We start from the raw sequence: 55436 nt of genomic DNA on the forward strand, positions 1-55436 counted from the left end.
CGTTTCCCGTCGGGCATGACGGTTTTGGTTTCGTAGTAAACAGTGCCGCGTTCGCCCGAATAGGTGCTGTGCGTATCTGCATCGAAAGTCCAATAGGGTACATAGATACCCTGCAAGCTGCGCCCCTTGCGGGCATATTCCTGAAGGCCGCCGGGGGCGAACCAAAGACTGCCCAGCCAATCGGTCATGGAGTCGCGTGCCTCGGTTTCGTTCATGGCAAAGGGCAACACGCCGCGCGGCTTGATATGGCGGTGCGCGCCTGTGTCTGTGACCACGGGCGTTGCGCAAAACGGGCATTCGGCGGCGTGCACGTTGGCGTCAAACGCGACCTCAGCCGCGCAGTTGGAGCATTTCGAAACACGGGTTTCTTCGATTTCGCTTTCGGGCAGGTCCGTGTTCAACGCCGCGCGGTAATCCAATTCGGTGATGGCGCGAGGGGCGGTATCCTTTGAACCTTCGATTTGACCTGTGTTGCCACAATGGTCGCAGGTTAACGTACCCGCTTGCGGGTCAAACCGGAAATCTGCACCGCAATTGTCACAAGGAAAGCGATGGTCCGTCGAAGATACTGTTTGGGATAGTTCGGTCATAGACATTTCTGCATAGCTTTGCGCATAGCCGCGCTTTCTTTTGGTTTACTGTGCGTGGTCTTGAAATACCAATGGTTTGCTTCAGTGGCGGCGTTGCGAAACTCAGTCGGGCCTAGGGCCAAAGCCGCCATGAAACGCGCGTGAAAAGGCTGGGATCAATTTGTATCGAGCCGAAAGGGCGATGGTTTCGACGGCACCCGTGCTTTAAATAAGCGTCGCAGGTGATTTCAACGATCTCCACTGGGTCACACACCGTAACTGCGCCAAGCTATTGTGTTCAAAGGTCGTAACCGCGAAGCTTCAAACATGGCGAACGACCTAGAATTCTCTTTCCATACTCTACCGAGGGCCGTGCGGCGGCACATTCGAGTGTTTCAGATACACCAGTTTCTTGATCGCTTTGCTATGGGCCTTACTGTGGCCGTGGTTGCGCTGGCGTTGACGGACCGCGGCATGGACCTGTTCCAGATTTCACTTCTGTTCGGGGTTTACTCGATCACAACCATGACGATGGAACTTCCGTTTGGCGGCTTGGCGGATAATATCGGACGCAAACCCGTTTTCCTTGCAGCGGTCGTTGCCAGCTTGATTTCGCTGGCGCTTTTCCTGTCTGCGCATGACTTCCACATTCTGGTTCTTTCGTTTGCCTTTATTGGGTTTGGGCGCGCGTTGCGGTCAGGCACGCTTGATGCGTGGTTTGTTGAAACGTTCAAAGCCAATGCGCCAAATGTGGATGTCCAACCCGCGCTTGCAAAGGCGCAATGGGCCAATGCTATGGGTCTAGCTGTCGGTGCCGTTTTGGGGGGCATCTTGCCTGATGCATTCGGTTCGCTCGTTCAGGGGCATGGGTTTAGCATCTATGATGTTTCTTATGCTGCAAGCTTTGCCGTGATGGTCGGAGTGTTGATTTACACAATGCTTGTCATCGCAGAAAAACCGCGACCCCTTAATTTGGGCGCTCTCAAACAAGGGTTCGCTAGCGTCCCATCAGTGATCACGCAGGCCAGCCGACTTGCGTTGAAACATCCAACGCTTTCATTGCTGTTGATGGCGCTCGTGTTGTTACTGATGGCAACAAACCCGGTCGAGGTGATCTGGCCGACATATGCCAAGCCGATGTTGGATGAGGGCTATGCCAACACGGCAATTGGCGCTCTGACGGCCTGTTACTTTTTCTCAATCGCGTTTGGCGCGTCTCTGTCCCCGTATATCAGCAAGATATTTAAGCGCCGCCACGCCGTCACGCTTGCGGCGATTTTTGCGTGTCTGGCAGCAGTTCAGGTCGCACTGGCGATGCAGGGCGGCATTGGCGAGTTCATCGCTGTTTTTATCGTATATTCGATCATGCTTGGGGCAAGCGAAACACCTGCCAGCAGTATCTTGCATAGCTGTGTGGACGATCGTCAGAGGTCTACAATGCTGTCTCTGCGATCCCTAATACAACAGCTAGGGGCAGCCCTAGGGTTGGTCTTGGTTGGAGCCATGGCGGAGGTCTATTCCACACCGGCTGCATGGGTTTTTGGCGCAGGGTTTTTGGCCATCGCGGCGATCACAACCGGTGTGCTTGCGATGCGCATAGAGGCACTGCCAAAATAGACGGCAATCATGCGCGGCATCGATCAAATTGGGCTCAAGGCGGTCCTTGAGCCCCAGAAAACTGTCACCTCTATGGCGCTGTTATGCGCCGGGTGGGGGTGGGGGCAGGATGGTGAAAAGCTGTGCCAACTCGGTCACGTCTTCGGCCTTGAGCCAGCCATCTTGGCCCGCGGTCCAGACATAGGTTTCGCGTGTCAAATCGCCATCCGTGGCCATGCGGGCCATGCGGGCTTTGGAAAATGGACCCGTCGTTTTGCCACCTTCTGCGATATGCCAGACGTGTTCGACGGGCGGTGGCGGGGGTGCCATGGCCGCCGGGGCCGCAGCGGCCGGGGCTGGGGCGGCGGCGGGGCGTGATCCCCACGGACCGGCCGCCATTTGGCCCATCTGCATCCCCATCGCGGCGCCAAGACCCGCTTGCATCGCATCCGCACTGCCAGAGCCTTCGCGGCCCAAGGCCTCGGCGGCTTGGAACTGCATGTATTCGTTGAGGTTTCCGATCACACCCATAGAGGATCGTTTGTCCATCACTTCTTCGACCGCGGGCGGAAGTGAGATGTTCTCGATGTAAAGCTCAGGGATCGACAGGCCGTAGTCTGCGATTTGCGCGCTGATCTCTTTGGCGACAAGCTGGCCCAATTCGCGGGTGTTGGCCGCCATATCAAGTACGGGAATGCCGGATTTGGCCAAGGATCGCGACATTTCCTGCACAATGATGTTGCGGATTTGAAAGCTGATCTCGTCCATGGTGAATTCGCCGTCGGTGCCGACGATTTCAATAAGGAACTTGGCCGGATCCACGACTTTGACCGAATAGGTACCAAATGCGCGCAAACGTACGGGGCCAAATTCTGGGTCGCGGCAGATGATCGGGTTTTTGGTACCCCATTTCAGGTCGTTAAACCGGGTGGTGTTGACGTAGTAAATTTCAGATTTGAACGGGCTTTTGAAACCGTGATCCCAGTGCTGCAACGTCGTCATGATGGGCATGTTGTTGGTCTCAAGCATGTAAAGACCGGGGGTAAAGACGTCTGCCAACTGGCCTTCGTGCACGAACACGGCCGCTTGGCCTTCGCGCACTGTCAGTTTGGCACCATACTTGATTTCGTGGGCTTCGCGTTCAAAGCGCCAGACCATTGTATCACGCGTGTCATCCACCCAGTGGATGACATCGATGAATTCACCAGAAAGGAAGTCGAAAATACCCATTGTGCCCATACCTTTGGTTGCGTCCCGGTCAATATAGCGTGACAGGGGCGCAAGTGCGATGGGCAAGGCGTGGGAAAATTCAGGCTTGTGTCACCGCAGGTTTGGACCGTGTCAAAAGCGCCATGATCAACCCCATGACCGCAGCCATACCCACATGGGCAAAAAACGACGATTGGGTGTAGGCCCCAAATCCCATCATAAAGTCACGTCCGACCAGTTGCGCCAAAAATCCTTGCGCCACAAACCACAGCACAAAGCCGCTGACCACACCCGCAGCCACCAGTGGCAGTTTGGTCAGGCGGTGAAGGCACCATACGGCAAGGCCAAAGCCAACAATGCCGATCCCGACGTGGATGACAAAGGCGACGGGGTAGGGCAGTTGGACCCCCAAATACATCTTGAACAGCGCGGTTACCAGATTGGCGGGTTCAAGCGTGACACCAAAAACGAGTGGCGAAACAAGCCACGCATAGGCCTCAAACAGCAGTTCTCCGACCAGGCCAGCGATTGCGATGGTGCGTAGGGGCAGGGATGACAGCACGGTCTAAATCCTTTTGCAGGGTAACCTTAATCAATTAAATACGTCTTTTTCGTCAAAGCGAAAGGAAGATCACGCCAACGTGCGTGTCTGCAATGTCTTCGCTATTGAGCCGAGGTGTGTGTGGCGCTGGCGACTACATTGACCTCGCCCACACGTTCGCGGGCCAAACCTAAAACGGTTGCCCGGGCATCGATCAGCGATTGACCAGGTTGCAGGCGTGAATCGTAAAGCATACCTAGCAAGGCCTCGTCGTGGTTGGTCAGCAGGGCGAATTCGTCGTCATCGTTGAAAATACTGGGCCGCGCTGCGGGGCTGTCATTGGCCAACCCAAAGGCTTGGGCCAGTTCTTCGTGGATGCACGACAGACGCAGCAAATCTGGATTTTCGGACCGGATGACTGCGACGGCAGCGGTATAGGTCGAACGATCTGCGCCGGTGGCATAGGCCGCCACGGCGCAATATGCATCGTTGGGCAAGTCGCGCACCGCCGTCAGGTTCGCTTGCGTCACCCCCGGCAAGCGTGGGGCGCGTTGGTTCAATGTGTCGACCCGGTCATCTTCGCTGACGAAAAAGACCATGAAATTGGGTGTGCCAGCGTCAGAAATCGGATGACCGGTCAGGCGGGCAAGGCGCGCGGCATATTTGCTAACATCCGCACGGTCGCGCGCGCGTTGGCTGGGCGGCACAGAGGGGCCGAATTCCACACCAATGCGCACAGGTTCTTTCCAACGGCGTAGCGCGCCCGCTTGGCCTGGGGCCACAGTGCTTGTGGCGTATTCATTGAAAAACACGATCTGTTCAAAATTGCGCGCCAGCATTTCAGCGGTAAAAGGCGTGTCTGGCCCTCCACCGTCTTTGCGCAAAAGGCCCGAGGTCAGCTGGCTCGATTGCACTTGACGCAAGTACTGGCGTAGGGCGGCGCTACGCTCTGAGGTCGCCTGCGCGGTAGGTGCCGGCGGGGGCGGACTTGGTTCTATTGATGCTTCGGGACGGGCTTGCGGGGTCAGGACCGGTTCGACCGGTTCCACGTCTTCGCAAGCGGCCAGCAGGGCGAGGGCGGCAAAACCGCCCCACATCCCAACTTGCATTTTGCGTCGCACGTCCGACATGAGTGTTGTTTACTCAGGAACGGCGGTGTTTGCGGTGTCACCCACCCCATCTTTGCGTGCTTTGGCCGAAGCCAGCGTATCGCGCAAATCGGCTTCCATTTTCTTGAGATCGTCTTCGGCGGCGGCACGTTTGGCTTTGCCTTCGTCAGCGATTTTCAAGCTGTCTTCGATGGTGCCAATCAGATCTGCGTTGGCCTGTTTCACCGCTTCGATGTCGAACACGCCGCGTTCCATTTCGGTACGGATCGCTTTGTTGCTGTCGCGCAGGTTGGCAGCGTTTGAGGTCAGCAATTCGTTCGTCAGGTCATTGGCATCGCGCACAGCAGCCGCCGCTTCGGCGCTGCGTTGGATGGTGACGGCTTGGGCCAGTTGGGTTTCCCACAGTGGCACAGTGTTGACCAATGTCGAGTTGATCTTGGTCACCAAGGATTTGTCGTTTTCCTGCACCAACCGGATTGATGGCAGCGACTGCATGGTCACTTGACGGGTCAGTTTCAGGTCGTGAACCCGGCGTTCCAGATCGTCACGCGCGGCGCGCAGGTCGCGCAGTTCTTGGGCCACCATGACCTTGTCGTCTTCGGCCGCGGCCTCGACAGCTTTTTCCTTGGTCGGAATGTCGTTTTCGTCGATGTCTTTGATCTTTTCAGTACCGGCCGCGATATAAAGTGCCAGCTCGTCATAGAATTGCAGCGTCTTTTCATACAGCAAATCAAGGGATTTGATGTCTTTGAGCAAGGTGTGTTCGTGGCCCAGTAGGTTGTCGGTGATCTTGTCGATCTGACCCTGCACGGATTCGAACTTGGCGGTGAATTTGGCAAAGGGTGCGGCGCGCCCGATCAGCTTTTCCCACCACGAGCGATCGCGGCGCACATCCAACTCAGAAATCGAAAAGCCGCGAATTGTGGTCACGATGGAACGCAAGCTGTCACCAGCTGGCCCGACATCTTTGTTGCGCACGTCTTGCAACATCGCTTGTGAGATTTCCTGCAATTCGGCCTGCGCAGCTGATCCAAAGGACACGATGGAATTCGTATCGCCCATGTCGATTTCTTCCATGCGCGAGCGGATCTCGGCGCCGATAGGTGCGTCTGCTTCGGCCAATGGAACGATCGCATTGGCGTCCGTGGGTTCGGGCAGCACCACGGCAGCCGCTTCTTGGACTTCGGCTAGGGCGGATTCGGCCTTTTGGCGGACAGTTTCGGACATATTAGATCACCTTATTACTATGTGTTTTCGGCGGGGGCTGTGTGCACCCCTTCGCGCTGCAAACGATCGCGCAGCACGTCGATTTCGATGTTGAGGTCAGAGCGGTCATCCACCAGCAGCTTGCGGGTGCGCGCATCAAAATTGTCGCTGAGATCATCCAAGAGGGCGGCATAATCGGCGCGCGCTTGCGTGTCTCGGGTGCGCGAGTAAATGTCCGCAAATTTGACGGTCGCATCGCGCGCGCCCATCAAATAGACGCCCAAATATTTGCGCGCAGCGGTCAAATCGCGCGGGTCTTCTTCGACGGTGCGGATCAGGTCGCGTGCGGTGGCCTGAAAGGTTTCAAGCTTGAGTTCCATCTTGCGATCTTCGGCGCGTTTCATTGCGTCCGTCATGGCGGCCAAATAGGTTTCGGCCTCGTCCACGACGCGGGCAACGCGATCTTGTTGGAAGGTGTCGATGCCTTCCATGCCTTTGTCTTTCAGCGGATCCATCCCAAAGGCTGCCAGATGCAACCCGCCTGCTGCGATGCCAAACAGGATCGGGGCGACTAATCCGGGTTCGGACCAAAAAGCGGCCAAGGCGATGCCAATCCCGGTCAGCGCCGAGGCGAACAACTTGCGCGGAATGGAAGGGCGGCGCGCAACTTTGCGCGCGTGGTAGGCGGCTTCGGCCTGCAAGCCCCCGCGCAGCATCCAAGCGGCCAAAGTCAGAACCCCTGCGGCGACCAGTGCAAGAATCAAGTTTACGGCCCCATCATTGAGGGCAAAAAACACCATCGGAATCGGGGGCAGAAACAGGATGTTAGCGCGTGCGCCAACGGGGTCGACTTTGGCCCCTTGGAACGCGCCGCGTTCGGTGGTGTCGCTTGTGTCCGATGTGCCATCGGGGCTAAATTTTCCGCCAAATTTCTGAGCCATATCGCTTATAGCCCTCCGATTAGGCCGGTGGTGACACCAAACATCAGTGCAATCAGCACGACATAGGCGACTTTTTGAAAAGCAGTTGGCTGCATCTTTTTCCCCATCCAATGGCGCGACTATATGCACTTTGCCCGCGCAGCACTAGAGCCGTGGCGCGTCTGACACCTGTCGTATCCATCATGGCAGAAATATTAATCGCTGCGTGCCCCGCAAGGGGAAATGCGCAGCACTTGTATCAGAAACGGGGCGTTATCTGGGCTTGCGCCGCCCGCGAAATGGTATCTTGGGTTTAGGTTTGGCCGTGCCTGAGGTGTCCTCGGCCTCAATACCTAACTGATCGCGCACAATTTTACGTCGAATTTCTTCGACTGCACCGGGTTTGAGGTCGCCAAGCTGGAATGGGCCATAGCTGACCCGGATGAGGCGGTTCACGACAAGGCCAATGCTCTCCATGGCGCGGCGAATCTCGCGATTCTTGCCTTCGCGCAGGCCAACGGTCAGCCACGCGTTTGCACCTTGTTGGCGATCAAGGGTCACTTGCATCGGCTGAAAACGTTCGCCGTCTACAGTCATGCCCTTGCGCAATGGTTCCAAGGCCGGGTCCGTTGGCCGCCCATTGATACGCACACGATAACGCCGCATCCAGCCGGTGCTTGGCAATTCCAACTTGCGTTTGATGCCGCCGTCGTTGGTCAGCAACAACAACCCTTCGGAGTTGATATCGAGTCGCCCAATGGACATGACGCGCGGCATATCCTCGGGCAAGGCATCATATATGGTGCGTCGCCCCTTTTCGTCCGCGTCCGATGTCACAAGGCCAGCGGGCTTGTGGTAAAGCCACATGCGTTCGGGTTCGGCAGCACGCAGCGGTTGGCCATCAAGCGTGATGCGATCCGTATCCGAGACGTTCAGCGCAGGGCTGTCGATCTGTTTGCCATTCACGGACACGCGGCCAGCGGCGATAATGCCTTCGGCTCCACGACGACTGGCCACACCTGCGCGAGCCAACACTTTGGCGATACGATCACCTTTGGGGGTTTGTTCTGTCATAAGCAGGCCATAGCGGCGCCTTGCGCTGCTCGCAAGGGACGTGGCAATCAGGGGACATGGAGTTTCGATCATATATGGCATTGGCGCTTGAAGAAGCGCGCGCGGCGGGCGGGCGCGATGAAGTGCCTGTTGGCGCGGTGATTGTCGCGCCAAATGGCGAGGTCGTGGCGCGCGCAGGCAACCAAACACGCGAAACGAACGATCCAACAGCCCATGCTGAAATACTGGCGATCCGTGCGGCCTGTGCTGTTGCGGGGTCTGAACGGTTGGGTGGGCATGACCTTTATGTCACGTTAGAGCCATGCGCGATGTGTGCCGCTGCCATTGCAGCGGCGCGGATCGAGCGGTTGTACTACGCAGCATCTGATCCAAAATCCGGCGGCGTGGCGCAGGGCGCACGTGTTTTTGCGCGCCCTCAGACCCATCATGTTCCACAAGTCTATGACGGTATTGCAGCATCCGAAGCCGAGGCTCTGCTGCGCGATTTCTTTGTCAAACGACGGTGAATGATTTTTTATTTCAAAAATCGGGTCGGAAAATGATTTCATTTTCCGCGCCCCGCAGCCCACGTTTGCGCATCCCGATACTTGAAGGCCCTGTGCGAGCGCGCTAAAGCCACTTTAAACCAAAAGATCAGGGGTAGACCCATGTCCATTGACGAAAATACTGCCGCCCGCGTGGCAAAACTGGCCCGGATCAAAGTTGAGCCCGCACGCCTGCCTGCTTTGGCGGGTGAGTTCAACACCATCCTTGGCTTTATTGAACAACTGAGCGAAGTGGATGTCGAAGGAGTCGCCCCCATGACCTCTGTCACGCCGCAACGCCTTGCCCGTCGCGTAGATGAGGTGACGGATGGCAGTCAACAACCTGCGGTCTTGGCCAACGCGCCGGATGCGCGCGAAGGTTTTTTTGCAGTTCCAAAGGTGGTTGAGTGATGTCTGATCTGAACAAACTAGGACTGGCCGATGCCCGTGACGCTTTGCGCAAGGGCGACGTCACAAGTGTCGAGTTGACGCAAGCCTGTCTCACTGCCATCGAAGGTGCAGGCGCGTTGAACGCGTTTGTCCACCACACGCCTGAAATTGCCCACGCTCAAGCAGCTGCCGCAGACGCGCGTATCAAAACCGGCGACGCACCGGCCATGTGTGGCTTGCCTGTCGGCATCAAAGATCTGTTCTGCACCAAAGGCGTGCCCAGCCAAGCGGGGTCGCGTATTCTCGAAGGCTTCTTGCCTGAGTACGAAAGCACAATCACCCAGAACTTGTTTGATTCTGGTGCGGTAATGCTGGGCAAGCTGAACATGGACGAATTCGCTATGGGCTCGTCCAACGAAACTTCGGTCTATGGCAACGCGATCAATCCTTGGAAAGTGGACGACCGCGATTTGACGCCGGGTGGGTCCTCTGGTGGGTCCGCTTCGGCTGTGGCCGCTGACCTGTGCCTTGCAGCAACGGGCACGGACACGGGCGGCTCTATCCGCCAACCTGCGGCCTTTACTGGCATTACAGGCATCAAACCGACCTACGGGCGATGTTCACGTTGGGGCACAATCGCCTTTGCGTCGTCTCTTGATCAGGCCGGGCCTATGACCAAATCGGTGCGCGACGCGGCTATCATGCTGGAAGCAATGTGCAGTCACGACCCCAAAGATTCGACGTCCGCCAACTTGCCCGTCCCCAATTTCGAAGCCATGCTAAGTGGCGACATCAAAGGCAAAAAGATCGGCATCCCCAAAGAATACCGGATGGACGGGATGCCAGGCGAAATCGAAACGCTATGGGCAAATGGCACAGCCATGCTGCGCGACGCAGGGGCCGAAATCATCGATATCTCACTGCCGCACACCAAATACGCGCTGCCGGCCTATTACGTGATCGCCCCGGCGGAAGCATCCTCCAACCTCGCGCGCTATGATGGCGTGCGCTATGGCCACCGTGCCAAGTTGGAAGAGGGCGATGGCATCACTGAAATGTATGAAAAAACCCGCGCCGAAGGCTTTGGCGCCGAAGTGCAACGCCGCGTTATGATCGGCACCTATGTGCTGTCCGCAGGGTTCTATGACGCCTATTACAACCGCGCCCGCAAGGTCCGCACGTTGATCAAAAAGGACTTCGAGGACGTCTTTGCCCAAGGTGTTGACGCGATCCTCACGCCTGCCACGCCGTCAGCGGCCTTTGGTTTGGGCGAAGCATCCGACGACCCGGTTGCGATGTATCTCAATGACATATTCACAGTGACCGTCAATATGGCGGGCCTGCCGGGTATCGCAGTGCCTGCGGGCGTGGATGCGCAGGGCTTGCCCTTGGGCCTGCAACTGATTGGCCGCCCATGGGAAGAAGGCGATCTGCTGAACACCGCCTATGCGCTGGAATCGCGCGCCGGGTTTGTGGCCAAACCGAAAAAATGGTGGTAGGAAAGCGCAAACAACACCCAAAAAGGGTTGGGCAGATATGATGATCCGCAGCTTCTTTATTCTTGGCGCAACAGTGATGTTGGGCGCTTGCCAGCCGGCAATCCCCGACAGTGGTGCTGGCATTGCGAACCCCGGTCGCGGCGTCGGCTTTGACAATCCAAGTACTTTGGCAGCACGCGAAGCGCGCAATGCACAGCTTGCGAACGGGTCAGTGCCCGCAGCACCGTCCGTTGGAACGCAAGCTTTGCCACCATCCAACGCAGTACCTGCCGCGCCACGTCCAAGCGGCGCACGTGCCGTGTCAGACCCCCAAGGGCTTGACGCAGAGCTTGCGCAGATCGCGCGCCAAAATGATGCCGCTGCCGCACAGTCGAACTCCGGCCAGAACGTGGTGAATGCCAGTCCCTCAAATGCAGCACCGGCCATTTTGAACAACCCGGGCATTTCGGATGAAAATAGCTTTGACGCTGTGTCTTCGCGCCAATCCATCGAAAGTGACGCAGCTCGCATTGCGGCCAACCGCCAGCAATACGAGGTGATCCAACCAACGGCTTTGCCTTCACGCTCGGGCGCGACAGGGCCCAACGTGGTGCAGTATGCACTGCAATCGAACCATGCCAAAGGCACCAAGGTCTACCGGCGTATCGGCATCGCATCTGCTGCCAAGTTCCAGCGCAACTGTGCACAATATAACTCGGCGGACGAAGCGCAAATCGACTTCCTGTCCTTTGGTGGACCGGAACGCGATCGCAAGGGCTTGGACCCGGATGGCGATGGCTATGCCTGCGCATGGGATCCGGCACCGTTTAGACGCGCTGTAAACGGTTAAGACGGTGGTGGAGATCCACCAACATCCTTCTCAAAATTGCGGCCCCCGCCGAGACGGGCTGATCCCGCAATTTGTCGTGATACATTTCACGGCAATGGCCAGCGCCGAAGCTGCAATAGAACGACTTTGCGATCCGCAATTCGAAGTGTCCGCGCATTATGTGATCTGCAAAACTGGGCGCATCACGCAACTGGTTGGCGAGGGCGCGCGCGCTTGGCACGCTGGTGCGGGGTCTTGGCAAGGGTTGGATGATCTCAATTCACGCTCGATAGGAATCGAGCTCGACAATGACGGGCAAGGACCGTTCACAGAACCACTGATGCAAAGCCTTGAAGCTTTGCTTGCACCCATGTTGGTCGCATGGGGCATTCCGCCACAAAATGTGATCGGCCACTCCGATATGGCGCCGGGGCGCAAGGTTGACCCGGGCCCTTACTTTGATTGGGCGCGCCTTGAGGCTCAAGGATTAGCTGGCAAACCCGGCAAAAGCCTTGGGCCACTTGACGCAACACTTGACACATTTCATCGTATCGCCCGAAACGCGGGATATACCGCCGATGCCCCCCCCAAGGACATCTTGTCAGCAATACGCTTGCGCTATCGACCTTTTTGTACGGGGCCTTTGACCAAGGATGACTTTTCCCCGCTTGTAGACAACGACCCATGAAGAAAGGCGCGATCCCACACTTCATCTTGCCAAAAAAACTCCCCCGGAGGGTCCGGCAAAAGCGGAACAACACCGATCCCCCATTGACGCACCCCGCCAGCACCCCTTAAGGCAACCCTCGCGCGGAGGGGCGGATGGCCGCTTTGGCGGGGCAACCTGTCAGAGAGGAAAGTCCGGACTCCAAAAAGACACGGTGCCGGGTAACGCCCGGGCGGGGTAACCCGACGGACAGCGCCACAGAAAACAAACCACCTTGTGGGTTTTCAGGGGTTCGCCTCTGGCGAAACAAGGCCAGGGTGAAACGGTGGGGTAAGAGCCCACCGCCGGGCTGGTAACAGTCCGGGCATGGCAAGCCCCACCGGGAGCAATGCCAAATAGGGACCGCGTGTTGCGCAAGCAACGGGGCTGCTTTTGCCTCAGCAGGTTCGGGTTGGCAGCTAGAGGGGTGTTGGTAACAGCATCCCAAGAGGAATGGTCATCTCGGGGCGGGCAACCGCCCTAGACAGAATCCGGCTTACAGCCCCTCCGCGCATAACATTTCTAGTTCCGAAAAGAACACCGCGCGCAGGTGGTCTACCTGCGCGCGCCATGAGTGAGTGGAGGCTTCAATGATAAAGAAGGTCAGTTCTTTATGAACAGAGAGGTTGGCAAGCTATGCCTTTGTTTCTTCTTTGTGTAGGCCGACAACAATCAAAACGGTCGCGCCGATCACCCAATAATACAAGGCATCAAGACCGGAAAAACCAAGCACAAACGGGGCAATCACAAACACGACGCCAACAGCGCCATCTACGGTCAAATGCAGTTTGTAGGGCAGCACACGAACCACACCAAGGTGGTGATCGGTCAAAAGGGTCAACACAAGGGCGGCGACCCCGGTGACAACCGACAACCAAAACGCCAGCGGCGCAGACTGACCCAAACCCAGAAGAAACGGCATTGCAAACAACCCCGCGGCGACCGGGTAATCCAGATAAGCGTGGATGTCTTTTGTGATGAAACGCATGGACATGGTGGTCTCCCTAATAGTGTGATTGCGCGGTTTGCGCAGTGCGCCTAATATTGGGAACCATTCGGTTCCAATCAAGCCGAATTGCATCAGGTTTTCGTGATCGCTTGAGGGACGCCCTTGTTTGGGGGGACTTTCGCAGCGAAATGACGCTTTCTGCGTCTTGGGCCTAAAACCGAACCAACCGGGGTTGACTCGGGGGCGGCGCAGGGTACAAGCGGCGCTCATACGAATTTCCCGTTGGCGTGTCTAAACGCGCCCACGATGCAGGAGACATAAGATGGCCAAGCCAACCACGATCAAGATCCGCCTGAACTCGACCGCAGGCACCGGCCACTTTTATGTGACCAAAAAGAACGCACGCACCATGACCGAAAAAATGGTCGTCAAAAAATATGACCCCGTTGTGCGCAAACACGTTGAATACAAAGAAGGCAAGATCAAGTAAGATCTCCTTTCTTCTCTGTTTCAAAAGGCCGCGCCGCAAGGACGCGGTCTTTTTCGTTTTCAAGGGGGAAATCTGATGCAAAGGGTGATGATTGTTGGCGGATCCGGGTCGGGCAAAAGCACCTTGGCGCGTGCTTTGGGCACGTGCACCGGATTGCCTGTTCATCACATGGATCACATTCATTGGATGCCCGGTTGGCAAGCCCGTCCACGCGAACAACGCCGCGAGATGGCGTTAGAGGTCGAACGTGGTGATCGTTGGATTTTTGAAGGTGGGTTTTCGACCACTTACGCGCACCGTCTGTCGCGCGCGGATATGTTGATCTGGTTAGACTTGCCGGTGGCACTGCGCATCTGGCGCGTCACGGCGCGCCTTGTTCGTTACTGGGGGCAGCAACGCGCCGACATGGCAGAAGGCTGCACAGAAAGGCTCCACAGTGAAACCTTGCCGTTCTACCGTTGGATTTGGGACACGCGGCAATCGGGACGCCTGAGAATTTTAGCTTTGCTGGAAACCGCCCATCCCGACCTAAGCGTCCATCATCTGACCTCACGGGCTGCTGTGGATCGTTTTTTGCGGGACGTCCCATGCTGATCCGGCCATCAACTCAAAACGATCTGGGGTCGGTCGATGGGTTGCTGATGCGCACGTACCCTAAGCTGCTCAAAGCCGACTACGCGCCATCGATCTTAGCCAAAGCCCTGCCGATTATTTCGCGCGCCCAGCCCAAGTTATTGAGCTGTGGCACGTATTATGTGGTTGAGGAAGACGGCGTTACCCGTGGGGCAGGGGGATGGACGCAAGACGAAGATCAGCACGACCTTGGTCATATTCGCCACGTCGTCACAGATGATCGCGCATTGCGGCGCGGTGTAGGACGCAGGTTGATGCAGCATTGTTTTCAGATGGCGCGAACGGTTGAGGTGCTAAAGATGGAATGCTGGGCAACCCGCACAGCTGTGCCGTTTTACAAGGCCGTTGGCTTCACCGAAGTGGGACCAATAGATGTCGCGCTTGTGGATGGGATCAGTTTTCCGTCAGTGCGGATGCTACGCGACCTCTAGAACGGGCGTGACTCAAAGGAGCGCCTGTCGGCGCACGACATTCTTAATTGGAAAAAGACTTGAGCGCTTCGAGTTTTAGCTTGTCTACGGCGCGCCGCGTGTTGGGTTTCAGGCACAAAAAAAGGCCGGTCGCGATGACCGGCCTTTCAAATCGTTAGTGATGCGAAGGGTGTGCTATTCGCTTTGACCCATGAACATCAGCAGGAACTGGAACATGTTCAGGAACGAGATGTAGAGGCTCAGCGCGCCGTCAATTGCGGCCTTCTCCAGCCATTCCTGATCACCGTGCGTGGCGTGCGCCACATAGGTGTTCTTGATGTCTTGCGTGTAATAGGCCGTCAGGCCGGCAAAGATCAGGATACCGATCATCGAGATCGCATACATCATCGCAGGCGATTGCAAGAAGATGTTGATGACCATCGCAACGATCAGGCCAATCACGCCCATCATCAGGAAGGTGCCCATACCGCTTAGGTTCTTCTTGGTGGTGTAACCCCACAGGCTAAGGCCTGCGAACGCGATCGAGGTCACCAGAAACGTCTGGATGATCGAATATGGCGTGTACATCAAGAAGACGGAACTCATCGAGACGCCCATCGCGGCGGCAAAGATGAAAAAGCCCAGCTGAACAGTGGCAGCAGAGCCGCGGCGCATCAGTGCGCCCCAACCAAAGAGCAAGAAGCCCAACGGTGCAAACATCACGACATACTTCAGCGGCGAGGTAAACAAGGCTGCACCCAAACCGGTCAGGAATTGGCCATTGCGCAACCCATAGACGGCGCCTTCGGCGTTTGTTGCCGCAATGGACGGATCTGTTGTTGTTGACAGGCCAGCAATAGCCCAAGCGGCCAATGCTGTGATCAGCATGCCGACAGACATCGTGCCGTATACTTTATTCATGTGGGCGCGTAGCCCTGCGTCGATCTGGGCGGCCTGTGTGCCGGACGCGGACCCGATCGTATTCAACTCAGCCATATTGACCTCCAATTGATACCAGTTGCCGACACGCGATGTGCCGCAGCGCGGATTTAGTCCCGCATTGTGTCGAATATCGGGTCGTTGAGGCTGTCTTTCAAGGTTTTTCCGCATTCAAATTGAGGACAGGCGGCGACTTTCTGACTAATTTTGTCACAAATTAGGACGATCTGTCGCGGCCTGCCGATTTTTCGCTCATTTGCGCCATGTTGTGGGAACGTCCCAGATCGGTTTTGCGGCTTCTTGAGCGGCGCGTTTGGCGCTGATGCCGATATCGTTCAACGCGTGGGCGTCTAAACGAGCCAATGCGCGACGCGAACGCCAGACTGACAAAGCGGTCAGCAGCGAAAAGCCGCGTGCGGCGGGGCGTACATCGATGCAAGTGTTGCGCGAGGTGATGTCAATAAGTGCCATGGTGTTCTCCTTGGGTAAAAGTGATGGTTGGATCGGCTTTCATCAAAGCTCTTGATGTATATGCCGTGACGTGGCACATTTTGAAAACGAATGTTTGTCATGCGATACATCAAGGATGCTGATATGAGGAATTTGGACGTAACCACGCTGCGCTCTTTTGTGGCCGTGGCCGAAAGCGGGGGGGTCACGCGGGCTGCGGGCTTTTTGCATTTGACGCAATCGGCGGTTTCTATGCAGCTTAAGCGGCTCGAAGAACTGTTGGGGCTGTCGCTGTTTGATCGCACCGGGCGCAGCATCGCACTGACGGCATCGGGCGAACAGTTGTTGGTTTACGCTCGCCGTATGGTGTCACTGAACGACGAGGTTATTACACGGCTTACGGATCAGGCCTATGAAGGCGAAATCAAATTGGGCGTGCCTCATGACATTGTTTACCCTGCCATTCCGCAAGTTTTAAAACAGTTTCACGCCGCATTCCCGCGGGTAAAAGTTCAACTCGAAAGTTCCTTCACGCTTCATCTCAAATCTGAATATGCCAAGGGAGCGTGCGATATTATCCTGACCACAGAAACAGGTGTGGATCAGGGGGGCGAAGAACTGACTGTTAAGCCACTATGTTGGGTTGGTGCGCCGGGCGGGTCAGCGTGGCGGCAACAGCCGTTAAAATTGGCCTTTGGGCGACAATGCACGTTTCGCCCGCGTGTGGTCGAACATTTGGACGAGGCTGGCATACCATGGGACGTGGTGGTCGAAACCGAAAGCGACCGTACAATCGAAGCGACGGTCAGTGCCGATTTGGCGGTGCATACAATGATTGAAGGCACCGAACCACCACACTTGGATCGGATCGATCATGGAGGCGCTTTGCCTGATTTGCCCGCACACCGTATTAACCTTTATGGGGCGGAACGCGGTGGCGACAACGAGGTCCATGACGCTTTGGTGGCGATGTTACGCCGGGCATTCAAAGCGCCGGAACCGGTGCAATTGCGCGCTGTGAATAAGAATTGAGGACGTTTGATTCGCCTTAAGGGAGAAGTTTTCGGGTTTGTCAGCGGAAATTCGCTACTTTAACGAGACTTCTTTCTTGCGGAAATGTTGTGCCGCGGCCTCAATTTCACACGTCGATACACCCATGGGTTGCGTTCGCGTTTGCGTGAGCTAAGGCATTGATAGGGCCTATACAAACATGTGAACAAGGCAATGGGTTTGATCCGATTGTCTCGCAACATTCTGAAAGTGTTAACAAGTTTTTACAGTTCTTGAATTGGTTTTCAGTTCGCGTAACGCGGTGGGCAGAGCGCAAACAGACAGTTTGCGTTGAAAAATTTGTGTTTGTTGGGGTATGGTCCTTACAACTTAGACTATGCTGCACTCTTTGGCCGTTTCTGGTCAGGCACTGTGCGGAATGGCTGCTTAAGACATTGTAAACAAGGTTGGATTATCGAATGGCACATGAAGTCGACGTACATGTCGGAAAACGCATACGCCAAAGACGGTGGCTGATCGGTATGACACAGCAAAAATTGGCGGATTTGGTGGGGATTAAGTTTCAGCAAATTCAAAAATATGAAACCGGTGCCAATCGGGTTAGCGCATCGCGTTTGTTCGATATTGGTGAATCGATGGGCGTGGCCCCGGCCTTTTTCTTTGAGGGTATGACACAAAACGGTGCCCAATTTGAAACGATGCATGGTGATGTCCCGCCTGATCTTTTGGGCGACAAAGAAGCGATGGAACTTGTGCGGACCTACTACGCTATTCCCGAACACCAGCGGCGTCGGTTGTTTGAATTGGCGCGTGTCCTAAGCGACGTGGCCTAAGAAACTGCCCACATGATGTGTCGGTCTTGAGTACGGTCTTGCGCCGCGCCCTTGCTTTGTCTGCAAACGTCTGGCACGCCGCGCTGTATGGAATACGATTTTCACGCCTTGACGCAGGTCGCGCAAACGATGGCAGATGCCGCGCGTGCAGCGATTTTACCCCACTTTCGCGCCGATGACCTAAGCGCGGACAATAAGCTGGCCAATGGGTATGACCCGGTTACGATTGCTGATCGTGCAGCTGAAAAAGCCATGCGTGGTGTCTTAGCCGATCTGCGTCCCAATGATGCGATCATGGGCGAAGAATTTGGTGCACATCCCGGAACCTCTGGCCTCACGTGGGTTCTTGATCCTATCGACGGCACGCGCGGGTTTGTTGCGGGCACCCCGACGTGGGGTGTTCTGATTGCCGTCGGGCCGGATACCGGGCCGATCCTTGGGCTCATTGATCAACCCTATATCGGCGAAAGATTCTTTGGTGGCGCGGGGGAGGCGACCTTGACGGGACCGCATGGAACCCATGCCATTTCCACCCGCGCACCGCGTCCTTTGGCCAAGGCAATCCTGTTCTCGACGTTTCCTGAGGTTGGCAGTGACGCAGATCGCGCCGGGTTTGAAGCGGTCGCGCAGCAGGTGCAACTTGTCCGGTATGGAATGGATTGCTACGCCTACGCGCTTGTTGCTGCGGGGCAGGCCGATTTGGTGATCGAGGCCGGGCTGAACAATTACGACATACAAGCGCCGATCGCACTAATCGAAGCGGCGGGCGGCATCGTCACGGACTGGCAAGGCGGGCCCGCACATGAGGGCGGCCGCGTGGTGGCGGCTGCGAATGTCGAAATTCACCGGGCTGCGCTTGATATATTAAAGGCATTCCCATGACCGAAGTCCTGATCCGCGGGGCCGATCATTTGGTCACGATGGACGATGCGCGCCGCGTATTGGCTGGGGCGGATATACTGATCCGGGATGGTGTGATTGTCGATGTGGGCCACGGCCTGACCACCAGCAGCGGAGAGGTCGTGCTTGCGACAGGGTGCGTTGTGACACCCGGTCTCGTGAACACGCACCACCACCTGTATCAAACACTGACCCGGGCTGTACCTGCCGCGCAGGACGCGCTTTTGTTTGGCTGGTTGCAAACGCTTTACCCGATTTGGTCGCGGTTTGGTCCTGAACATATGTTTGTTTCCGCTCAGGTGGGGCTGTCTGAATTGGCGTTGTCGGGCTGCACGTTGACGTCGGACCACTTGTACTTGTTCCCGAACGGCGCGCGCCTTGATGACACGATCGAAGCCGCACGCGAAGTGGGCTTGCGCTTTCAGCCCACGCGGGGGGCGATGAGCATCGGTGTAAGCGACGGCGGGTTACCACCTGACGCGCTGGTCGAAGCCGAGACGGCGATCCTTGAAGATTGCATTCGCGTGATTGATGCCTTTCACGATGGCTCGGAGTCGTCGATGTGCCGGGTTGGGGTCGCTCCGTGTTCGCCCTTTTCTGTCAGTCGCGAGTTAATGCGCGATGCGGCCATTCTGGCGCGGGACAAGGGCGTGATGATGCACACCCATTTGGCCGAAAATGATGAAGATATTGCCTATTCCCTGTCGCAGTTCGGTTGTCGCCCGGGTGAATATGCCGAAAGCCTTGGGTGGGTTGGCCCTGATGTGTGGCATGCGCACTGCGTGAAACTAGATGCGTCCGAAATCGCGCTGTTTGCACAGACAAAAACGGGTGTTGCGCACTGTCCGTGTTCGAATTGTCGTTTGGGATCAGGCATCGCGCCAGTGCGGGCCATGCGTGACGCCGGGGTTCCGGTCGGCTTAGGCGTGGACGGATCCGCCAGTAATGACGCAGGCAATTTGGTGGCCGAGGCGCGTCAAGCAATGCTGCTGCAACGCGTCGCCTTTGGTGCCGATGCAATGTCGGCGATGGAAGCGCTTGAGATCGCAACGCGCGGTGGCGCGGACGTGTTGGGACGGCCCGAATGTGGTCGCATCGCAATCGGCGCGCGTGGCGACATCGCCATATGGGATGTGTCTGGTGTCGCTTCGGCGGGCAGTTGGGATCCCGCGGCGTTGTTGCTGGCTGGGCCAACCACGGTCCGAGATCTGTTTGTGGAAGGGCGTCAGGTTGTACGCGATGGTCACATGCTGACGTTTGATCTGACCAAAGCTGTGCAACGGCAAAATGTTCTGGCACGCGCGTTGCAGTAGAACGTGCGTTTTTTGAGCTTCAAAAAACGGCTCGGAAACTGATATCAGTTTCCGTCCCCGCGCAGGCGGCATCCGTTCACCCAGACTTCGGCAACGGCCCGGTCATCCCCCATCATTATTGTGGGAAAAACGGCATCCCAGATGTGATCTGCTTCGGCGTGTCGCTGTGCAACAGCTGGTGTTGAGGTCAGATCAAGGACGCAAATGTCAGCCGCCATTCCTTTTGACAGGGCCCCGATCTCGTCCCCACGGTGCAGCACGGACGCCGACCCGGCGGTTGCCAGCCACAACAATTGCGCCGCATGCACTGGTTCTCCGCGCAGTTGTGCAATCTCATAGGTCGCGGCCATCGTGCGTAGCATCGAAAAAGATGACCCACCGCCCGTATCCGTGGCAAGTCCGACCTGTTGGCCCGCACGCGCCAATCCCATCAGGTCAAACAAGCCAGATCCGATAAACGTATTGGACGTCGGGCAATGCACGACGCCTGCGCCGACGTCACGCAGACGGTCTATTTCGCGCGTGGTTAGGTGGATGGCGTGACCATAAAGGCCGCGTGGGCCTAACAAACCGAACGCCTCATAGGTGTCCAGATAATCGCGATGATCCGGAAACAAATCACGCACCCATGCGATCTCGTCCACCTGTTCGCTTAGGTGTGTCTGCATGAGCGTATTGGGATGTTCGCCCCAAAGTGCACCAAGAGCAGCCAGCTGGTCGGGTGTTGACGTTGGCGAAAAGCGCGGCGTGATCGCATAAATCGCCCGCCCATTGCCGTGCCAGCGCGTCAGCAGTGCTTTGCTGTCGTCGTATGCACTTTGGGCAGTGTCGCGCAGGCCCTCGGGGGCGTTTCTGTCCATGCAGGTTTTCCCTGCCGCCATAGCCATACCGCGCGCGCTTGCTGCTTCGAACAACGCATCGACGCTTGCGGGGTGAATGGTGCAAAAACTGGCCACGCTGGTGGTGCCGTGATCCAGAACCAGATCAAGATAGCGCGCAGCGATGGTACGCGCATAAGCCGGATCGTGCAGGCGCATTTCTTCGGGGAAGGTGTAAATGTTCAGCCAATCGATCAGGCGTTTGCCCCAAGACGCGATCATCGCCGTCTGGGGATAGTGCGCATGTGCATCGATGAAACCCGGCATGATCAGGTGGCCGGTATGGTCGTGATGCACGACATCTGGCCCGGCTTGCGTGCGTGCATCATTGCCGACTGCGCTAATCTGACCGTTTTCGATCAAAACGGCGCTGTCTTCTTCGATATACACAGTGTCCTGCCACCGGGCCGTGAACGGATTGCCGGAAAATTGCAGCACATGACCGGTAAGAAGGTGGCGTGTGTTCATGCCTGCTTTATGGGCATCTATGCTTTGAGGTGCAAAGGCAAAATGCGCCCCATTGTGCGTCTGCCGCACGGGCCTTATGGTTCGCGTAATTCTCACGCAGCTAAAGGGCGGCCCCATGTCAAACGATACAGATGTGATGGATGCCGCGGCCGCGGAAGACACCGGATATGTGCTTGAGCGTAAAGACGTATCTGCCATCCTTTACGCTGTCGATATTGAGGATCGCGCGCAGCTGACCAAGCTGATGGAGCCTTTGCACGCTGCTGACATTGCGGACCTTTTGGAGCAGGTTAACCCTTTTGACCGGTCGCGCCTGATCCGATTGTTTGACCGCGAGTTTGATGGCGAAATTCTGTCAGAACTTGACGAGTCGATCCGTGAAGAGGTGATTGCGGTTCTTAAGCCGACTGTCCTTGCGGATGCGGTGCGCGAGTTGGACAGCGACGACGTCGTTGATCTGGTCGAAGACCTTGATGATGTCCAGCAGGAGCAAATTCTTGATGCGCTGGAAGATGGCGACCGCGCCATGGTCGAGCAATCGCTTGCCTTTCCTGAGTATTCCGCTGGTCGTTTGATGCAACGCGAAGTGGTCATGGCACCTGAACATTGGACGGTGGGTGAAGCGATTGATCGTTTGCGCAGCGCGTCCGAGGCCGAATTGCCGGACCAGTTCTATCACGTTGTGCTTGTTGATCCGCGTTTGCATCCCGTTGGCAATGTGACCCTTGGAAAGTTGATGCGCTCGCGTCGCGAGGTGAAGTTAACTGATCTGGTTGAGCCGACGTTTCGTGCCATCCCTGCCACGCAGGCCGAAAGCGATGTGGCCTATGCTTTTAACCAATATCATTTGATTTCGGCACCCGTCGTGGATGATGAGGGCCGGTTGATTGGCCTTATCACCATTGATGACGCGATGGCTGTGCTGGATGAAGAACACGAGGAAGACATCTTGCGTCTGGCTGGAGTGGGCGAAGAGTCGGCGCTTTCTGATACTGTGGTTGAAACCACGCGCCGCCGTATTCCTTGGTTGGCCGTGAACCTTTTGACGTCGATTTTTGCTTCAATCGTGATTGCGCAGTTTGAAATGGCTTTGGCGCAAATTGTGGCTTTGGCGGTGCTCATGCCGATTGTGGCATCCATGGGCGGCAATGCGGGCACGCAATCATTAACTGTAGCGGTCCGCGCCTTGGCGACCAAAGATTTGACCGGGGCCAACATATGGCGTGTGATCCGTCGCGAAGTTCTTGTTGGGCTTATCAATGGGCTGATTTTCGCGGTTGTCATGGGGGTCGTTGGGATCATTTGGTTTGGCTCGCCCGCCCTTGGTTACGTCATTGCGGCGGCAATGGTCGTGAATATGGTGGTGGCAGGTTTTGCCGGGACGGTAATTCCTGTGGTGCTGGATCGGCTAGGGGTTGATCCGGCGTTGGCATCTGGTGCCTTTGTGACGACGGTTACGGATATCGTCGGGTTCTTTGCCTTCTTAGGGCTGGCCGCCTTGGTGTTGTTGTGACGGATGCGGGGCTGGTCTGTTTGCCCGTGCGGGCAAAGGCGCCCACCCACCGACCCAAGGTGCGCGCATGGATTTGATGGCGCGAAAAGCTGAGGTGCGTAAGGCCGCTTTTGCTGCGCGCAAAGCGGCATATGATCTGGACCGGGGCGGCGCTTGTGGCCTGTTGTCTTCGGTTTTGGCCGGTTTTCGTGGCGTGCCTTTGGCGGGCTATATGCCTATTCGGTCTGAAATTGATCCGTTGCCGGCGATGGCCGAAGCCGCGGCGCATGGGTCTGTCTGTGTGCCGGTGATCATTGGTGCGGGCTTGCCATTGCAGTTTTCCCGCTGGACTCCGGATGCGGCGTTGCGCGCTGGGCCGTTTGGCGCGCAGGTGCCTTTGGTTGATGAGTTCATTGAACCTGAACTTGTGATCGTGCCGTTGGTGGCGTTCAATCGCACCGGTGGCCGGTTGGGATATGGCGGTGGATTTTATGATCGCACCCTGGAACGGTTGCGGGCGCGTGGGGCAGTTTTGGCGATTGGCTTTGCTTATGGTGCGCAGGAATTTGATAACCTGCCGCTTGAGTCAACGGATCAACCGCTTGATATGATCGTGACGCCCGAGGCTGTGATTGAGATCTAAGGCGGGGCGAGGACCGTTCATTCTTACTCATCCGTGCATTTTACTGGCATGATCCAAGGACCAAGATGGGTTTGTGCTTGTCGTCACGGTTTTGTGCGGCATATGGAGGGGTATGAATATACTTTTCTTGGGTGATGTGATGGGCCGTGCAGGTCGTCAGGCGATCACCGATCATTTGCCCCGACTGCGTACGCTTTGGGATTTGGAATTTGTCGTTGTGAACGGCGAGAATGCGACCTCGGGTATGGGGTTGTCTGGGGCGCATGCCAAGGCTTTGCTGGCGGCGGGTGCAGATTGCGTGACTTTGGGCGATCATGCTTTTGATCAAAAAGACATGTTGCAGTTCATCGAATCCGAGCCGCGCATTATTCGCCCGTTGAATTTCTCAAAAGCGGCGCCCGGCAAGGGCGCGCGTGTGTTTACCACGCAAAGCGGTAAGCGCGTGTTGGTAACGCAGGCTTTGGGGCAGGTGTTTATGAAGCGCCCCTTTGACGACCCGTTTTCCGCGCTTGAGACGGTGTTTCGCGCGCATCCATTGGACGGCGACATTGATGCCGCGATCGTGGATTTTCATTGCGAGGCGACTTCGGAGAAGATGGCCATGGGCCATTGGTGTGATGGGCGGGCCAGCTTGATGGTGGGCACGCACACGCATGTTCCGACGGGGGATGCGATGATCTTGTCGCGGGGCTGCGGTTATTTAAGCGATGCTGGCATGTGTGGCGATTACAATTCGGTCATCGGCATGCAACGTGACGAACCCTTGCGCCGCTTTATCACTGGGATGCCTAAGGCGCGTTTTGCGCCGGCTTTGGGGGCGGCGACCTTGTCTGGCGTCTATATCGAGACGGACGCGGGCGGGCATGCCTCGCGGATCGAGATGGTGCGCCAAGGCGGGCTTTTGCAACAAAGCGGGCCATGACGAAATCCGAACGCCTGCTTTGTCTGGCCGTTTTGGTCGGTGTTGGGGCTGCGTGGGGCATGACGTTGCCGTTGACTAAAATCGCGGTAAGCACGGGTCACAAACATTTTGGATTGCTGTTTTGGCAACTGGCCATTGGGGTCACGGTGATGAGCATCATCGCTGTTCTTCGTGGTACAAAGCTGCCCTTGGGGCGCGCACAATTGCGGGTCTATGTGATGATTGCGTTCATCGGATCGGTCTTGCCCAACACTGCCAGCTATCAGGCGGCGGTGCATTTGCCTGCAGGAGTATTGTCGATCTTGTTGTCGATGGTACCGATTTGGGCCTTTCCAATTGCCTTGGCTTTGTCGCTTGACCGGTTTGAATGGCGACGTTTTGTGGGGTTGGCTGTGGGCTTGGGGGCGGTTCTTATGATCGTTCTGCCGGGCGCAGAAATGTCGGGGACGATCCCGGCGTTTTGGGTGTTCATTGGCTTAATCGCGGGGTTGTTTTATGCCTGCGAAGGCAATGCCGTGGCACGCTGGGGCACGGCTGGCCTTGATCCGATACAGGTGCTGTGGGGCGCGTCGATTATAGGATGCGTGTGTGTGTTGCCGTTGGCGATTGGAACCGGGCAATGGATTGATCTGCGCCCGCCGTTTGGCGCGCCAGAGTTGGCGCAGTTGGCCAGCGGCGTGCTGCATGTGACGGCCTATGTGGGCTATGTTTGGCTGGTGGGGCGGGCTGGGCCGGTCTTTGCAGTGCAGATCGGCTATCTTGTGACCCTCTTTGGTATCATTTGGGCCAAACTTGTCTTGGCCGAGGCATATCCGGTGGCCATTTGGGGGGCTTTGGCCTTGATGATGTTGGGGATGTACCTGGTGCAGCCGCGCAAACAGGCAGGTCTTGATGCGCGTGCCGCAATAAGCGACACTGAACGTTGATTTCTGGCGTGCAATCAGGACCCTGCCTTTATGAGCTTTCTCGATGACACGACCATTCTGAACCCGATATTGGCACTGCTTCTGGTCGCAGTCATGTTTATCATGTTCGTGCGCGAAACCTATTCGACCGAAGTCGTTGCCATCACTGGCACGGCATTGATGCTGGCCACAGGCATTCTGCCCTACGCCGATGCGCTGGCTGTCCTGTCCAATCCGGCACCGTGGACAATTGCGGCGATGTTCATTGTGATGGGGGCACTTGTGCGAACGGGTGCCCTTGATGTGTTGACGCGCACCGCCGAACGCAATGCCAAGACACGCCCCAAAACGGCTGTAGTTGCTGTGATTTTAGCCGTGATGGGTGGGTCGGCCATCATGAACAACACGCCTGTCGTGGTTGTCATGATTCCGGTGATGGTCCAGCTGAGCAAGACGCTGGGCACGAAGGCCTCTAAGCTTTTGATTCCACTGAGTTACGCAGCAATCATGGGCGGTTCACTTACGTTGATCGGGACGTCGACAAACTTGTTGGTGGATGGGGTGGCGCGCAACGCGGGGCTGGAACCTTTTGGCATCTTTGAAATCTTGCCCATTGGTTTGGTCGTCTGCGTATGGGGTTTGATCTATATGTCGATCTTTGCGCCCCGCTTGCTGCCAGATCGCGACAGCATGGCGAATATGCTGTCGGACCGATCCAAGATGAAATTTTTCACCGAGGCTGTAATCCCCCCTGACAGCAACCTGATCGGACGCGAAGTGATGGGGGTGCAATTGTTCAAACGCGAAGGCGTGCGCTTGATTGATGTGGTGCGGGGGGATTTGTCTTTGCGGCGCGATCTGGCCAAGGTGGTTTTACAGGTCGGTGACCGCGTTGTTTTGCGCACGCAGATGACCGAACTGTTAAGCCTGCAAGCCACCAAAGAACTGCGCCGTGTGGATCAGGTTTCGGCCGTTGAAACCACCACGGTCGAAGCGCTGATCACGCCGGGCTGCAAGATGGTGGGACGTTCACTGGGCTCCTTGCGTTTGCGCAGGCGCTTCGGCGTCTATCCCCTTGCGGTGCATCGCCGCAATCAGAACATCGGGCGTCAGCTTGATGCGCTGGTGGTTAAAGTCGGGGATACCCTTTTGCTGGAAGGCGCACCCGGGGATATTCAACGCCTGTCGACGGAAATGGAGATGGTGGATGTGTCCCACCCTTCGGCACGCGCTTTTCGGCGCGCACATGCGCCGATTGCGGTGGCTGCACTGTTCGGTATCGTTGTGCTGGCGGCTTTGAATGTCGCGCCCATCCTGCTTTTGGCGGTGTTGGCCGTGGCGGTCGTGCTGGTCAGCGGGTGTATCGACGCAGACGAGGCGTTCTCTTATGTTGATGGCCAATTGCTGGCGTTAATCTTTGGGATGCTGGCGGTTGGCGCAGGCTTGCAACATTCAGGTGCGATATCACTGATCGTCGAGGGCGTGTCACCGGGCTTGGCGACGCTGCCAGCGCCTTTGATCGTGCTCATCGTGTTCCTGATGACCTCAACCCTAACCGAGATCGTGTCCAACAACGCTGTTGCCGTTATCATGACGCCGATTGCGATCAGCCTTGGAACGGCCTTGGGGCTTGATCCGCGCCCGCTTGTGGTGGCGGTGATGATTGCAGCATCCTGTGCATTTGCCACGCCAATTGGTTATCAAACGAATACGCTTGTTTATGGTCCTGGTGGCTATAAATTCAGCGATTTCATGCGGGTAGGGATCCCCTTGAACCTTAGTGTGGGTCTGTTGGCGTCGCTTGTCATTCCCTTCATTTGGCCGCTTTGAAAATTTTTACGGGCTGTTAAGTGCCCGTTTGCTAAGCTTCCGACGCCATTTGGTTCCGGAGGAAACCCTTTGCCTGATCGACAGATGCCCGCGCAGGCAGAGCGCAGATTGCACCCGCGTCTTGTCAAACCTGAATACGAGGATTCGGGGCTGTTCAAACGGCACCCTTGCATCATCAACGCTGCACTGGTGCCGCAATTTTCCCACTCAAGACGGGGTGATTTGATCGTGCGGGGGGTTTTGGAGTGCGGAACAACCATTGAGGCGGTGTTTGCCGGACGCCGGGCCAAAACGGCCATCCCGGTCGAGGCGCGCTTGCGCAAGATGTTGACGAATGCGCGCCGCCGTGTGGCCGACGCAACGACCCTAAATGCAGATATGGTCCGTTTATATGCGCGCATTCATGGCGCATGGCGTCCTCGATTTGTGCGAAACCGCGCTGGGTGGGAAACGCGCAATTGGCAGTTCATGGCAGCACAATGGAGCATGTTAGACGGGTTCGGCGCGGTGCGGCAATTTGGTGAACCGCCTTTTATCTCGCAAGCGCTGATGAAAAGCCTTGGTGAAGGACATTGAGGGCTGAAAACTCTGTGGTCGACGATCTGTCGCCGCTAAAATCAACCGTCTCGCTTGATTCCAATGTCACATGTCCACGGGCAACGCGCCCGACACTTTCATCTGCCTTAGGATAAACGTGGTCGTCGTGGTGCGCACAACGCCAAGCCCAAGCAGGTTGCGCATGATGAAATCCTCCAAGGCTTCGGGGTCGGTGGCCGCAACTTTCATGACATAGTCGAAGTCGCCCGTAATGGACGCACATTCAAGAACCTGCTCGTTCTGGCTGACAAAATCATGGAAGGTTTTGATCGACGACACGTCGTGGCTGACAAGGGAGACCTGAACGTGGGCAAGGGCGTGTAAACCTAATTTCTTGCCGTCCAAAATAGCAGCATATCGTGTGATATAACCGTCTTCTTCCAACCGTTTGACGCGCCGCCAACACGGCGACGGCGACAAGCCAACAGCATCAGACAACGCCTGCGTGCTGGCGCGTCCATCGCGTTGCAGGACTTTGAGGATGAGCTTTTCAAAAGTATCGAGCATGAATTTACCTGAATATCGTCAAACTTTGGCGAAACTTACCTAATATTGACAAAAAGTGTTTAATTCCGAAAGCGTATACCTCAGTTTGCCCAGTAACATACCTTGAAAGTGTTGAAATCACAGAATTTCGACATCCCATCCAGCTATTCAAGCATTAATCAATGCACAAGGTGACACGCATGAGCCAAAAACAGTATGTTTATCAATCCATTGCGCGCGCGGTCAAAGATCACGGGACCACGACAATGTTTGGGCTGATGGGGGATGCCAACCTGTTTATGGTCGACAGTTTTGTGCGCGACAGTGGCGGTCGTTTTGTGCCCGCAGCGCACGAGGGCAGCACCGTTTTGATGGCATCGGCCTATGCCCATGTGTCGGGCAAGGTTGGTGTTGCGACCGTGACCCACGGGCCTGCCTTAACCAATTGTATGACGGCGTTGGTGGAAACTGCGCGCGGGCGGGCACCTTTGGTGATTTTGGTGGGCGACACGCCCGCCGACAATCCGCGCCATCTGCAAAGCATCGATCAACGCGATGTCGTTGGCAGCACAGGCGCGGGGTTCGAACAACTGCGCACGCCTGCAACGGTCGCAGAAGATGTCGCGCGGGCATTTTACCGCGCGCAGGTCGAACGCCGCCCCATTGTGTTAAACATGCCGGCAGATTTTATGTGGCAAGAAGCCGAATACGCCCCCCAAGTGCTTGATGTGTTCATGGAACCCGGAGGTGCGGCCGATGGCGACGTTTTGGACAACGCAATCGGCATGATCGCATCGGCGCGCCGTCCCTTGATCTTGGCGGGCGGCGGCGCAGTCGCGGCACGGGACCAATTGGTGCGATTGGCCGACCGGTTAGAAGCGCCCGTCGCCACAACGCTTCAGGCCAAGGGTATGTTTAAGGATCACCCCTATAACCTTGATATCTTTGGGACATTATCCACTCCGGCGGCCTATGACCTGATCGCGCAATCTGATTGCATCATCTGCTTTGGCACGTCGTTGCACGATTTCACAACGGATCGTGGCAAGCTGATGAAAGACAAGCGGATCATCCAAATCGATGTGGACCCAGTCGCGATTGGCGGCGGGTTACATCCTGATGCCGCTTTGGTCGCGGATGCAGGATTAACGGCTGATAAAATTATGTATTGGCTGGACGAGGCTGAAATCCCAGCAAGCGGTTTCACGCGCGAACTTGAGCCCGGAACGCTCACCGCGCATATCGACGGGACTGGCAAAGCCAAAGAGGGGTTCGTCAACTACGTTCACGCCCTTGAACGGTTAGAAGACGCCTTGCCCAAAGATCGTTTGCTTGTCACCGATGGCGGGCGTTTCATGACTGAAGTGTGGTGTCGGATTTCAGTTTCTGACCCGCAGAGCTTTGTCGGCACTGTCAATTTTGGGGCCATCGGGTTGGGCCTGCAAGAAGCGATGGGCGCAAGCCTTGCGGCGCCGGACCGCCCCGTTGTTTTGTTCAGTGGGGATGGCGGTTTCATGATGGGCGGCATTAACGAATTCAACACAGCCGTGCGCCTTGGGCTTGATCTGATCGTCATCATCGCCAACGATTCCGCTTATGGTGCGGAACATATCCAATTTGTGGATCGCAAAATGGACCCGAGTTTGACTGAATTTCAGTGGCCGTCTTTTGTTGATGTTGCAAAATCTTTGGGCGGGGACGGCGTCGAAGTACGTTCGAATGATCGGCTTGAACAAGCACTGGCAGCGATTGAGACACGAAAGGGCCCATTTCTGATAGAACTGCGATTGGATCCAGAGGATGTCCCTCGGATGCGCATCTGACGCGGCTTTGATAGCAGGCTGCCCAACGTGTTCAGGCAATCGCTTTGGATCGTCCTGCATTCCGCCCTGAAAAGATGCAGCCGCCCAAAAATGTACCCTCAAGCGCGTTGTACCCGTGGTATCCGCCACCACCAAAGCCTGCGACTTCTCCGGCTGCGAACAGGCCTGACACGCATTTTCCGTCTGCGCCGATCATTTGACTGTCGAGGTTGGTATGCAGCCCGCCCAGCGTTTTCCGCGTCAGAATATGCAGTTTGACGGCAATCAGCGGCCCGTTTGCCGCATCAAGGAATTTGTGCGGTTTGGCCGTGCGTAGAAGGCGATCGCCACGGTAGTTGCGCGCGGCATGGATGGCCATCATCTGCGCATCTTTGGAAAACGGATTGTCGATTTGTAAATCGCGCGCGGTGATTTGCGCACGCAGGTGACTTTCGTCGATCACCGCATCGCTCGCGATCTTGTTCATGCCTGTCACGAGGTCGCTGAGGGTGTTGGCAACTACAAAATCTTCGCCCTTTTCTTTGAACGCCTCGACTGGCCCGGTGGCTTTTGACCCCGACAGTAAACGCTGGCGCAGGACTTCGCTCCATTTGCCAGAGGTGAGGTCTGGGTTCTGTTCTGATCCGGATAGGGCGAATTCCTTTTTGATCACCTTTTGGGTCAGCACAAACCAGCTATAATCATAGCCTGTTTTCAGGATTTCGCGCAGAGTGCCGACGCTGTCAAAACCGGGCAGGGCAGGGGGCTTTAGGCGATTGCCGCGCGCGTCAAACCACATCGACGATGGCCCCGGCAAGATACGGATGCCATGCGCGGGCCAAATCGGGTCCCAGTTTTTGACGCCTTCGGTGTAATGCCACATGCGATCACCATTGATGACATGGCCGCCTGCATCTTCAGAAATCGCGATCATGCGCCCGTCAACGTGGGCTGGCACACCTGCGATCATGTTCTTTGGCGCCGGGCCAAGGCGACCTGTCGGCCATACTTTGCGCACCATTTCAAAATTGCCACCAATGCCGCCCGAGGTCACGACGATTGACGGTGCTTCATAGGTAAAGTCGCCAGTGGCCTCGCGGTTGGTTTTTTGACCACGTGCGCCGATGTCATCGGCCAAAACGGTTCCACTGACGCCTTTGGCCTCACCGTTTTCCATATCGATCCGGTCGACTTGGTGACGGAAATGGAATTGGATGAGGCCCGTTTTTTCGTGTTCAAAGCATCGGTGCACAAAATGTTCGATAATACCCGGGCCGGTGCCCCATGTTAGGTGAAAGCGCGGCACTGAATTGCCGTGCCCGTCGGCAAACCCGCCGCCACGTTCTGCCCAGCCGACGATGGGAAACCAGCGCAAGCCCATATCATGCAGCCAAGGGCGCATGTCTCCGGCTGCAAAGTCGATGTAGCTTTCCGCCCATTTGCGTGGCCATGCATCTTCGGGGCGGTCAAATTGTGCACTGCCCATCCAATCGGTCAGGGCAAGTTCGCGGCTGTCCTTGATGCCCATGCGGCGTTGTTCCGGTGTGTCGACCATGAACAGCCCACCCAGGCTCCAAAACGCTTGCCCGCCTAAGAAACTGCGCGGTTCTTGATCAAGGATGATGACGCGCTTGCCTCGGTCGGCAAGTTCTGCTGCGGCTGTCAGCCCGGCAAGGCCTGCGCCCACAATAATGGCGTCTGCATGGGCCATCACATGCCGCCTTTTGAGCGGCGAAACCACAGAACGAATGGGACAACAACGATGTACATCGTCACGCCATAGATGGCTGAAGGCAAAGTGAGTGGGCTCATGAACCCGTCCGGTTGATTGGCGATCAACGTGCCAAGCGCGATGCCAAGCGTGCCATTTTGGATGCCCGTTTCAACGGCGATGGTCTTGGTCTGGTGCCAGTCGAGCAGAAAGAGGCGGGCAATGACAAAGCCAAATCCCAACAACACGAGGTTAAGGGCGATCAAACTGGGCCCGAGGGTGGCCAGGTTTTCGGTAAACAATGTCCAGTTGCTTGCTACGGCCGCGATGACGATCAAGATGAACAATGCAGAAGACATTTTGCTAAGGACCGGTTCGACCTGCGTGGCAAAGCCGGTGGCAAAGTGGCGGACGAAGACGCCCAAACAAACGGGTACGGTGGTAATGGCAAAGACAGCAAGGGTAAGCGCGGCAATCGAGATGTCGGGTGCGTTTTCCCCCATGAAGTAGGTCACAGCCCATGCGGTCATGACAGGAATTGTCACCAAACTGAGCAGGCTGATGACAGCCGTGAGGGACACAGACAGCGCTACATCCGCGCGCGCCCACTTTGAAACAACGTTAGAGGTGACACCACCCGGGCAAAAGGACAGGACCATAATGCCGGCAGCAAGTGCAGAGGGCAGGTTAAATACCAGCACGATGACAAAGGCGACCGCCGGCAGAACGATGACTTGCGCTATGGCTCCGGCGGCAAAAGCACGAGGGTGTTTGAGGACACGCGCAAAGTCAGCGATCGTAAGGCCGATACCCAAACTGAACATGATTATGGCCAAGGATAGTGGCAGTACTACGTTTATCAATGTGTCCATGATTTTGCTCTCCCTCAACTGAGAAGTTAAGCGGGTCGGTGTACGTGGCGCAACCTTGACGCTGGGTGCTGCCCCGTTTTCCGAATTGGGAAAACGGTCCGGAAACTGAGATCAGTTTCCGGCTCCCAAGGGCATCACAGTGGCCAAAACACAAGGATGGCGGGGATGCTCACGGCGACCACGATAATCTCAAGCGGCAAGCCAATTCGCCAATAATCTCCGAATTGATACCCACCAGGACCAAGGATTAACGTGTTGTTCTTGTGCCCAATAGGCGTAAGAAATGCCGCCGATGCCGCTACGGCGACTGCCATCAAGAACGGGTCAGGCGATACACCAAGTGTCTGAGCCATCTGAATACCCACGGGCGCGGCCACAATGGTGGTGGCTGTGTTGTTCAGAACGTCTGACAAGCTCATCGTGACCACCATCAATACCGTCAGAACAGCCCACGCAGGCATGCCGTTTGTGAGTGTGACAAGCCAGCCTGCAATCAATTCGGTGCCGCCTGAACTTTCAAGCGCAGCGCCCAGAGGAATCATAGACCCTAGCAGAACGATCACAGGCCATTCGATATGGGTATAAAGCTCAGACAGGGGGACGATCTTGGACAGCACATAGGCCACCACCACAAGCCCCAAGGCGACGGGCAGATAAAGTAACCCAACACTGGCCGCGGCCACCGCGCCTGCAAACAACCCGATAGCAAGCCAGACTTTTTCATCGGCCGTCACTGCCAAGCCGCGTTCAGCCAATGGTAGGGTGCCCAACCACTGCGTAACATCCGCGCCAGTATCGCGTGGCACCAGCAGCAATAGGATGTCGCCCGCGCGGATTTCGGTCTTGCGGATCTGTTTGGTGATCCGTTTCCCGCCGCGTGAGATGCCCATAAGGATCGTTGATTGCCGCCAGCTTAGGCCAACCGCTTGCGCGGTGCGTCCGATCAGGCGGGATTGGTCAGAGACCACAACTTCGATAATTTCAACACCGTCGCCCGCGGCTTTCAATCGCTCTTCGCGGGTGGCTTCTGCGACGGCCAAGCCAAGGGCGGCGCGAAATTCATCCAACGCATCCGGCGTCGCTTCGAGCACAAGCGCATCATTGGCTGCCAACACAGCGTTGCGCGCGCGTCCATATTGGCGTTTGCCGTCGCGGATCAACCCGATGATGGCCACGTCTGCCTTTTCGGCATCTTCTTCCAATTCGCCAGCGCGTTTGCCGATCAGTTTAGACCCGACAGGCACCGTCAGTTCAGCAATGTATTGCGAAAGCGCGTCTTGCGCATCGTCTTGATCGTCGCGGGCCGGTATCAACCGCCACCCCACGAGTGCGACGAACAACAGACCTGCAATCGCGGCGATCCCGCCCACCGGGGCAAAGTCGAACATGCGGAAGGGTTCGCCAAGACTGTCTTGCCGGATCGTGGCGATGATAATGTTCGGCGGCGTGCCGATCAACGTGACCATCCCCCCAAGGATCGTCGCAAAGCTAAGCGGCATCAGGCTCAGGCCCGGATTGCGTCCCGCTTTGCGCGCGGTTTGGATGTCGACAGGCATCAGCAGCGCGAGGGCGGCAACGTTGTTCATAAATGCGGACAAAATCCCGCCAATTGCGCCCATCAACGCGATGTGACTGCCAAGGCTGCGACTGGCATCAACAAGGGTGCGTGTGATCAAAAACACCGCACCTGACCGTACCAAACCCGCCGAGACCACAAGCACTAGCGCGACAACCAATGTTGCAGGGTGCCCAAAGCCCGAAAACGCGTCTTTGTTGGGTACAACACCCAACACCACCGCGACCATCAGCGCTGAAAAGGCGACTATATCATAGCGAAAGCGCCCCCACAGCAGCAGCCCAAAGACGGCACCAAAAAGCGAAAAGAGGATAATTTGATCAGTTGTCATGGGCCGCACGTTAGGCCTGTCAGCGTGTGGTGACCAGCGCGATTTTGGCGACCTTGGTACCGCTTTGGCCGCGCGCTTGGGAATTAACACCACGGGAAAAGTGCAAAAGCTGCGTCGTTGCCTGCGCCATCGCGGTCGTGCGTTTGCACGCTGGGCTTGCCCCCCTTTGACAGAATGCCCTATAGCATCGCCCAACAGCATTTCCGCATATGGCAAGACAGGAGGCTCTGATGGCAGGCCACTCAAAATGGGCAAACATTCAGCACCGCAAAGGGCGGCAGGATAAAATCCGCGCTAAACTGTTTTCCAAAATGTCAAAGGAGATCACGATTGCCGCCAAAATGGGCGAACCGGATCCGGACAAAAACCCGCGCCTGCGCCTTGCCGTGAAAGAGGCTAAATCCAATTCCGTTCCCAAGGACGTGATCGACCGCGCCATCAAGAAGTCCGAAGCAGGTGATGGGGACGATTACGAAGAAATCCGCTATGAGGGCTATGGCCCCAACGGTGTGGCGGTGATTGTCGAGGCGATGACAGACAATCGCAACCGAACCGCGTCGACTGTACGTTCGACCTTTACCAAGAATGGCGGCAATCTGGGTGAAACCGGCAGCGTTGGTTTTATGTTCGATCGTAAAGGCGTGGTCAGCTATCCGGCGGCTGTGGGTGATGCGGACACTGTGATGATGGCCGCAATCGAAGCCGGTGCCGAAGATGTCGAATCCTCTGAAGATGGGCATGTGATCTGGTGCGCAGATACGGATCTGAATGACGTTTCAAATGCGCTTGAAACCGAATTGGGCGAGTCAGAGTCGACCAAATTGATCTGGCGCCCCACCACAACAACCGAAATGGATGTCATCGCGATGCAAAAGCTGATGAAGCTGGTGGACGCGTTGGAAGATGATGACGACGTGCAGCAGGTCACAACCAACTTCGAAGCCAGCGATGAAGTTATGGCACAGCTCGACGAAGGTTAAAGTCTTTGATCTGATAAATTGCAAAACGCCGCGCTGGAATACAGGCGCGGCGTTTTTGATTCCAGTCAGGGCGCTGGACGTGTTACCTAAACAACTGCCGCGCAGCTTTGCTCCAACTCGGGGTCGCAGCACTTTGCGCGCTCGGGGTTTGACGGCGCAGCCGACGCATCAGGCCTTTGATATCGTTCAAGCGGGTGCGCGCAGCACTGCCTCCGGCCCGGCTTTGAACCGACAAGATTTTTTCCTGCGTCTGTAGCGCGGCCTCGATCAATTGGAGGTCATGAGCGGTCAGATCAACGCTGTGAGACTCATCTGCCATCGGTTGCTTCCTTGTTTTTATTGACCAACTTTATGCGGCCTTAAGTTGTATACGCTAATCATCTCTGTTCAGATCGTCGTGATAAACATGTGTGGTGAGACATGCTTGCATCACAATTTCAGCGCGGTTCAATGGATATAGGGTGGGTGGGATGCGATTGCGCCCCCCAAAAACTGCAAAGGTGTGTTGCAAGAAACGTATAGCTAAAATGGATTTGTGCTGCGAAAGTGCCGAAACCAGCCGCATTTGAGACGAGCAAAACATCTAAATGGCCTCATTTTTACCGGGTTTCTTTCTTTCCCTGTCCCTCATTCTGGCGATTGGGGCGCAAAATGCCTTTGTCTTGCGTCAAGGTATACGGCAAGCGCATGTGTTTTGGGTGTGTCTGACCTGTGGGTTGGCCGACGCGGTGTTGATCACTGGCGGGGTGGCCGGGTTTGGGGCACTTGCGCAGGCGCTGCCGTGGTTTGAACCTGTTATGCGATATGGCGGAGCCGCATTTTTGTTGTGGTATGGCTGGAAAAATGCGCGATCGGCATGGCGGGGCGGCGCGGTGCTTGAGGCCGGCGGCACAGACACCCAAAGCTTGCGCAGTGTCATTTTGACGCTATTGGCACTGACCTTTTTGAACCCCCACGTGTATCTGGATACGGTTGTGTTGATCGGGTCGATTTCGTCACAATACGATGACCGATTGCTGTTTGGCATTGGGGCTGTATTGGCCAGCTTCGTGTTCTTTTTTGCGCTTGGCTATGGCGCGCGTCTTTTAGCACCGCTGTTCGCCAATCCGCGTGCATGGCAGGTGCTGGACGGGATCATCGCAGCCACCATGTGGGCGATTGCACTAAAACTTCTTTACCTTTGAAGGTGCGCGAACTGCCTTGCAAGCCCGCGCGCCAGCGCCCATTGGTAGGCGATGCAACGCGGTGAACCAAAACCCCTGACGGGCATATTCTGGATGCTTGTGACGGGCCTGTGCTTTGTCGCAGTGACAGCCTTGGTTAAGTATATGGGCCCGCGCGTTCCCCCAGCGGAGGCGGCGTTTTTGCGCTATTTGCTGGGGCTTGTTTTCTTGGTGCCGATGCTACCTGCGATGCGCGACGCGCATTTAAGCGCGCGTCAGTGGCGGTTGTTTACCTTGCGCGGCGCGTTTCATTCGGGCGGCGTGATGTTGTGGTTTTTTGCCATGACACGCATTCCCATCGCTGAAGTGACGGCAATGAATTACCTCGCTCCGGTCTATGTCAGCATTGGTGCTGCGCTGTTTCTCGGCGAAAAGCTGGCCTTGCGCCGGATTGCAGCCATTGCTGTGGCATTGATCGGCACGGCCGTCATCCTGCGCCCCGGCTTTCGCGAGGTCGAACCCGGCCACGTGGCGATGCTGTTTTGCGCCGTGGCGTTTGCGGGGTCTTACCTGTTGGCCAAGATCATGGCGGACGAAGTGAAGCCCGCAGTGGTTGTCTTTATGCTGTCGATTTTTGTGACGATTGGGCTAGCACCCTTTGCGTTGGCCAATTGGGTGACGCCCAGCTGGGGTGATCTGGGGCTGTTGTTTGCGGTTGCCAGCTTTGCCACAGCGGGACACTTCACGATGACAATGGCCTTTGCCGCGGCACCCGTCACAGTCACTCAGCCCATCACATTTTTGCAATTGGTTTGGGCCGTGGCGCTGGGCGCATTGGTGTTCAGCGAACCGGTGGACATTTGGGTGATCCTTGGGGGCGGACTTATTCTTGCCTCGGTGACCTTCATCACTTGGCGCGAAGCGGTGCTAAAACGTCGCCCGGTGACGCCGACAGTCACGGCAACCAAAGTCTAAGGCGTTTATTGATTGACTGATCAATAAAAAACCCTCACGGTCTTTCGTGTTGCAAGGCTGGGGGCGTGCAAAATGCCAAAATTGGGGATGGAACCGATCCGGCGCGCGGCGTTGGTGCAGGCCACCATAGCAGAAATCGGGGCCGCAGGATCACTTGACGTCACGGTCGGGCAGATCGCGAAACGTGCTGGCATGTCCACGGCCTTGGCACATCACTATTTTGGCGGCAAAGATCAGATATTTTTGGCCGCTATGCGCCATATTTTGCGCGAGTTTGGGGCCGAAGTCATCGCAGGGTTGCGCAACACACGAACACCACGCGCCCGTGCCGAGGCGTTGATTGCAGCAAGTTTCGCACCTTCGTGCTTTGCACCCGAAACGATCAGCGCATGGATGACACTGTATGCGCGCGCCCCAACGCACCCCGAAACGCGTCGTCTGCTCGAACTGTACCAACGCCGCTTACGCAGCAATCTTACCCATGCTTTGCGTCCTTTGTCTGGTGATCCGCGCGCGGATGCAGAAACGTTGGGTGCGTTGATCGATGGGCTGTATCTGCGCGCGGCTTTGTCCGAGGATGGTGCAATCGATGTGGCCAAAACCACGGCGTTGCGTGCGCTCGATATCCTGATCGGAGACGCCGCATGAGCCAGCCCAATATCTTGATCTTCATGGTCGATCAGCTCAATGGCACCCTGTTTCCCGACGGCCCGGCCGATTGGCTGCATGCGCCAAATCTGAAAAAACTTGCTGCGCGCTCGACGCGCTTTGCCAACTGCTACACGGCCTCACCGCTTTGCGCGCCCGGTCGTGCGGCGTTTATGTCTGGTCAGTTGCCAAGCGCGACCGGGGTATATGACAATGCGGCCGAATTTGCCTCCTCCATCCCGACCTATGCGCACCATTTGCGCCGTGCAGGCTATCAAACCTGTCTGGCTGGCAAAATGCATTTTGTCGGCCCCGACCAGATGCACGGCTTTGAAGAACGGCTAACCACCGATATTTACCCGGCTGATTTCGGCTGGACACCGGACTATCGCAAGCCGGGCGAACGGATCGATTGGTGGTATCACAACATGGGCTCTGTGACGGGCGCGGGCGTGGCCGAAATTTCCAACCAGATGGAATATGACGACGCGGTCGCCTACCACGCCAAACGCAAAATCTATGACTTGGCGCGGGGTCACGATGACCGCCCATGGCATTTGACCGTCAGCTTCACGCACCCCCACGATCCCTATGTGGCACGCAAGAAATATTGGGACCTCTACGAAGAATGCGACCACCTGATGCCACAGATCGGCCCGATTGCCTACGCAGACCAAGACCCACATTCCCAGCGCATTCTTGACGCCAATGACCGCGACAATTTTAACATCAGCGATGATGACATCCGCCGCGCACGTCGCGCCTACTTCGCCAATATCTCTTACCTCGATGATAAGATCGGCGAGGTGATGGAAGCACTGGAAACAACCCGCCAAGAGGCAATCATCCTATTCGTCTCCGACCATGGCGACATGTTGGGCGAACGCGGGCTGTGGTTCAAAATGTCATTCTTTGAAGGCTCTGCGCGGGTGCCAATGATGATCTGTGCACCCAATATGACACCCGGTTTGATCACGGACCCGGTCAGCAACATCGACGTGTGCCCAACGCTGTGCGACTTGGTGGGTGTGGACATGTCCGAAGTCAGCCCATGGAGCACGGGCCAATCATTGCGGCCACAAGGGCAGGGCCAAGAACGGACAGAACCCGTCGCAATGGAATACGCCGCCGAAGGCTCCTATGCCCCAATGGTGTGCCTGCGCTACGGCAAATGGAAATACACCCGTTGCGCGCTGGACCCAGATCAACTGTTCGATCTCGAAACCGATCCACATGAGTTAACCAACCTTGCCGAAGTGCCCGCACATCAAGGCACACTCAGCCAACTACAAGCGAAATCGCAAGCGCGCTGGGACTTAGCCCGCTTTGACGCGGATGTGCGCACCAGCCAAGCGCGGCGCTGGGTGGTCTACGAGGCGCTGCGCCAAGGCGGGTATTACCCATGGGACTATCAACCACTGCAAAAAGCGTCCGAACGCTACATGCGCAACCACATGGACCTCAATGCCGTCGAAGAAAACCAACGGTTCCCAAGGGGCGAATGATCCTGCTTCATCCTGCAAAATAAACTCTCGCCGAAGGCATAAAATCAAAATCATGACCTATCCAACACAACCCAAAGCCAGCCATTTTATCAATGGCGCATACGTGGAAGACACGGCAGGCACGCCCATCGACGTGATCTATCCCGCCACCGGCAAAAAGATCGCACAAGTCCACGCGGCAACCCCTGCCGTGATCGACCACGCCCTGTCATCTGCGCGCAACGCCCAAGCCGCATGGGCGGCGCTGACGGGCACCGAACGGGGTCGCATTTTGCGACGCGCCGCCGATATCATGCGCGAGCGCAACCACGACCTGTCAGTGTTGGAAACCTTTGACACCGGCAAACCCTATCAAGAAACCAGCGAAGTCGATGCCACCAGCGGCGCCGACGCGCTCGAATATTTCGGCGGCATGGCCGCAACGCTCACAGGCGAACACATCCAACTGGGCGAAGACTGGGTTTATACCCGCCGCGAAGCCTTGGGTGTTTGCGTCGGGATCGGTGCATGGAACTACCCCACACAAATCGCCTGTTGGAAGGGCGCGCCTGCGTTGACCTGCGGCAATACGATGGTGTTCAAACCATCGGAAACCACGCCGCTCTGCGCATTAAAGGTGGCCGAAATTCTGCACGAAGCAGGTGTGCCTGCGGGCGTCTACAACGTGGTGCAAGGCATGGGCGAAGTCGGCGCTGCCTTGATCACAGATGACCGGGTCGACAAGGTTTCACTGACAGGGTCTGTGCCAACGGGGCGCAAAGTATACGCAGCAGCCGCGGCTGGTATAAAACATGTCACGATGGAATTGGGTGGCAAATCCCCCCTCATCATCTTTGACGATGCGGATGTGGAAAACGCAGTGTCGGGTGCGATCTTGGGCAACTTCTATTCCTCAGGGCAGGTCTGTTCCAACGGCACACGGGTGTTCGTGCACAAAAACATCAAAGAAGCGTTCCTTGCGCGTCTGTCCGAACGGCTGGCAGGGGCCGTGATCGGCGATCCACAAGACCCTGAAACCTCATTCGGGCCAATGGTGTCCGAACGCCAACTCGGCATCGTCGAAGGCTACATTGCCAAAGGCCAAGTCGAAGGCGCGCGACTGGTCTATGGCGGCAACCGCATAAAAGATGACGGGTTTTACATCGAACCCACCGTTTTCGCAGACGTCACCGACGACATGTCCATCGCCCGCGAAGAAATTTTTGGCCCCGTTATGGCCGTGCTGGATTTTGAGGACGAGGCAGACGTGATGACCCGCGCGAACGCCACCGACTTTGGTCTGGCAGCGGGCGTATTCACCCGCGATTTGACGCGTGCACACCGCGTGGCTGCCGGGTTTGAGGCGGGCACGTGTTTTATAAACAGCTACAACGATGCCCCGGTCGAAGCCCCCTTTGGCGGCTCCAAACTCTCCGGCGTCGGACGCGAAAACTCCAAAGCCGCCATCGCGCACTACAGCCAACTCAAATCGGTCTACGTGCGCATGGGCGATCTAGAGGCACCGTTCTAACAGCACAAGAATCCTTCATTCATCTTGCAAAATAAACTCCCGCCGGAGGCATAAAATCTTCCGGTAAACGCCCTCAGCCCACGGACAGTCTTACTATGGAAGCAGATTACGTTATCGTCGGTGCCGGCAGTGCAGGCTGCGCTGTGGCCTACAGACTCGCCGAAGCCGGGAAATCAGTGCTGATCATCGAACACGGCGGCACAGACGCAGGCCCATTGATCCAGATGCCGGCCGCGCTGTCTTATCCAATGAACATGGCGCGCTACGACTGGGGCTATCAATCCGAACCTGAACCGCATCTGGGGGGGCGGCGTCTTGCCTGTCCACGCGGCAAGGTGATTGGGGGATCGTCGTCGATCAACGGCATGGTTTATGTACGCGGACACGCGATGGATTATGACCACTGGGCCGACGCGGGTGCGGATGGTTGGGCCTATGCAGACGTGTTGCCCTATTTCAAACGTATGGAGACATGGGACGCGGCCGGTCACGGTGGGGACCCGGATTGGCGTGGCAAAGACGGTCCTTTGCATGTGATGCGGGGCCCCCGCAAAAACCCGTTGTTCCACGCCTTTGTGGAGGCCGGTCGCGAAGCGGGTTACGAGGTCACCGACGATTACAACGGGCAAAAGCAAGAAGGCTTTGGCCCGATGGAGCAAACCGTGCACAAGGGGCGGCGTTGGTCGGCGGCGAATGCGTACCTCAAGCCTGCGCTTAAACGTGCCAACTGCGATTTGATCCGTGGTTTGGTCGAACGGGTGATGATGAAAGACGGGCGCGCCACAGGTGTCGCATTGGCGGGCGGCCAGATCGTACAGGCGCGACGCGAAGTGATCTTGGCGGCGTCATCGATCAACTCTCCCAAAATTCTGATGCTATCCGGCATTGGCCCTGCCGCCCATTTGGCCGAACACGGTATCGAGGTGATCGCAGATCGCCCCGGCGTGGGCGCGAACCTGCAAGATCATCTTGAGATGTACATCCAAATGGCGTCAAAGCTGCCGATCACCCTGTATAAGCACTGGAATTTGCTGTCAAAAGCGCTGATCGGTGCGCAGTGGCTTTTCACAGGCACCGGGTTGGGAGCGTCGAACCAATTCGAAAGCTGCGCCTTTATCCGCTCTCAGGCCGGGGTGGCTTATCCGGACATTCAATACCATTTCCTACCCATCGCCGTGCGTTATGATGGCAAAGCCGCAGCCGAAGGGCACGGCTTTCAGGCCCATGTCGGACCGATGCGCTCGCCCTCGCGTGGGTCCGTGACCTTACGATCGAATGACCCTGCTGATGCGCCTGTGATCCGTTTCAACTACATGAGCACTGATCAAGATTGGCAAGACTTTCGCCGTTGCATTCGCCTAACGCGCGAGGTTTTTGGCCAAGACGCTTTTGCCCCTTACGTGAAACACGAAATCCAACCCGGGGTGGCGGCGCAAAGTGACGATGAACTGGATGCGGTCATTCGCGAACATGTCGAAAGCGCCTATCACCCCTGTGGCACCTGCAAAATGGGTCGCGCGGATGATCCCAGCGCCGTGGTCGACCCCAAGGGGCGCGTTATCGGGGTTGAAGGTCTGCGCGTTGTTGACAGTTCGATTTTCCCGCGCATCACAAATGGAAATTTGAATGGGCCGTCCATTATGACCGGCGAAAAGATGGCCGACCATATTCTAGAGCGTGCACCGCTGGCACCCAGCAACGATACGCCTTGGATGCACCCCAATTGGGAAACGGCCCAACGTTAACGACGACCTTCGATTTCCTTTGAAACCTTAACCCATCATCGCCATATGTCGGGGATGTTAAGGATTTGTACTGCTATTGTTCTCGCTTTTATGCCCGTTTCGGGTATCGCTGATATCATGGGCGTTGTGCATGTGATCGACGCGGATACGCTAGACGTTGGTGGAATTCGTATCCGATTGCATGCGATCGACGCACCGGAACAGGACCAAAACTGCACCACTGAACACGGCGTCGCCTTTGGGTGTGGGGCATGGGCAACGGATCAGGTTGTTGCTCGGTTTGCGGGGCAATACGCCAAATGCAGCGCCACGGATATCGACAAATACGGGCGCACTGTGGCCACTTGCGATGTGGGTGGCGTGGATGTGGGAAGCGAAATTGTCTCGCTGGGTTGGGCCTTTGCCTATCGGCGCTATGGAATGGACTATGATCTAGACGAAGTCGCCGCCGCCGCAGCGGACCGAGGTCTGCACGGCTTTCACGTCCAAAGCCCGGCTCAATTCCGTGCGACACGGGCCAAGGGGCGCATCCCCTTAGACCCAAATTGTAGGATCAAAGGCAACATCTCAAAGCACGGTCAAATATTTCACGTGCCGGGCCAAGAATTTTATGAACGGACGGGAATAAACCTAAGCCGGGGTGAGCGTTGGTTTTGTTCCAACACCGAAGCCCGTGCCGCAGGTTGGCGCGCAGCAAGACGTTAATAATGAATGTGCGTTAACGTTTTGATAGTTAACGCGACAGCTGTGTTGGCACCGTTAGTTGACCGCGTAAGGCAACACACCGCGCGTGTTTGGATTGACCGACAATTGGCGCTCAAGCGGCGGAACAGAACGTTGATGACAGGTTTTGCGTTCGCAAATCCGGCAAGAAATCCCGATAGGTTCAAAGGCGTCAATGCGGCTGATGTCTAAACCGTCCGCGAACACCAGATGCGGCGCGTGTTTGACTTCGCAACCCAGTGCGATGGCGTATCTGCGTACGGGCGCGCCAAAGCGTCCACCGGTTTTCGACACGTCGCGCGCCAGGCTGATGTAACGCACGCCATCCGGCGTTTCCGCCAGTTGCCGCAAAAATTGGCCGGGCTGTTCAAAGGCACGGTGGACGTTCCAAAGCGGGCAAGCGCCGCCAAATCGCGCAAATTGCAAGCGCGTGGCCGAGTGGCGCTTTGTGATGGTGCCTGCCTGATCCACGCGCACAAAGAAGAACGGAATGCCTTTGGCACCCGGGCGTTGCAGCGTCGACAGGCGGTGGCACACCTGTTCGATCGAGGCCCCAAAACGGGTGGCCAATTGTTCAAGGTCGTGCCGGGTCTTGGTCGCGGCATCTAAGAACGCGCCATAGGGCATGATCGCAGCCCCCGCGAAATAGTTGGCAAGTCCGATCTTGGCGATAGCGCGGGCCTCGGTGCTGTGAAAGCGTGCCAAATCCAAAGTCGCTTCGAGTAATGCGTTTTGGCGGATCAGGGCGACTTGCAACACCAATTGAAAGGTCTGGCTTTCGTGGGCTGCGCGGGTGGAAATGCTAAGCGTTTTGGCTTGCGCATCGTAATTGCGCAATGTGTCGCTGTCTTCGAATGCGATGGTGATCCCGGCATTGCCCAGTTTGGAAACGGCAGCGGCACGGATGTTGTCGTGGCCCCCTTCGATTGTGGCGAAGTGTTCGGCGGCGCGGTCAACAGCATCGATGTAATTGTCGCAATAGTGAAAGAAATCGCGCACTTCTTCCCAAGGGGAAGGGCGGGCCCGGGCGTCTTCGCGCCCCAAAGCTTCGTCAAGAGAGGCAAGGCGTTCATGGGTTTGGCGATAGGCGCGGTGCAGGTCCAAAAACGCATGGGCAAGGGCGGGTGCGTTGGAAGCCGCAAGTCGCAGATCAGCCAGGGGTGGCATATCGGCGGCAAACACCGGATCGGCCAATGCCTCGCGCATATCGGACACCAACCGTTCGCCGTCGCCTGCGCTTAATTCGGTCACATCTAATCCGAATTCCTGCGCAAGGCTTAACACCACAGATGTGCTGACGGGTCGATTGTTGTTTTCCATTTGGTTGAGGTAGGGCAGCGAAACACCAAGCTTGGCGGCAAAGTCCTTTTGCGTGAGGCCAACGCGCGTGCGGACTTCGCGCAGCTTGGCCCCGGCGTATAGTTTTGGGTTGGCCATTCGAATCCTGCCTTTGCAGCTTTGCAATGTCGGAAAGCTAAGTTTGCAAAGCGCAGGTTGCAACCCTTAGGTGCGTGGTAGTCGCCGCTCGCGTCGATAGACGCTGGCAATCGCCACAAGGGCGCACACGCCAGTTGCGAACATCAAATAAAGCAGCGGGAAAGCCCCGGTTTCGGGCGTCAGCAAAAAACCAGCCAGCGCAGATAGTGCGGCCCCGCCGCCAATCATGATGGCTCCGCCAAGGCCAGACGCCGTGCCGGCCAGATGCGGGCGGACCGACAGCATGCCCGCGGTCGCGTTGGCGATCACAAGGCCATTGCCCAAGCCCACCAATGTCATCATCCCGAAAAAGCTAATCGGCGTGCCAAGCCCCGCGACAAAGATGATCAATGACGTGAAGGTGGCAAAGGCGTTGATCATGCACCCCCACAAGACCAGTTTGTTCACGCCAAACGTGGTCGCGTATCGCCCTGAAAAGAAGTTGCCAAGGAAGTAACCGACAGCCGGGGCACCAAAGAAAAAGCCAAGCTCGGATGGATCCATGCCAAAGACAGCTGTGCCAACAAAGGGTGCGCCGCCAAGGTAGGCAAAGAATGACCCCGAACAGAAAGCAGCCGCCAGCGAATAACCCCAAAATCGTGGTGATCGCAGCAATTCAGGGTATTCTTGGAATTGGGCGATTAGGGTTTTCGAAGATTTCCGCGCGGTTTCGCCCAAGTCGGCCCAAACCAGCCAAAACAGTAAGCCACCCGCTATGAAGTAAAACCAGAATATGGACGTCCAGCCAAAGGACTCTTCGAGCAGGCCACCGATGCCCGGTGAAATCATCGGCACCACGGCCATGCCCATGGTGACATAGCCGATCATCGATGCCGAATGGTCTTGGTCATAACGGTCTCGAATGACCGCGCGGCTAAGCACCATTGCAACAGCAATGACCGCTTGGCACATGCGGAACATCAAAAACACCGTGGCGTTGGGTGCAAAAATACAGCCCAAAGTGGCCAGCATGAACAGGCCAATCCCCCACATCAAAACCTTGCGGCGTCCAATATTGTCTGACACGGGCCCAATGATCGTCTGCAACACGGCTGACATCGCAAGATAAAACGCAACCGACAATTGCATCACGCTGTAATCAGTTTCGAAATGTAGCGCCATGTTCGGCAGGCTGGGCAAGAACATGTTCATGACCATCGCTGACCCACCGGCCAGTAGGATCAATGTCGAAATATGTGGCGGAGTTGTGCGATCCAGATGGCGGACCTTGGGGGGTGATTGCATAACTCTGGGGTAGGCCGATGGCGCTGACCTGTCCAGTGCACTTATGCAGAGGGGTGTGCGCTTTGCTGATTTGCAGTTTGCAAGGTGTCGTCTGAAAATGATTTGCAAATATGCCAAATGCCCGTTTCCGTTGCTGGGCCGCCTCTGTATGCTGCGCCTAAACAGACCAGCGGGGACAGCATGAACGATATTCTGACCGAATTGGATGCCCGACGTGCACAGGCACGTTTGGGGGGTGGGCAAAAACGCGTGGACGCACAGCATGCGCGCGGCAAGTTGACGGCACGCGAGCGGATCGAATTGCTGCTGGACGAGGATTCATTCGAAGAATTCGACATGTTCGTCACCCATCGCTGTACTGATTTTGGGATGGAAAAACAAAAACCCGCAGGCGACGGCGTTGTGACGGGGTGGGGCACGATCAACGGGCGCATGGTCTATGTGTTTTCGCAGGACTTCACTGTGTTTGGTGGGTCGTTGTCGGAAACCCATGCGCAAAAAATCTGTAAAATTCAGGACATGGCGATGCAGAACGGCGCGCCTTTGATTGGGATCAACGATTCCGGTGGCGCGCGCATCCAAGAAGGTGTCGCGTCGCTTGCCGGTTATGCCGAAGTGTTCCAGCGCAACATCATGGCGTCCGGCGTGGTGCCGCAGATCAGCGTGATCATGGGGCCGTGCGCGGGTGGGGCTGTTTATTCCCCGGCGATGACCGACTTTATCTTTATGGTCAAAGACACGTCTTACATGTTTGTGACGGGCCCCGATGTGGTGAAAACCGTCACCAACGAAGTGGTCACGGCCGAAGAGCTGGGTGGCGCGTCCACCCACACCAAGAAATCCAGCGTCGCCGATGGCGCGTTCGAAAACGACGTCGAGGCCTTGGCCGAAGTCCGTCGTCTTGTCGATTTCTTGCCGCTTAACAACCGTCAGAAACCGCCCAAACGCCCTTTCTTTGATGAACCGGGGCGGATCGAAACCTCGCTTGATACGTTGATCCCGGCCAATCCCAACAGCCCCTACGACATGAAGGAATTGATTCTGAAGATCGCGGACGAGGGCGATTTTTACGAAATTCAGGAAGAGTTTGCCAAGAACATCATCACCGGGTTTATCCGGCTTGAGGGGCAGACTGTGGGCGTTGTGGCGAACCAACCTATGGTGTTGGCGGGTTGTTTGGATATCGATTCCTCACGCAAGGCCGCGCGGTTTGTGCGGTTCTGCGATGCGTTCGAAATCCCGATCCTGACATTGGTGGATGTGCCTGGGTTCCTGCCCGGTACGTCTCAGGAGTATGGCGGCGTGATCAAACACGGTGCGAAACTGCTGTTCGCTTATGGCGAGGCGACGGTGCCCAAGGTGACGCTGATCACCCGCAAAGCATACGGCGGGGCCTATGATGTGATGGCCTCCAAACACCTGCGCGGTGATTTCAACTATGCGTGGCCCACGGCCGAAATCGCAGTGATGGGGGCGAAAGGTGCGACCGAGATCATTCACCGCGCCGACCTTGGTGATGCGGACAAGATCGCAGCCCACACAAAAGATTACGAAGACCGTTTCGCCAACCCATTTGTGGCGGCAGAAAAAGGGTTCATCGATGAGGTGATCCAACCACGATCCACCCGGCGGCGTGTCAGCAGGGCGTTTGCGTCACTCAGGGGTAAGAGCTTGCAAAACCCATGGAAGAAACATGATAATATCCCGTTATAAGTGTGGCGCATCTCGCGTCTCCGAAACGGTTTATGGAGTTTTTCGATGCGTGTGATACTTGCCTTTATCTTTGTTGTGTTTGCCTTGCCTGCGGTTGCTCAGCAGGAACGTGAATGTCGTGGAAAGCAAGCCTTTAACCTTGGCGACGGGGCCTATGGCTGTTTGGACGAAGTCGGCACAAGCTCGATCACCACAACGCAAACACGCGATGATGCTGCAAGCGAGCAAATACGCAGCAATCAAGTTGGATTGATCCGGGTTTTGATGTTTGGGACGCACGGCAGTTCAAGACAGGTTGTGGGCTCTCGTTTGCGTACGATTTGCCAAACGTTCTTGCCGACTTTCAATGCACAAGTGACGGGCCGCAAATTCAGCCGCATCACAGTTGCGATGGTTTGGCCCCGCGTCGCGAACAAGGGTGATTTTGTTCCAGTAACCACGTCGCAGGTCGATGTGCAGGTCGCGTTTTCGAACGGGAAATGCCGCGGGATCAGGTTTTTCGGATGATGACAGAACTGCGTCCACCCATGCGAACATTTATGATCTTGGCCCGACACGTCATGTGTGGGGACAAGACAGAACAGGGGCGACATGCCTGATTTCCACCTCCTATCAAACGGCCCACGCCCTGTTGCACCGTTCAGCCATGCCGTTGAGACCGACGGCTGGGTGATCCTCACCGGCCAAATGCCGACGGACCCGGATGCCCCGGACGCACCACTGCCCAAAGGCATCGAGGCGCAGACCCGGCGTGTCATGGATAACCTTGAAATCATCCTCAAAGGCATCGGCCTTGATCTGTCGCACGTGTTGCAATGCCGCGCCTATCTGACGGAATTTGAACGCGACTACGCCGCTTTCAACGACACTTATCAGACCTATTTCCCGGCTGACCGCCGCCCGGCGCGTACCACCATTGGGGTGACGGCGCTGGCTGTCGGGGCTTTGGTCGAAATCGACTGCGTGGCGAAACGCCCATGAGCGCGCGTTGGCATATCTTGCATGACGCCGACAGCGTCACGCTGGCGCGCCACTTGCCGCCCCGGTTGGAATTGGCGGTGCAGACGGTGTTGCCGCGTATGAACCCTGTGCGCCTTGCCCATCAAATCCGACAGGACCTGTGGCGCAGCCTGCAATCCTTGCGTGGGTTTTCCCCGGTTGTGCGCCTTGACCCAGTCGAAGGTGGCTGGGCCGTGACCGCAGGCGGTCGTGCGCCACAACCCATTGCCGATGCGGCCTTTGCCCGTGCGCAAGCCGTTTTGGATGACCCAAGCAACCGCGCCCGCTGGGTGCGCCACGCCGGAGCCATCAAATGAGCACATGGACCAATCACGCCTTTACCATTTCTCATGCCGACAGCGGCGCGTTTGAGGGCGCGGGGTTGCGCCCGTTCTTTGAATATCGGCAGTTGGGCATCGATACGGCAACGGATGGTAAGTTTGGCGCGCATGTGATCCGTGCTGTACCGGGCATGAAAAGCCCGGGCACGTGGCATTCTCATCAACTTGAATTTCAGATGGTCTATGTCACCAAGGGCTGGGTTGTTTTTGAATACGAAGGGCAGGGCGAACACGTGCTGCGGGCCGGGTCTTGTGCGCTGCAGCCTGCGGGCATTGTGCACCGCGAGCTGCGCCATTCCGACGATTTGGAATTGATCGAAATCACATCACCGGCTGTCTTTACAACGACCGAAGAAGGTGCAGAGTAATGTTTGGATATCGTCACATCCGAACCAACAGAACAGTGCGTTGGCCAAGTATCGCCCGCACAGCAGCCTCGGAGGGAGGAGCCCTACGCTGGAAACAGCGCTGGGTCCGAGGCTGCACCTTACTGTTCTTGATGGCATCCCCAGCTTTGGCGCAGGATGTGCCATCCGGGCAATCCGTCACCCTAAACGAAGTATTGATTGATGAAGTAAACGCAGAAAGCTGGCTGCGCTTTCGCTTTCTGGCGCCGCAGATCGCGCGCGAGACGGGTGACATTACCTATACAGCTGCCGAAGAAGACTTTGCCCACCTATGTGAAACGGTGGCGCGCCCTTATCTTGTTGAGTTTGACCTGACACCGCAGGTGGTTGTCATCACGTTGATGGACCGCCCTGTGCCGTTCGGGCAGGCCGATCCTGAGGCCACTCAATTCATCGAAGCATTCCGAATTTTGGACGAAACTTGCCGTTGGGAGGCATTCTGATGCCCATTTTTGCGCATATTGCGTTTTACGATTTTGCGACTTTGCGGCCACAACCCGCGCAAGTCGTTGCGATACCGTTTCTTTTCGCAAAAAACTCACGTATAGGGCTATTAAGGGGTCCCCAAGACCGCCTTACCTCGCAGAGGACGTGTAATGACGCGCGTTCCAAAGTTGACTACAGGAGAGACAGATGTCGAAGAACATCAAAGTGCTGGGCATGGTTAGCCTCATGGTTTTGGTCGCAGCTTGCGGTCGTAACAACGCAAACGAAGAATTCGTTGTTGTTGAGCCCGAGCCCATCAGCCAAGAGCCTGTCCACACCGGCAAGTTCAAGTAAAAAAACAGGGCGGATTTTTGAATCCGCCCTGCTTCTTCCCCTTTTCGCGGGGGGAAGCACATGCTGAAACATCGCGGGTTTCCCGGACGACTGTCCGGCACTGATTTCCAATTCATAATTCGAAGGCCAAACCCTAAAGGGGTGACACCGTTGACGCGGCGTGAACGGTTTCCTGACCGTCGCCCGCCCGACAAGCGTGCGGATGCAGCGTTTATGACGGCGCTTTGGGAGCAGTTCGGAACGGAACCGTTTGAGCGCGGCAATTTGGATGCAGGCCGTCTATCGTGGTTGTTTGGCCGCGAAGTGATCCCGGCAACAGACCCCTTTGATCTCGCCGATTACGAAGCTTTGCTGGTCATCGACGAAGCGGTTGTCCGCGCGTCCTTTCCTGACATTTTTGGCGCAGGCTAAGACGATGGGCGCCACAGAATTGAGCGCAATGCCGCCGTTCCATCGCGCCAAACGGCGAAAGCTGGCTGATTTCACCGACGCGCAGCTATCGCGCTTGGCGAAACGCGCAGCAGCGTGCAACCACTGGCATATGGCGTCGGATCCCCAGTTTTACCCCGGCGCTAAGTACTATTTCCGTACCCCTTCCCCTTGCGGGCGGCATGCCTTGGTTCAAGGTACGCTGCCCGCATTTTTTTTATCACCGGCGTGCGGGTCCGTCGCGCGACACCGCAAAGCACCGCGCCTGTCGTCGCAGGTTAATGGGCAAATGGTGTGTTTGCCGACGCACCAACGGACCAAACAGAGCGTTAGAAGACGCCATCAAAAAACGAGCAGAGGACGAACTAAATGGCGCTTAGACCTTTCACATTCGCCATCATCGCAACTCTTGGCCTCGCAGCGTGCGGTGACACCGTCACGGAACAAGCCCTTATCGGGGGCGCTGTTGGTGCAGGCGCGGGCGCTGTTGTCGGGGGCAGCGTGCTTACCGGTGTTGCCATCGGTGTTGGTGCAAATGTGCTGTATTGCGAAGTCGCAAACAACGACTGCTGAGCATTTAAGTCACCACACAGCCGGGGCTGAAAAACAGTTGAACCGCGAGGAGCATGTGAAGTCCACCTCGCGGTTCTGTGGTGTCTTGAGGCCGCCGCAGAGAAGCGGCCTGCAAGTTTGTTTTAAGTTAGAAGCTGAAAGTAATAGACGCCCCGATCCGGTCAGCATCGGCGCTGAAGCCGGTTGTTTCGTCTTCAGAGTCGATGTGGATGTATTCCAGCGCGAGTGTCAGATTGTCGACAGGTCTATAGAACGCGCTGAGGTGAATAGACTCAAGATCGGTGAACGCATTGGACGTTGCGGTATCGCCTGTGCCAACCGTGTTGGTGGTCACCAGATCATAGCTTTCACTACCGTAGGCAAGACCCAAGGTCCATTTTTCGCCAATTTCTTGAAGGTATTGGACGGTAAACCCGTCCACATCGTTTTCTTCACCGAGGAGGTCGCGCGCACCGTTACCGATCAACAGGTTACCAAGACCTTGGCCGGTGACGTAAGTGGCGTTGAATGTGCCGCCTGCCCAAGGAGAGAAACCAGCCGAAAGCGTCAGACCGTTGGTATCGAGGTCTTCGCCACCCTCACCTTCAAATTCCCCGGCCAAAACGGCAGCACGTATCGACCAGTTATCGGTGCCGTAGAATGCTGCACCGGTGAACACCGGATCGGGGCCGCCGCCATTGGCTTCTTCGATCGAGGTCGAAAGGACAAGCCCGTTGCCATTGTTGTAAGTGTAACGTGCCTGCGGAACGCGTGCGAAAGTGATACCAACAGGGCCGTTGAAATCAGCCGTGGTGGGGTAATGCACCAGTGGCATAAAGTTGGTCCACGTCTGACCCACCAAGACGGTGTCGTTGATGTTCACGTTGGCATGACGCAGTCGAAGGTTGGGCGAACTGCTGTCGTCACCGCCGCTTCCGAACAAGTCGAATTCCAACTGTGTTTTGATGTCACCAATGCCGGTAGCCGTGGTCGAGCGGATACCGAAACGCGATACGCGTACACTTGTATCGAATTCACCGTCCGTCGCGAAAGCGGCGTTACCGACACGTCCCGCGCGAGACAGATCGCCCTGTGCAAAATCGAAGTCAAAGAACGCTTCGGCGCGAATGAAGCCGTACAGTTCAATCGACGTATTTTCGCCAAGGTTGAAACCCAGCTGTGGACGGTTTGGAACATCGTTTGTCCGTTCCAGTTCAGCGACGCGTTCGCGCAATTCTGCAAGCTCTGCGGCAGTGTCGGCGGATTGTGCAAAGGCACCCGTCGCCATCAAACCGGCCGCTGCATAGATTGCCGCGGTTGTTCCTATTTTCATGATATTTCTCCTGTTAGGCAGGTCACGACTCGTTCCCCATGGTCAAATTTGCACCCAAATCACGGTGTTCAGAACTCACAACTACGCCCGAAAACGTGTACATTTCGTGAGCGTGGGACCTTTTCAGGATGTCGGATTTCGCAACCAATCAACAAATTCCAACAAACAAGGACGATCGATCTTCACAGTGCTGCAACGCGGCATCACGGATGACGGAATAGTGAGTGATATGCGCGCAATGGCCGCCTGCTTAAAAACACCCGATACATCTCTTAGCGCGGCTTTATGTGTCGCTTGGGCAACAAAGGACACAACATGTTCAATAAAATTCTGATCGCCAACCGGGGTGAAATCGCCTGCCGTGTCATCAAGACCGCGCGCAAGATGGGGCTTTCGACGGTCGCTATTTATTCTGATGCTGATGCGCAGGCCCTGCATGTGCAAATGGCGGACGAAGCTATTCATATTGGCCCGGCCCCTGCCAACCAGTCCTATATCGTCATCGAAAAAGTGATGGAGGCGGTGAAATCTTCGGGCGCTCAGGCGGTGCACCCAGGCTATGGTTTCTTGTCGGAAAACTCCAAATTCGCCAAGGCATTAGATGCCGCTGGTGTTGCTTTTGTCGGCCCACCCGTGGGCGCGATCGAAAAGATGGGGGACAAGATCACCTCGAAAAAAATCGCCCAAGAGGCGGGCGTCAGCACGGTGCCCGGTTACATGGGCTTGATCGCGGATGCGGACGAGGCGGTGAAGATATCGAACGAGGTCGGGTATCCAGTGATGCTTAAGGCCTCGGCCGGGGGCGGCGGCAAAGGCATGCGCATCGCTTGGAACGACCAAGAGGCGCGCGAGGGTTTTCAGTCATCTAAGAACGAGGCTGCAAACAGCTTTGGCGATGATCGCATTTTTATCGAAAAATTTGTGACCCAACCTCGCCACATCGAAATTCAGGTGCTCTGTGACGCACATGGCAACGGCATATATCTGGGCGAACGCGAATGTTCGATTCAACGCCGTAACCAAAAGGTCGTGGAAGAGGCCCCAAGTCCGTTTCTAGACGAAGCGACCCGCAAAGCCATGGGTGAACAGGCCGTCGCTTTGGCCAAGGCAGTGGGTTATGCCAGCGCGGGCACGGTGGAATTCATCGTGGACGGGTCCAAGAGTTTCTACTTTCTTGAAATGAATACACGCCTTCAGGTGGAACACCCGGTGACTGAATTGATCTCCGGCGTCGACCTTGTTGAACAAATGATCCGTGTCGCTGCGGGTGAACCTCTCAGCATCACTCAAGACGATGTAAAACTGACGGGCTGGGCGATCGAGAACCGATTATATGCCGAAGACCCCTATCGCGGCTTTCTGCCCTCGATTGGCCGTTTGACCCGTTACCGCCCGCCTGTCGAGGTCGCAGCGGGCCCGATGCTCGATGCGGGCAAATGGCAAGGCGATGCGCCAACCGGCACCACAGCTGTGCGCAATGATACTGGCGTCTATGAAGGCGGCGAGATCAGCATGTATTACGACCCGATGATTGCGAAACTGTGCACATGGGGCCCGGATCGCGCCTCGGCGATCGAAGCAATGCGCGTGGCCCTCGACAGCTTTGAGGTCGAAGGGATTGGCCACAACCTTCCGTTCCTCAGCGCAGTCATGGATCATCCGATCTTTATTAAAGGCGAGATGACGACCGCCTTTATCGCGGAAGAATACCCCGATGGGTTCGAAGGCGTCACGCTGCCCGAACCGCAACTGCGTCGCGTCGCGGCCGCCTGTGCGGCCATGCACCGCGTCGCCGACATCCGGCGCGCACGTGTTTCGGGGCGTATGGACAACCACGAACGCACCGTTGGCACCGAATGGAATGTCGCACTGCAGGACCAATCCTTTGACGTCACTATTGACGCGGACCACGACGGGGCAAACGTCAGCTTTGGCGATGATGCGACGTTGCGCGTGACGGGGTCGTGGACGCCGGGGGATCAATTGGCCGACATGGTCGTGGATGGCGCGCCGCTGATCCTAAAAGTCGGCAAAGTGTCGGGTGGTTTCCGCATCCGCACACGCGGGGCCGATATGGTCGTGCACGTGCGCACACCGCGTCAGGCGGAATTGGCGCAGCTGATGCCTGTAAAGGTTGCGCCCGATACGTCCAAACTGCTGTTGTGCCCGATGCCCGGTCTGGTCGTCAAAATGCACGTGGAAGAAGGCGAAGAGGTCCAAGACGGCCAAGCGCTGTGCACCATCGAGGCGATGAAGATGGAAAACATCCTGCGCGCCGAACGCAAAGGCACGGTGTCCAAAGTGAACGCAAGCGAAGGCG

56 protein-coding genes, 1 other RNA gene and 1 pseudogene (1 of these 58 running past the window's edge) are annotated in these 55436 nt (G+C 56.6%); 39 read left to right on the forward strand and 19 right to left on the reverse strand.

The window, feature by feature from the left end:
• Positions 1-590 (reverse strand): annotated as a pseudogene (locus ABJF76_RS16940) (primosomal protein N' (replication factor Y) - superfamily II helicase); the annotation flags it as partial.
• 306 nt (positions 591-896) lie between these two features.
• On the opposite strand from ABJF76_RS16940, the gene ABJF76_RS16945 reads away from it, so the two are divergent.
• A complete protein-coding gene (locus ABJF76_RS16945; RefSeq protein ID WP_413820884.1) occupies positions 897-2186 on the forward strand; it encodes an MFS transporter in 1290 nt (429 codons plus the stop codon).
• Positions 2187-2267: 81 nt separating this feature from the next.
• Here ABJF76_RS16945 and ABJF76_RS16950 read toward each other — a convergent pair whose 3' ends face one another.
• From ABJF76_RS16950 to ABJF76_RS16975, 6 genes are all read right to left on the reverse strand, one after another.
• Positions 2268-3395 (reverse strand): SPFH domain-containing protein, encoded by a 1128-nt coding sequence (locus tag ABJF76_RS16950; protein ID WP_413820885.1) that lies wholly within the window; start codon positions 3393-3395, stop codon positions 2268-2270.
• 79 nt (positions 3396-3474) lie between these two features.
• A complete protein-coding gene (locus ABJF76_RS16955) occupies positions 3475-3936 on the reverse strand; it encodes a hypothetical protein (RefSeq protein WP_413820886.1) in 462 nt (153 codons plus the stop codon).
• Positions 3937-4037: 101 nt separating this feature from the next.
• A complete protein-coding gene (locus ABJF76_RS16960; protein ID WP_413820887.1) occupies positions 4038-5045 on the reverse strand; it encodes a DUF2927 domain-containing protein in 1008 nt (335 codons plus the stop codon).
• Between the two features lie 9 nt (positions 5046-5054).
• Positions 5055-6251 carry a toxic anion resistance protein gene (locus tag ABJF76_RS16965; protein WP_413820888.1) on the reverse strand — a complete coding sequence of 399 codons (1197 nt, stop codon included), beginning with the start codon at positions 6249-6251 and terminating at the stop codon, positions 5055-5057.
• Between the two features lie 17 nt (positions 6252-6268).
• Positions 6269-7171, reverse strand: coding sequence for a 5-bromo-4-chloroindolyl phosphate hydrolysis family protein (locus tag ABJF76_RS16970; protein WP_413820889.1), 903 nt, complete (start codon positions 7169-7171; stop codon positions 6269-6271).
• Positions 7172-7423: 252 nt separating this feature from the next.
• On the reverse strand, positions 7424-8224 hold the full coding sequence (locus ABJF76_RS16975) for a pseudouridine synthase (protein WP_413820890.1): 801 nt from the start codon (positions 8222-8224) through the stop codon (positions 7424-7426).
• Positions 8225-8280: 56 nt separating this feature from the next.
• Here ABJF76_RS16975 and ABJF76_RS16980 point away from each other — a divergent pair, with 56 nt between their 5' ends.
• The 6 genes from ABJF76_RS16980 to rnpB all read left to right on the forward strand — a co-directional run bounded on the left by ABJF76_RS16980 (position 8281) and on the right by rnpB (position 12666).
• Positions 8281-8730: a nucleoside deaminase gene (locus ABJF76_RS16980; RefSeq protein WP_413820891.1), complete on the forward strand. Its 450-nt coding sequence runs from the start codon at positions 8281-8283 to the stop codon at positions 8728-8730.
• A gap of 141 nt (positions 8731-8871) precedes the next feature.
• Positions 8872-9159, forward strand: coding sequence for an Asp-tRNA(Asn)/Glu-tRNA(Gln) amidotransferase subunit GatC (gene gatC, locus ABJF76_RS16985; protein ID WP_413820892.1), 288 nt, complete (start codon positions 8872-8874; stop codon positions 9157-9159).
• Positions 9159-10637 (forward strand): Asp-tRNA(Asn)/Glu-tRNA(Gln) amidotransferase subunit GatA, encoded by a 1479-nt coding sequence (gatA, locus tag ABJF76_RS16990; RefSeq protein WP_413820893.1) that lies wholly within the window; start codon positions 9159-9161, stop codon positions 10635-10637. The genes gatC and gatA overlap by 1 nt, the downstream gene beginning before the upstream one ends.
• 37 nt (positions 10638-10674) lie before the next feature.
• On the forward strand, positions 10675-11466 hold the full coding sequence (locus ABJF76_RS16995; protein WP_413820894.1) for a hypothetical protein: 792 nt from the start codon (positions 10675-10677) through the stop codon (positions 11464-11466).
• 76 nt (positions 11467-11542) lie between these two features.
• Positions 11543-12133 carry an N-acetylmuramoyl-L-alanine amidase gene (locus ABJF76_RS17000; protein WP_413820895.1) on the forward strand — a complete coding sequence of 197 codons (591 nt, stop codon included), beginning with the start codon at positions 11543-11545 and terminating at the stop codon, positions 12131-12133.
• Between the two features lie 122 nt (positions 12134-12255).
• Positions 12256-12666, forward strand: an RNA gene (rnpB, locus tag ABJF76_RS17005) — RNase P RNA component class A.
• 119 nt (positions 12667-12785) lie between these two features.
• Here the strand turns inward: rnpB and ABJF76_RS17010 are convergent.
• The gene (locus ABJF76_RS17010; protein ID WP_413820896.1) at positions 12786-13145 is read right to left on the reverse strand and encodes a hypothetical protein; all 360 of its coding nucleotides are present in this window, start codon (positions 13143-13145) and stop codon (positions 12786-12788) included.
• Positions 13146-13422: 277 nt separating this feature from the next.
• Here ABJF76_RS17010 and rpmG point away from each other — a divergent pair, with 277 nt between their 5' ends.
• The 3 genes from rpmG (at position 13423) to ABJF76_RS17025 (ending at position 14654) form a co-directional block, all read left to right on the forward strand.
• The gene (rpmG, locus tag ABJF76_RS17015; RefSeq protein ID WP_058315632.1) at positions 13423-13590 is read left to right on the forward strand and encodes a 50S ribosomal protein L33; all 168 of its coding nucleotides are present in this window, start codon (positions 13423-13425) and stop codon (positions 13588-13590) included.
• A gap of 75 nt (positions 13591-13665) precedes the next feature.
• The gene (locus tag ABJF76_RS17020; RefSeq protein ID WP_413820897.1) at positions 13666-14184 is read left to right on the forward strand and encodes an AAA family ATPase; all 519 of its coding nucleotides are present in this window, start codon (positions 13666-13668) and stop codon (positions 14182-14184) included.
• Positions 14178-14654, forward strand: coding sequence for a GNAT family N-acetyltransferase (locus ABJF76_RS17025; RefSeq protein ID WP_413820898.1), 477 nt, complete (start codon positions 14178-14180; stop codon positions 14652-14654). Before ABJF76_RS17020 ends, ABJF76_RS17025 begins: the two co-directional genes overlap by 7 nt.
• A gap of 174 nt (positions 14655-14828) precedes the next feature.
• Here the strand turns inward: ABJF76_RS17025 and ABJF76_RS17030 are convergent, their stop codons facing one another.
• Both ABJF76_RS17030 and ABJF76_RS17035 read right to left on the reverse strand, forming a co-directional pair.
• The gene (locus ABJF76_RS17030; RefSeq protein WP_413820899.1) at positions 14829-15629 is read right to left on the reverse strand and encodes a Bax inhibitor-1 family protein; all 801 of its coding nucleotides are present in this window, start codon (positions 15627-15629) and stop codon (positions 14829-14831) included.
• A 195-nt stretch (positions 15630-15824) separates the two neighbouring features.
• A complete protein-coding gene (locus tag ABJF76_RS17035; protein WP_413820900.1) occupies positions 15825-16043 on the reverse strand; it encodes a DUF1127 domain-containing protein in 219 nt (72 codons plus the stop codon).
• Positions 16044-16166: 123 nt separating this feature from the next.
• Between ABJF76_RS17035 and ABJF76_RS17040 the strand changes: the two genes are divergently transcribed.
• The 4 genes from ABJF76_RS17040 (at position 16167) to ABJF76_RS17055 (ending at position 20079) form a co-directional block, all read left to right on the forward strand.
• Positions 16167-17054, forward strand: a complete 888-nt coding sequence (locus tag ABJF76_RS17040) for a LysR family transcriptional regulator (protein ID WP_413820901.1) — start codon at positions 16167-16169, stop codon at positions 17052-17054.
• Between the two features lie 437 nt (positions 17055-17491).
• Positions 17492-17866, forward strand: coding sequence for a helix-turn-helix domain-containing protein (locus tag ABJF76_RS17045; protein ID WP_413820902.1), 375 nt, complete (start codon positions 17492-17494; stop codon positions 17864-17866).
• 87 nt (positions 17867-17953) lie between these two features.
• On the forward strand, positions 17954-18748 hold the full coding sequence (hisN, locus tag ABJF76_RS17050; protein ID WP_413820903.1) for a histidinol-phosphatase: 795 nt from the start codon (positions 17954-17956) through the stop codon (positions 18746-18748).
• Positions 18745-20079 carry an 8-oxoguanine deaminase gene (locus ABJF76_RS17055; RefSeq protein ID WP_413820904.1) on the forward strand — a complete coding sequence of 445 codons (1335 nt, stop codon included), beginning with the start codon at positions 18745-18747 and terminating at the stop codon, positions 20077-20079. The genes hisN and ABJF76_RS17055 overlap by 4 nt, the downstream gene beginning before the upstream one ends.
• A gap of 44 nt (positions 20080-20123) precedes the next feature.
• Here ABJF76_RS17055 and guaD read toward each other — a convergent pair whose 3' ends face one another.
• On the reverse strand, positions 20124-21425 hold the full coding sequence (gene guaD / locus ABJF76_RS17060; protein ID WP_413820905.1) for a guanine deaminase: 1302 nt from the start codon (positions 21423-21425) through the stop codon (positions 20124-20126).
• A 115-nt stretch (positions 21426-21540) separates the two neighbouring features.
• Here guaD and mgtE point away from each other — a divergent pair, with 115 nt between their 5' ends.
• The 6 genes from mgtE (at position 21541) to ABJF76_RS17090 (ending at position 27793) form a co-directional block, all read left to right on the forward strand.
• A complete protein-coding gene (mgtE, locus tag ABJF76_RS17065; protein ID WP_413820906.1) occupies positions 21541-22938 on the forward strand; it encodes a magnesium transporter in 1398 nt (465 codons plus the stop codon).
• 67 nt (positions 22939-23005) lie between these two features.
• Positions 23006-23560 carry a 5-formyltetrahydrofolate cyclo-ligase gene (locus tag ABJF76_RS17070; RefSeq protein ID WP_413820907.1) on the forward strand — a complete coding sequence of 185 codons (555 nt, stop codon included), beginning with the start codon at positions 23006-23008 and terminating at the stop codon, positions 23558-23560.
• Positions 23561-23672: 112 nt separating this feature from the next.
• Positions 23673-24482: a YmdB family metallophosphoesterase gene (locus tag ABJF76_RS17075; RefSeq protein WP_413820908.1), complete on the forward strand. Its 810-nt coding sequence runs from the start codon at positions 23673-23675 to the stop codon at positions 24480-24482.
• The gene (locus tag ABJF76_RS17080; protein ID WP_413820909.1) at positions 24479-25408 is read left to right on the forward strand and encodes a DMT family transporter; all 930 of its coding nucleotides are present in this window, start codon (positions 24479-24481) and stop codon (positions 25406-25408) included. Before ABJF76_RS17075 ends, ABJF76_RS17080 begins: the two co-directional genes overlap by 4 nt.
• 30 nt (positions 25409-25438) lie before the next feature.
• On the forward strand, positions 25439-27217 hold the full coding sequence (locus tag ABJF76_RS17085) for an SLC13 family permease (RefSeq protein WP_413820910.1): 1779 nt from the start codon (positions 25439-25441) through the stop codon (positions 27215-27217).
• 69 nt (positions 27218-27286) lie between these two features.
• Entirely contained in the window at positions 27287-27793 is a 507-nt protein-coding gene (locus tag ABJF76_RS17090) for a hypothetical protein (RefSeq protein ID WP_413820911.1), read from the forward strand.
• Positions 27794-27859: 66 nt separating this feature from the next.
• Here the strand turns inward: ABJF76_RS17090 and ABJF76_RS17095 are convergent, their stop codons facing one another.
• Positions 27860-28321 (reverse strand): Lrp/AsnC family transcriptional regulator, encoded by a 462-nt coding sequence (locus ABJF76_RS17095; protein ID WP_413820912.1) that lies wholly within the window; start codon positions 28319-28321, stop codon positions 27860-27862.
• Positions 28322-28500: 179 nt separating this feature from the next.
• Here ABJF76_RS17095 and ABJF76_RS17100 point away from each other — a divergent pair, with 179 nt between their 5' ends.
• Positions 28501-30123, forward strand: a complete 1623-nt coding sequence (locus ABJF76_RS17100; RefSeq protein ID WP_413820913.1) for a thiamine pyrophosphate-binding protein — start codon at positions 28501-28503, stop codon at positions 30121-30123.
• Positions 30124-30154: 31 nt separating this feature from the next.
• On the opposite strand, the gene ABJF76_RS17105 is transcribed toward ABJF76_RS17100, so the two are convergent.
• The 3 genes from ABJF76_RS17105 to ABJF76_RS17115 all read right to left on the reverse strand — a co-directional run bounded on the left by ABJF76_RS17105 (position 30155) and on the right by ABJF76_RS17115 (position 34592).
• Positions 30155-31813 (reverse strand): FAD-binding dehydrogenase, encoded by a 1659-nt coding sequence (locus tag ABJF76_RS17105; RefSeq protein ID WP_413820914.1) that lies wholly within the window; start codon positions 31811-31813, stop codon positions 30155-30157.
• Positions 31813-32685 carry a bile acid:sodium symporter family protein gene (locus ABJF76_RS17110; protein WP_413820915.1) on the reverse strand — a complete coding sequence of 291 codons (873 nt, stop codon included), beginning with the start codon at positions 32683-32685 and terminating at the stop codon, positions 31813-31815. Before ABJF76_RS17110 ends, ABJF76_RS17105 begins: the two co-directional genes overlap by 1 nt.
• Before the next feature lie 134 nt (positions 32686-32819).
• The gene (locus tag ABJF76_RS17115) at positions 32820-34592 is read right to left on the reverse strand and encodes an SLC13 family permease (RefSeq protein WP_413820916.1); all 1773 of its coding nucleotides are present in this window, start codon (positions 34590-34592) and stop codon (positions 32820-32822) included.
• Between the two features lie 230 nt (positions 34593-34822).
• Here ABJF76_RS17115 and ABJF76_RS17120 point away from each other — a divergent pair, with 230 nt between their 5' ends.
• Positions 34823-35572 (forward strand): YebC/PmpR family DNA-binding transcriptional regulator, encoded by a 750-nt coding sequence (locus ABJF76_RS17120; RefSeq protein ID WP_413820917.1) that lies wholly within the window; start codon positions 34823-34825, stop codon positions 35570-35572.
• Between the two features lie 82 nt (positions 35573-35654).
• Here ABJF76_RS17120 and ABJF76_RS17125 read toward each other — a convergent pair whose 3' ends face one another.
• Positions 35655-35891 carry a hypothetical protein gene (locus ABJF76_RS17125; RefSeq protein WP_413820918.1) on the reverse strand — a complete coding sequence of 79 codons (237 nt, stop codon included), beginning with the start codon at positions 35889-35891 and terminating at the stop codon, positions 35655-35657.
• Positions 35892-36159: 268 nt separating this feature from the next.
• Between ABJF76_RS17125 and ABJF76_RS17130 the strand changes: the two genes are divergently transcribed.
• From ABJF76_RS17130 to ABJF76_RS17160, 7 genes are all read left to right on the forward strand, one after another.
• Positions 36160-36756 (forward strand): LysE/ArgO family amino acid transporter, encoded by a 597-nt coding sequence (locus tag ABJF76_RS17130; RefSeq protein WP_413820919.1) that lies wholly within the window; start codon positions 36160-36162, stop codon positions 36754-36756.
• A gap of 51 nt (positions 36757-36807) precedes the next feature.
• A complete protein-coding gene (locus ABJF76_RS17135; protein WP_413820920.1) occupies positions 36808-37710 on the forward strand; it encodes a DMT family transporter in 903 nt (300 codons plus the stop codon).
• Positions 37711-37782: 72 nt separating this feature from the next.
• A complete protein-coding gene (betI, locus tag ABJF76_RS17140) occupies positions 37783-38358 on the forward strand; it encodes a choline-responsive transcriptional repressor BetI (protein ID WP_413820921.1) in 576 nt (191 codons plus the stop codon).
• The gene (betC, locus tag ABJF76_RS17145) at positions 38355-39863 is read left to right on the forward strand and encodes a choline-sulfatase (protein ID WP_413820922.1); all 1509 of its coding nucleotides are present in this window, start codon (positions 38355-38357) and stop codon (positions 39861-39863) included. Before betI ends, betC begins: the two co-directional genes overlap by 4 nt.
• Positions 39864-39915: 52 nt before the next feature.
• On the forward strand, positions 39916-41373 hold the full coding sequence (gene betB / locus ABJF76_RS17150) for a betaine-aldehyde dehydrogenase (RefSeq protein WP_413820923.1): 1458 nt from the start codon (positions 39916-39918) through the stop codon (positions 41371-41373).
• A 95-nt stretch (positions 41374-41468) separates the two neighbouring features.
• Complete coding sequence (gene betA / locus ABJF76_RS17155) at positions 41469-43118, forward strand: choline dehydrogenase (RefSeq protein WP_413820924.1); 1650 nt, start codon at positions 41469-41471, stop codon at positions 43116-43118.
• Between the two features lie 90 nt (positions 43119-43208).
• Positions 43209-43823 carry a thermonuclease family protein gene (locus tag ABJF76_RS17160; RefSeq protein WP_413820925.1) on the forward strand — a complete coding sequence of 205 codons (615 nt, stop codon included), beginning with the start codon at positions 43209-43211 and terminating at the stop codon, positions 43821-43823.
• A gap of 54 nt (positions 43824-43877) precedes the next feature.
• Here the strand turns inward: ABJF76_RS17160 and ABJF76_RS17165 are convergent, their stop codons facing one another.
• Both ABJF76_RS17165 and ABJF76_RS17170 read right to left on the reverse strand, forming a co-directional pair.
• The gene (locus ABJF76_RS17165) at positions 43878-45278 is read right to left on the reverse strand and encodes a helix-turn-helix domain-containing protein (RefSeq protein WP_413820926.1); all 1401 of its coding nucleotides are present in this window, start codon (positions 45276-45278) and stop codon (positions 43878-43880) included.
• Between the two features lie 66 nt (positions 45279-45344).
• Positions 45345-46562, reverse strand: a complete 1218-nt coding sequence (locus ABJF76_RS17170; protein ID WP_413822628.1) for a multidrug effflux MFS transporter — start codon at positions 46560-46562, stop codon at positions 45345-45347.
• Between the two features lie 180 nt (positions 46563-46742).
• Here ABJF76_RS17170 and ABJF76_RS17175 point away from each other — a divergent pair, with 180 nt between their 5' ends.
• The 9 genes from ABJF76_RS17175 to ABJF76_RS17215 all read left to right on the forward strand — a co-directional run bounded on the left by ABJF76_RS17175 (position 46743) and on the right by ABJF76_RS17215 (position 51804).
• On the forward strand, positions 46743-48275 hold the full coding sequence (locus ABJF76_RS17175) for an acyl-CoA carboxylase subunit beta (RefSeq protein WP_413820928.1): 1533 nt from the start codon (positions 46743-46745) through the stop codon (positions 48273-48275).
• A gap of 45 nt (positions 48276-48320) precedes the next feature.
• Positions 48321-48782, forward strand: a complete 462-nt coding sequence (locus tag ABJF76_RS17180) for a hypothetical protein (RefSeq protein WP_413820929.1) — start codon at positions 48321-48323, stop codon at positions 48780-48782.
• Between the two features lie 84 nt (positions 48783-48866).
• The gene (locus ABJF76_RS17185) at positions 48867-49256 is read left to right on the forward strand and encodes a RidA family protein (RefSeq protein ID WP_413820930.1); all 390 of its coding nucleotides are present in this window, start codon (positions 48867-48869) and stop codon (positions 49254-49256) included.
• Positions 49253-49591: a hypothetical protein gene (locus ABJF76_RS17190; RefSeq protein ID WP_413820931.1), complete on the forward strand. Its 339-nt coding sequence runs from the start codon at positions 49253-49255 to the stop codon at positions 49589-49591. The genes ABJF76_RS17185 and ABJF76_RS17190 overlap by 4 nt, the downstream gene beginning before the upstream one ends.
• Positions 49588-49983, forward strand: coding sequence for a cupin domain-containing protein (locus ABJF76_RS17195; protein ID WP_413820932.1), 396 nt, complete (start codon positions 49588-49590; stop codon positions 49981-49983). Before ABJF76_RS17190 ends, ABJF76_RS17195 begins: the two co-directional genes overlap by 4 nt.
• Positions 49983-50465 carry a DUF6497 family protein gene (locus ABJF76_RS17200; RefSeq protein WP_413820933.1) on the forward strand — a complete coding sequence of 161 codons (483 nt, stop codon included), beginning with the start codon at positions 49983-49985 and terminating at the stop codon, positions 50463-50465. Before ABJF76_RS17195 ends, ABJF76_RS17200 begins: the two co-directional genes overlap by 1 nt.
• A 190-nt stretch (positions 50466-50655) precedes the next feature.
• Positions 50656-50802, forward strand: a complete 147-nt coding sequence (locus ABJF76_RS17205) for a hypothetical protein (RefSeq protein ID WP_413820934.1) — start codon at positions 50656-50658, stop codon at positions 50800-50802.
• 60 nt (positions 50803-50862) lie between these two features.
• On the forward strand, positions 50863-51213 hold the full coding sequence (locus ABJF76_RS17210) for a hypothetical protein (protein ID WP_413820935.1): 351 nt from the start codon (positions 50863-50865) through the stop codon (positions 51211-51213).
• A gap of 387 nt (positions 51214-51600) precedes the next feature.
• The gene (locus ABJF76_RS17215; protein ID WP_413820936.1) at positions 51601-51804 is read left to right on the forward strand and encodes a hypothetical protein; all 204 of its coding nucleotides are present in this window, start codon (positions 51601-51603) and stop codon (positions 51802-51804) included.
• 127 nt (positions 51805-51931) lie between these two features.
• On the opposite strand, the gene ABJF76_RS17220 is transcribed toward ABJF76_RS17215, so the two are convergent.
• The gene (locus tag ABJF76_RS17220) at positions 51932-53116 is read right to left on the reverse strand and encodes a DcaP family trimeric outer membrane transporter (protein ID WP_413820937.1); all 1185 of its coding nucleotides are present in this window, start codon (positions 53114-53116) and stop codon (positions 51932-51934) included.
• Between the two features lie 315 nt (positions 53117-53431).
• On the opposite strand from ABJF76_RS17220, the gene ABJF76_RS17225 reads away from it, so the two are divergent.
• A protein-coding gene (locus tag ABJF76_RS17225) for an acetyl-CoA carboxylase biotin carboxylase subunit (protein WP_413820938.1) crosses the window boundary here: on the forward strand, positions 53432-55436 show its 5' portion. 41 nt of this gene lie beyond the right edge of the window; only the first 2005 of its 2046 coding nucleotides appear in the window; the start codon lies at positions 53432-53434; its stop codon lies beyond the right edge, outside the window.

This window comes from Tateyamaria sp. (genome assembly GCF_039940735.1).
GTDB lineage: Bacteria > Pseudomonadota > Alphaproteobacteria > Rhodobacterales > Rhodobacteraceae > Tateyamaria.

Bases quoted from the DNA above. Each gene is read 5' to 3' on its own strand.
- gatC (WP_413820892.1), top strand. From the start codon at position 8,872: ATGTCCATTGACGAAAATACTGCCGCCCGCGTGGCAAAACTGGCCCGG.
- ABJF76_RS16950 (WP_413820885.1), bottom strand. From the start codon at position 3,395: ATGGGTATTTTCGACTTCCTTTCTGGTGAATTCATCGATGTCATCCAC.
- ABJF76_RS16975 (WP_413820890.1), bottom strand. From the start codon at position 8,224: ATGACAGAACAAACCCCCAAAGGTGATCGTATCGCCAAAGTGTTGGCT.
- ABJF76_RS17030 (WP_413820899.1), bottom strand. From the start codon at position 15,629: ATGGCTGAGTTGAATACGATCGGGTCCGCGTCCGGCACACAGGCCGCC.
- ABJF76_RS17080 (WP_413820909.1), top strand. From the start codon at position 24,479: ATGACGAAATCCGAACGCCTGCTTTGTCTGGCCGTTTTGGTCGGTGTT.
- ABJF76_RS17025 (WP_413820898.1), top strand. From the start codon at position 14,178: ATGCTGATCCGGCCATCAACTCAAAACGATCTGGGGTCGGTCGATGGG.
- betA (WP_413820924.1), top strand. From the start codon at position 41,469: ATGGAAGCAGATTACGTTATCGTCGGTGCCGGCAGTGCAGGCTGCGCT.
- ABJF76_RS17055 (WP_413820904.1), top strand. From the start codon at position 18,745: ATGACCGAAGTCCTGATCCGCGGGGCCGATCATTTGGTCACGATGGAC.
- ABJF76_RS17220 (WP_413820937.1), bottom strand. From the start codon at position 53,116: ATGAAAATAGGAACAACCGCGGCAATCTATGCAGCGGCCGGTTTGATG.
- ABJF76_RS17110 (WP_413820915.1), bottom strand. From the start codon at position 32,685: ATGGACACATTGATAAACGTAGTACTGCCACTATCCTTGGCCATAATC.
- ABJF76_RS17215 (WP_413820936.1), top strand. From the start codon at position 51,601: ATGGCGCTTAGACCTTTCACATTCGCCATCATCGCAACTCTTGGCCTC.
- ABJF76_RS17105 (WP_413820914.1), bottom strand. From the start codon at position 31,813: ATGGCCCATGCAGACGCCATTATTGTGGGCGCAGGCCTTGCCGGGCTG.
- ABJF76_RS17175 (WP_413820928.1), top strand. From the start codon at position 46,743: ATGAACGATATTCTGACCGAATTGGATGCCCGACGTGCACAGGCACGT.
- ABJF76_RS16980 (WP_413820891.1), top strand. From the start codon at position 8,281: ATGGAGTTTCGATCATATATGGCATTGGCGCTTGAAGAAGCGCGCGCG.
- ABJF76_RS16970 (WP_413820889.1), bottom strand. From the start codon at position 7,171: ATGGCTCAGAAATTTGGCGGAAAATTTAGCCCCGATGGCACATCGGAC.
- ABJF76_RS16965 (WP_413820888.1), bottom strand. From the start codon at position 6,251: ATGTCCGAAACTGTCCGCCAAAAGGCCGAATCCGCCCTAGCCGAAGTC.
- ABJF76_RS17190 (WP_413820931.1), top strand. From the start codon at position 49,253: ATGAGCGCGCGTTGGCATATCTTGCATGACGCCGACAGCGTCACGCTG.
- gatA (WP_413820893.1), top strand. From the start codon at position 9,159: ATGTCTGATCTGAACAAACTAGGACTGGCCGATGCCCGTGACGCTTTG.
- ABJF76_RS17020 (WP_413820897.1), top strand. From the start codon at position 13,666: ATGCAAAGGGTGATGATTGTTGGCGGATCCGGGTCGGGCAAAAGCACC.
- ABJF76_RS17125 (WP_413820918.1), bottom strand. From the start codon at position 35,891: ATGGCAGATGAGTCTCACAGCGTTGATCTGACCGCTCATGACCTCCAA.
- ABJF76_RS17070 (WP_413820907.1), top strand. From the start codon at position 23,006: ATGGATTTGATGGCGCGAAAAGCTGAGGTGCGTAAGGCCGCTTTTGCT.
- ABJF76_RS17205 (WP_413820934.1), top strand. From the start codon at position 50,656: ATGTCGAAGAACATCAAAGTGCTGGGCATGGTTAGCCTCATGGTTTTG.
- betI (WP_413820921.1), top strand. From the start codon at position 37,783: ATGCCAAAATTGGGGATGGAACCGATCCGGCGCGCGGCGTTGGTGCAG.
- ABJF76_RS17135 (WP_413820920.1), top strand. From the start codon at position 36,808: ATGCAACGCGGTGAACCAAAACCCCTGACGGGCATATTCTGGATGCTT.
- betC (WP_413820922.1), top strand. From the start codon at position 38,355: ATGAGCCAGCCCAATATCTTGATCTTCATGGTCGATCAGCTCAATGGC.
- ABJF76_RS17085 (WP_413820910.1), top strand. From the start codon at position 25,439: ATGAGCTTTCTCGATGACACGACCATTCTGAACCCGATATTGGCACTG.
- ABJF76_RS17010 (WP_413820896.1), bottom strand. From the start codon at position 13,145: ATGTCCATGCGTTTCATCACAAAAGACATCCACGCTTATCTGGATTAC.
- ABJF76_RS17195 (WP_413820932.1), top strand. From the start codon at position 49,588: ATGAGCACATGGACCAATCACGCCTTTACCATTTCTCATGCCGACAGC.
- rpmG (WP_058315632.1), top strand. From the start codon at position 13,423: ATGGCCAAGCCAACCACGATCAAGATCCGCCTGAACTCGACCGCAGGC.
- betB (WP_413820923.1), top strand. From the start codon at position 39,916: ATGACCTATCCAACACAACCCAAAGCCAGCCATTTTATCAATGGCGCA.
- ABJF76_RS17040 (WP_413820901.1), top strand. From the start codon at position 16,167: ATGAGGAATTTGGACGTAACCACGCTGCGCTCTTTTGTGGCCGTGGCC.
- ABJF76_RS16995 (WP_413820894.1), top strand. From the start codon at position 10,675: ATGATGATCCGCAGCTTCTTTATTCTTGGCGCAACAGTGATGTTGGGC.
- ABJF76_RS17160 (WP_413820925.1), top strand. From the start codon at position 43,209: ATGCCCGTTTCGGGTATCGCTGATATCATGGGCGTTGTGCATGTGATC.
- guaD (WP_413820905.1), bottom strand. From the start codon at position 21,425: ATGAACACACGCCACCTTCTTACCGGTCATGTGCTGCAATTTTCCGGC.
- ABJF76_RS16945 (WP_413820884.1), top strand. From the start codon at position 897: ATGGCGAACGACCTAGAATTCTCTTTCCATACTCTACCGAGGGCCGTG.
- ABJF76_RS17045 (WP_413820902.1), top strand. From the start codon at position 17,492: ATGGCACATGAAGTCGACGTACATGTCGGAAAACGCATACGCCAAAGA.
- ABJF76_RS17095 (WP_413820912.1), bottom strand. From the start codon at position 28,321: ATGCTCGATACTTTTGAAAAGCTCATCCTCAAAGTCCTGCAACGCGAT.
- ABJF76_RS17115 (WP_413820916.1), bottom strand. From the start codon at position 34,592: ATGACAACTGATCAAATTATCCTCTTTTCGCTTTTTGGTGCCGTCTTT.
- ABJF76_RS17170 (WP_413822628.1), bottom strand. From the start codon at position 46,562: ATGCAATCACCCCCCAAGGTCCGCCATCTGGATCGCACAACTCCGCCA.
- ABJF76_RS17180 (WP_413820929.1), top strand. From the start codon at position 48,321: ATGCGTGTGATACTTGCCTTTATCTTTGTTGTGTTTGCCTTGCCTGCG.
- ABJF76_RS17120 (WP_413820917.1), top strand. From the start codon at position 34,823: ATGGCAGGCCACTCAAAATGGGCAAACATTCAGCACCGCAAAGGGCGG.
- ABJF76_RS17210 (WP_413820935.1), top strand. From the start codon at position 50,863: ATGCTGAAACATCGCGGGTTTCCCGGACGACTGTCCGGCACTGATTTC.
- mgtE (WP_413820906.1), top strand. From the start codon at position 21,541: ATGTCAAACGATACAGATGTGATGGATGCCGCGGCCGCGGAAGACACC.
- ABJF76_RS17185 (WP_413820930.1), top strand. From the start codon at position 48,867: ATGCCTGATTTCCACCTCCTATCAAACGGCCCACGCCCTGTTGCACCG.
- ABJF76_RS17165 (WP_413820926.1), bottom strand. From the start codon at position 45,278: ATGGCCAACCCAAAACTATACGCCGGGGCCAAGCTGCGCGAAGTCCGC.
- ABJF76_RS17130 (WP_413820919.1), top strand. From the start codon at position 36,160: ATGGCCTCATTTTTACCGGGTTTCTTTCTTTCCCTGTCCCTCATTCTG.
- hisN (WP_413820903.1), top strand. From the start codon at position 17,954: ATGGAATACGATTTTCACGCCTTGACGCAGGTCGCGCAAACGATGGCA.
- ABJF76_RS17075 (WP_413820908.1), top strand. From the start codon at position 23,673: ATGAATATACTTTTCTTGGGTGATGTGATGGGCCGTGCAGGTCGTCAG.
- ABJF76_RS17035 (WP_413820900.1), bottom strand. From the start codon at position 16,043: ATGGCACTTATTGACATCACCTCGCGCAACACTTGCATCGATGTACGC.
- ABJF76_RS17100 (WP_413820913.1), top strand. From the start codon at position 28,501: ATGAGCCAAAAACAGTATGTTTATCAATCCATTGCGCGCGCGGTCAAA.
- ABJF76_RS17200 (WP_413820933.1), top strand. From the start codon at position 49,983: ATGTTTGGATATCGTCACATCCGAACCAACAGAACAGTGCGTTGGCCA.
- ABJF76_RS16960 (WP_413820887.1), bottom strand. From the start codon at position 5,045: ATGTCGGACGTGCGACGCAAAATGCAAGTTGGGATGTGGGGCGGTTTT.